This is a genomic window from Streptomyces sp. NPDC046915, from assembly GCF_040644935.1.
In the GTDB taxonomy this organism is placed as follows: domain Bacteria; phylum Actinomycetota; class Actinomycetes; order Streptomycetales; family Streptomycetaceae; genus Streptomyces.
Window position 1 is genome coordinate 441,859 of record NZ_JBEYXB010000007.1, and the last position, 47,332, is coordinate 489,190.

Consider the following 47,332-nt stretch of genomic DNA (forward strand, 5'->3'; position numbering starts at 1 on the left):
GCGGCCCGGCCAGCCGCTGGGCGCGCAGCACCCGCGCCTCCGAGAAGGAGCCGACGCAGACGCGGTCCCAGGCGTCTCTCCGCTCGATCAGCGCCAGCAGCGGCCGCAGGGCGGGCTCCGCCTTGCAGTCGACGTTCCAGCGGACGCCCGGGAAGGTCTCCAGCAGCTCCTCGAAGAGCGGCACCGGCTCGCGGCCCGCCACGCGCGCGTGCCGGACGTCCTCCCAGGGCAGGTCGGCTATCCGCCCCGCACCGTCCGTGACCCGGTCCAGGGTCGCGTCGTGGAAGGCCACCAGCTCCCCGTCCGCCGTGGCGTGCACGTCGGTCTCCATGTACCGGTAGCCGAGATCCACCGCGCGGCGGAACTGCGCCACGGTGTTCTCCAGGCCGTCGGCGGCCCCGCCCCGGTGCGCGAAGGCGATGGGGCCGGGGTGGTCCAGGTACGGGTGGCGGATGAGCGTCGTCACCTGCGCAGTATCACCCTCTCGGGTGACCCGGTGGCAACCACCGTGCTGCCACCGGATGCCGACGGGACGGCGAACAGCCGCAGGAACAACTGGGCCAGCGGACCGATCGACAGCGCGTACAGCACGGTGCCCAGCCCGACGGTGCCGCCCAGGACGAACCCGGTGGCCACGACCGTGAGCTCCACGGCGGTGCGGATCAGCCGGATCGAGCGGCCCGTGCGCCGGTGCAGCCCGGTCATCAGACCGTCACGCGGACCGGGGCCGAAGTCCGCGGCGATGTAGAGGCCGGTCGCCGCGCCGTTGAGCACGATGCCGGCCACCAGGAGCGGGATCCGTACGGCCACGGCGTGCACCTCGGGCAGCGCGGAGAGCGTGGCGTCCATCGCGGCGCCGATCACCAGGACGTTGGAGACGGTGCCGAGACCGGGGCGCTGGCGCAGCGGCACCCACAGCAGCAGCACCGCCGCGCCCACGATCGTGAGCACGACGCCCATGCTCAGTCCCGTGAGCTTCGCGAGGCCCTGGTGCAGGACGTTCCACGGCTCGAGACCGAGACCGGCCTTCACCAGGAGCGCGCTGCTCGCGCCGTACAGCGCGAGTCCCCCGTACAGCTGGATCAACCGCCTCGCCATGTGGTGCTTCGCGGACAAAGGATCCCCCCGGGTGGTGGTAGTGGCCTGACGCGTGCCACTCTGTGGCTTGGAAAGACAAGCCATCCATGGCCAATCCGGAGAAGGTGGACTGATCGTCATGGCTCAGTGGACCTCGGCAGTGGGTGCCGCGCAGCTCGCCCGGCTGCTCAACTCCCAGCAGGACCGCCCGGCCGGCCCCGGTACCCGCCGTCCGCCCGCCTACCGGGCACTCGCCGACGGCATCCGGCTGCTGGTCCTGGAGGGCAGGGTGCCGGTGGCCGCCCGCCTGCCCGCCGAGCGCGAACTGGCGCTCGCCCTCTCCGTCAGCCGCACCACGGTCGCGGCCGCCTACGAGGCACTGCGCACCGAGGGCTTCCTGGAGTCCCGGCGCGGCGCGGGCAGCTGGACGGCGGTCCCGGCGGGCAACCCGCTGCCCGCCCGCGGTCTGGAACCCCTGCCGCCCGAGGCGCTCGGCTCGATCATCGACCTGGGCTGCGCGGCCCTGCCCGCCCCCGAGCCATGGCTCACCCGTGCCGTACAGGGCGCCCTGGAGGAACTGCCGCCGTACGCCCACACGCACGGCGACTATCCGGCCGGCCTGCCCGCGCTGCGCTCGGTGATCGCCGAGCGGTACACCGCGCGCGGGATCCCGACCATGCCCGAGCAGATCATGGTGACGACCGGCGCGATGGGCGCCATCGACGCGATCTGCCACCTCTTCGCGGGCCGCGGCGAGCGCATCGCCGTGGAGTCGCCGTCGTACGCCAACATCCTCCAGCTGATGCGCGAGGCGGGCGCCCGGCTCGTACCGGTCGCGATGGGCGAGGGGCTCAGCGGATGGGACATGGACCGCTGGCGCCAGGTCCTGCGGGACGCCGCGCCCCGGCTCGCGTACGTCGTCGCCGACTTCCACAACCCCACCGGCGCCCTCGCCGGCGAGGACCAGCGGCGCCGGCTGGTGGACGCGGCCCGCTCGGCGGGCACGGTGCTCGTCGCCGACGAGACGATGACCGACCTGTGGCTCGACGAGGACCTCGACAGCTCGGTGATGCCACGCCCGGTGTGCGGCTTCGACCCGGCCGGCTCCACGGTGATCACGGTCGGTTCGGCGAGCAAGGCCTTCTGGGCCGGGATGCGCATCGGCTGGGTGCGGGCGGCCCCGGACGTGATCCGCAGCCTGGTCGCCGCGCGCGCCTACGCCGACCTGGGAACGCCCGTCCTGGAACAGCTCGCCGTCAACTGGCTGTTCACCACCGGCGGCTGGGAGCAGGCGGTGGACCTCCGCCGCGCCCAGGCCCGGGAGAACCGCGACGCCCTCGTCACCGCGATCCGCCGCGAACTGCCCACCTGGGAGTTCCAGGTCCCCAGCGGCGGCCTGACCCTGTGGGTGCGCGCGGGAGGCCTGTCGGGCTCGCGGCTCGCGGAGGCGGGGGAGCGGGTGGGTGTACGGGTCCCGTCGGGCCCGCGCTTCGGGGTCGACGGCGCCTTCGAGGGCTATGTACGGCTCCCCTTCACGGTCGGCGGAGCCGTCGCGGAGGAGGCGGCGGCCCGGCTGGCCGCGGCCGCGCGCCTGGTGGAGACGGGCGTGAGCAACGGAACGGAATCACCGCGCACGTTCGTGGCCTAGGGGGTTTCGTTCTCACGAGCTCTCGGCCGGCACGGCCTCCGCGGGCACCGGCCGGGCCTCCACCGGCTCCGGCGCCCGCTCCACCGCCTCCGCCGGGGTGGTCCGCGGGGGCAGCAGCGCCACCACCCTCCGCCGGTCTGCCTCATCGGTGTCGTCGTCGTACGGGTCGGGCGTCGAGGGCACCTGCAACCGGTGCACCGGTCCGTGGCCCAACCGCGCGTATCCCCGCCCCGGCGGCACCTCGGCCGGCGGTGTGGTGTGCGGCGGCACGCCCAGCACGTCGGCCAGTTGCTCCGCCGTCGCGGGCCCGAGCACGACACGCGCGCGCGTGTGCTGCCGTACCGCCGCGCTCAGCACGTCGGCGCTGTCGAACTGCTCGGCCACGGCCACGGTCACATTGGCCGCCCGGCCGTGCCGCAGCGGCACCTGGAGCAGCCCCTGCGGATCCTTGCGTCCGTCCGCCGCGGCCACATGGGAGAGGGTGCTCGGCCGGTCCAGCAGGATCCACAGCGGCCGCCTGGTGTCGTCCGGCGGCGGATGACCCGCCTGGCGCGTCCGGTTGACGGCGATGAGCCGGCGCTCCGTCTCGTGCGCGGCCCACTCCAGACTGGCCAGCGCCCCGGCCAGTCCGCACTCCACCGCGAGCACCCCGTCGCGCCCGGTCAGGCAGGCGTACTCGCCGGTGCCGCCCCCGTCGACGATCAGCACGTCACCGTGCTGGAGGGCCTGGAGCGCGACGGACCGCAGCAGGGTCGAGGTGCCGCTGCCCGGCCGGCCCATGGCCAGCAGGTGCGGCTCGGTCGAGCGCAGGCCGGTGCGCCACACGACGGGAGGAACGTCCCGCTGTTCCTCGCCGAAGGAGAGGGGCAGGGTGCGCTGGACCTCGGTGGGGTCGGTGAAACCGAGGACCGTCTCGCCGGGCGCGGTGACGAACCGCTGGGCGGCGATGCCGGCGGGCAGCGGGGCGAGGACGGTGACGGTGAGTTCGTTGCCCTCCTGGTCCCACATGAAGTGGTACTCCCGGCCCCGCCCGGTCTTCGCGGCGAGCAGCGCCTCGACCCGCGCGCGGGCCGCGCTCTCGCCGTCCGGGAAGTACGCCGGGTACCGGATCAGCAGGTGCCCGACGCGTCCCACGCCGTCGAACTCGTGCGCGGCGAAGGCCTGCTCCCAGTCCCCGCCGTGCGCGTACAGGGGAGCCGGGTCGTCGGCGGCGGAGAAGTGGGGGACGAGAGCCTCGTACAGCGACTGGAGGCGCTGGGTCTGGGACTCGTCGGGTCCCGCCGGCCCGGTTGCTGTGCGGTCCCGTCCGTGCCAGGCCGCCGCCGCCATCAGTGTGATGGCGGCGAGCAGCGGTCCGTACGGCACCAGGGCCACGACCATGACCGCCGAGGCCGCCAGGAACAGCAGTGGCCCGCGCCTGTCCTTGGGCGTCTCCGCCCATCTGTGCCGGCCGGCCGCGGCCAGCCGGCGCAACCCGCGTGTGACGGTGATCAGCGGGTGGAGGACGTCGGTGGCGCTGTCGGCCGCGGTCCGGGCCAGCTCCCGGCTCCTGGCGATGTGCGCGCCGCCGGTGCTCAGAATGCGGGGAAGAGGGCGCCGGGCCACTGCTGTCTCCTGGGGGTGCGTACGGGCGGGACGGTCGGCGTCGGGTCGCTCAGAACTTGATGCCGCCCAGTAGCCCCGCCAGGCTCTCGCCGCCGGCCTTGATGCTCGGGGCGATGCCGGTGCTCGCCAGGTAGAAGCCGAACAGTGCCGAGGTGCATGCGTGCGAGCCCTTGAGCCCGTCCTTCCTGAAGAAGAGGAAGACGATGACGCCGAGCAGCATGACGCCTGAGATGGAGAGGATCATTTGAGGTCTCCTGGTGTCGAGGGGGACAGTCACCCTGAGTTCTTCCAGGATCACAGCATGTATCCATACGATAAAAGGTGCAACTGGGTGAATTACGGCTTATTTCGCCCGGGTGGTCCAATGCTGCGAGTCCGGTTGGGCGGGTGTCCCGTGCCGGGCGGGGTGCCTGGTGCCGCAGGGGTGATCTTTACCTCGGGCAGATCGGGTCATGTGCCCCCGGAACCAGTACGCTGGCGATTCACTCGTACGGCGGCGGGTCGCGCCACTGCCGTACGCTCCCCCGGTCACCGGAAGTTCCCGGAGCTCCCGGAGTGCCCAAGTTCCAAGGAGAGGCGGTCAGGCCGATGAGTGAAGCCCCCGACCCCGAGGTCGTGGAGCTGGCGACCAAGATCTTCGATCTGGCCCGCAAGGGGCGGACCGAGGCGCTCGTGGCGTACGTCGACGCGGGTGTTCCGGCCGACCTCACCAACGACCGCGGTGACTCGCTGGTCATGCTCGCGGCCTATCACGGGCATGCCGAGGCGGTGCGGGCACTGCTCGCCCGGGGCGCCACGCCCGACCAGGTGAACGACCGGGGCCAGACCCCGCTCGCGGGAGCCGTCTTCAAGGGTGAGACGGACGTGATCAAAGCACTCCTGGAAGGCGGCGCCGACCCCGGGGCGGGAACCCCGTCGGCCGTCGACACCGCCCGGATGTTCGGCAAGGCAGAACTCCTGGAATTGTTCGGCGCACACTGATCCGAACGTCCTGACCAGGTACGACACGGAAAACGGGGGAGGCGGTAAAGGGCCGCCGGAAATACGGTCGCGGCAGGAGAAACCCGCGGGTCATCATGACGTCGTGATTCACGGACGCGATGGCTGGGCAGGTGTTGCCGCACCGCGCGGACCGTGATGCGGTCCGCATGGGCCACAGACGAGAGGCAGAGAGAGATGGTCTACAGCAAGCAAGAGACGGCGGGCGCCCCGACGTTGTGTCACGCGGCCAGGTAGTGCGTGTTCCCCGGTTGCGTCGACGCTTGATGTGAGGCTGTTTCCCATGTTCGATCCGGTCATAGCGCCCAGCGGTACGCTGCTCGGCCTGCTCCAGCGGGGCCGTGGCGACGGCACGCTGCACGCGCTCACCGCCCCGCGCGCCGAGGCGCTCGCGGCCCTGAACCACTGCGTGCTGCGCGATCCCCGCCACGACTGGCAGGTGGAGAACCGCTCCCTCTACTACGCCCGCCTGTACCTCGACCTGAACGGTGAACTCGACGCCATCGAGGCGCACCTGTTCGACACCGAGGACGTCCTCGACACCGAGGAGTCCCGTACCGGACTGGCGCTCGCGGTCCTCGGGCACCTCGCCTCGTACGGCAGGCGAGACGCGCTCGAACTGCTGCGCAGGTACGCCGCTCACGGCACCAACTGGGCCTGGGCCCTCGACGAGCTCGCGCTCCGCGACGACGACGCGGGCCTGCGCGCCCTCGCCGCACCCGTCCTGGCGCGTTTCCCCACCGACCCCGAGGGCGAGGCCGAGCTGGCCGTCGCCGTGCGCGACGCCTTCGAGCCCCGGCCGTGGCGGTTGTGGGCCGAGGATCCGCGCGAATCGGTCGCCACGCGTGTGCGTGCCGCCCAGGAGGCGGGCTGCTTCGACCGCTGGCAGCGGCAGATGCGGCCCAGCGGGCCCCGCCCGGACTGGAGCGTGCGGGCCGTCCTCGAATGGGCCCAGCAGGGCGTCGAGCGCGGCGCCACCCTGCACGTCCCGGCCGCCCGCTGCCTGGTCGCCGTCGCCGGCCCCGAGGACCGGCCGGAGATCCTGCGGGCCGCCAAGGACGGCACCGAGGGAGCCCGGTGTACCGCCCTGCGCTACCTCGCCGACAGCAACGACCCCGTCGCCCTCGACCTCGTCGAGGCCGCGGTCGCCGACGGCACCACGCCCGTCGTCGAGGCCGCCGTGGACGCCTTCGAACGGATGCGCAGCATCGCCGCCGTCGACCGCGCGCGCGGGTGGGCCCACCGGCCCGACGCCCTCGGCGCCGCCGCCGGACGCATGCTCGCCTGCCGCGGCGGCGCCCAGGACAGCGACCTCGTGCTGGGTGCCCTGCGCGAGGCCGTACGGGGCGAGGGCCCCGACGCGCCGACGCTGTGGACCCTCGTCGACGGCACCGGACGCCTCGGCATCGCCTGCGCCGCACCCGTCCTGCGCCACATCTACCGCGAGACCGCCTCCTCGCATCTCCGCGGCCGTGCCGCCCGCGCGCTGGCCGCCACCGATCCCTCCTTCCCCACCGGATTCGCCGTCGAATGCCTCTGGGACTGCGAGGAGACCACCCGCGAACTCGCCGCCCGGCACGCCGAGACGGGCGACGCCCGCGTGGTCGAGCAACTGCGCCGGCTCGCCGCCGATCCGGCCGAGGAGGCCGAGGTCCAGACCGCCGTGCGCAGCAGGATCGGACCGGAGGGACTCACCGCGTGAACACCGGATGACCCGCGGGTCAGGAGGGCATGGACACGGCCTGACCTGCTCGGGTGTGCACTGCAACGCTCACACGACGTTCCTCGTCCGGAAAGATCCACGTTGACGCGGCCACGTCCGGCGCGGCGACAACACCGTTATGCGTGTCGTCATCGTGACCGAATCCTTTCCCCCCGATGTGAACGGCGTGGCCCACTGCGCGCTCCAGACCGCCAGGCACCTCGTAGATCGCGGTCACCTTCCGCTCGTCGTCGCGCCGGCGCCCGCGCCCGGTGTCAAGGCAGACGCCCTCGCGGCGCCGTGCCCCGTCGTCCATGTCCCTTCTCTCCCGCTCCCCGGCTACCCCCAGGTCCGCGTCGCCCTCCCCAGCCGGCGCCTCGCCGCGGCCGTCACCGAGCACCGCGCCGACCTGGTCCACCTCGCCAGCCCCTTCGTCCTCGGCGTCCGCGGCATGGCCGCCGCCGCCCGGCTGGGCGTCCCGGCCGTCGCCGTCTACCAGACCGACCTGGCCGGATACGCCCGCACCTACATGGGCGCCGGCGAGGCGGCAGCCTGGCGCCGCATCCGCTCCGTGCACTCCGCCGCCGACCGCACCCTCGCCCCCTCCAGCGCCGCCCTGCACGACCTGGAGGAGCACGGGGTGCCCCGGGTACGGCTCTGGCCGCGCGGCGTGGACACCGTCCGTTTCCGCCCCGACCGGCGCGACGAGGTGCTGCGCCGTGAACTCGCCCCGAACGGCGAGGTGATCGTCGGCTACGTCGGGCGGCTCGCCCCCGAGAAGCAGGTCGAGCTGCTGGCTGGCGTCTGCGGTCTGGAGGGCGTACGGGTCGTCGTCGTGGGCGACGGGCCCAGCCGGCCGGCCCTGAGCGAGGCGCTGCCGGGCGCGGTCTTCCTGGGCCGCCGCACCGGCGACGAACTCGCCCGGATCTTCGCCTCGCTGGACGTGTTCGCGCACACGGGCCCCTTCGAGACCTTCTGCCAGACCGTCCAGGAGGCCATGGCCAGCGGCGTGCCGGTCGTGGCGCCCGCCGCGGGCGGACCGCTCGACCTGGTGGCCCACGGCCGCACCGGGCTGCTGGTGCCGCCGCGCGACGCCGACGCCGTACGGGACGCCGTGGCGGCCCTGGTCACCGACCCGGCGCTGCGGACCGCCTACGGCGTCGCGGGGCGGGCCATGGTCGAGGGACGGACCTGGGCGGCCGTCGGCGACCAGCTGATCGAGCACTACGAGGACGTGCTCGGCGCGCGGAAGACGGTGGTGGCGGCATGACCGAGGAAACCGGCACCCGGCCCCTGCGGATCGTGCGGCTCGCCAACTTCGTCGCCCCCGCCTCGGGCGGTCTGCGCACCGCCCTGCGCGAGCTCGGCAGGGGTTTCCGCGCGGCGGGCCACGAACCCGTCCTCGTCGTCCCCGGTGAGCGCCACACCGACCGCGAGACCGAGCAGGGCCGCGTGATCACGCTGCCCGGCCCGATGCTGCCCGGCACCGGTGGCTACCGCGTGCTCACCGACAAACGGCGCGTCGCGGCCCTCCTGGAGGAGCTCGCCCCGGACCGCCTGGAGGTGTCCGACCGTACGACCCTCCGGTGGACCGGCAGGTGGGCACGGCGGGCCCGGGTCCCCGCCGTGATGGTCTCCCACGAGACCGCCGACGGTGTGCTGCGCACCTGGGGCCTGCCGGAGAACCTCTCCCGGCGCGCCGCCGACGCACTCAACCTCCGCACGGCGCACGTGTACTCGCGGGTCGTGTGCACCACCGAGTTCGCCGAGCGGGAGTTCGTCCGGATCGGCGCGCGCAACGTCGTACGCGCTCCGCTGGGCGTGGACCTGATGGAACGGCATCCCTCCCTGCGTGACACCGGGCTGCGTGGGCGGCACGCGCGCGTGGACGAGGCGCTGCTGGTGATGTGTTCCCGGCTGTCCGTCGAGAAGCGGCCCGGCACGGCCCTCGACGCCCTGGACGCGCTGCTGCGACGCGGACGGCGGGCGGTGCTCGTGGTGGCCGGGGACGGGCCGCTGCGGGGACGGCTGGAGCAGCGGGCGCGGGAGCGCGGGCTGCCGGTCACCTTCCTCGGGCACGTCTCGGACCGCTGTCTGCTGGGGGCGCTCCAGGCCTCCGCGGACGTGTGCCTGGCGCCCGGACCCGCCGAGACCTTCGGGCTCGCCGCCCTGGAGGCCATGGCGTGCGGTACGCCCGTGGTGGCCAGCGCCTCGTCCGCGCTGCCCGAGGTGATCGGCTCCGCGGGGGCCACGGCGGCCGACCGCGGGGAGGCCTTCGCCGACGCGGTGGAGATGCTTCTGGCGCGCTCCGAGCCGGAGCGCCGGGAGGCCGCACGCGCGCGTGCGGAGTGCTTCGGATGGGGCGCGGCGGTGGAGGCGTTCCTGACGGCGCACGACGCCACGGTGCTGTGCCGTCCCACCGGGGTCGACGGGACGGCACAGCACCGTCCCCAGGCCGGCGATGCGCCGGCACCCTCCCGTCGCGGTGTCGCGGAGGGCGTCGCATGAGACCGGTCCGCTTCGTGGCCCTGGGGGACTCCCTCACCGAGGGCGTGGGCGACCCCGTCGGCGACGGCCGGCGCGGCTGGGCCGCACTGCTGGCCGACGGGCTGGCCGAGGAGCAGGCGGAGTTCACCAACCTCGCCCTCAGCGGGGCGCAGACGCGTGACGTGCTGGAGCGGCAGACCCCGGCCGGACTGGAGCTGCGCCCGGACCTGGTGTCGGTCGTCATCGGCGTCAACGACACGCTGCGCTGCACCTTCGACATCCACGCGGTGGCCGCCCGGCTGGACGAGGTCTACGCGGCCTTCACCGGCCGGGGCGCCGTCCTGCTCACGGCCTGCCTGCCCGACCCCGGCGCGATGCTGGGACTGCCGAGTGTGCTGGCCCGCCCGCTCGCCCGGCGGCAACGCGCGGTCAACGCCGTGGTGCACGCGCTCTCCGAGCGGTACGGCGCCGTCCACCTGCACGCCTCGGAAGGAGCCTGGCTCACCGACCGCGCGCTGTGGAGCGCGGACCGGCTGCACCCCGGCGAGCGCGGCCACCGGCAGCTCGCCGTGCGCTTCCACGCCCTCCTCACCGAGGCGGGCAGGGCGAGCGGGCCCGCGCCCTCGGCGGAACCGGAGTTCCCCGCGCCCACCCGGTCGGCGAGCCTGTGGTGGCTGGCCACGGCCGGGACGGGCTGGGTGGCCCGCCGGTGCACCGACCTGCTGCCGCAGCTGCTGGGGCTGGCCGCCGACGAGATGCGCCACCGCGCCCGCGGCACCAGCGCCCGCCTCGACCTGCGCACCGCACACGCCGTGTCGGCCGCGCTCGCCGCGCTGTCGGCAGTGGAGCGCCCGGACGCCGCCTGAGGGCTCAACGGCGGCGGACGGCCACGAAGCGGACCGGCGTGCCCGGCAGTGCCTGCCCGGCCGCCGGCAGGTCGGCGGCGCGGACCACCGCGATCACCGGGTAGCCCCCGGTGGTCGGGTGGTCGGCCAGGAACACCACGGGCCGGCCGTTCGGAGGGACCTGCACCGCGCCCAGGACCATGCCCTCGCTGGGCAGTTCGCCGGGGCGGGCCCGCTCCAGGGCGGGTCCCTCCGTGCGCAGCCCGATGCGGTTGCTCGCCGACGACACGCGGAACGTCCGCGCGGTGAGCTCGCGGACGGCCCCGGGCGTGAACCAGTCGTCGCGCGGGCCGAGCGTCACCCGCAGCACGAGCTCGGCGGGCGGGCCGGGCTGCGGGGCGACGTCCACGCGCGCGTGCGGGACCGACGGGCGACCCAGGGGCAGCACCGCCCCGTCCGCGAGCGGCGCCGGTCCGAGACCGGACAGCAGGTCCGCCGAGCGGCTGCCGAGGACCGGCTCGACGGCGATGCCGCCACACACGCCCACGTAGGCGCGTACTCCCCGCTCGGCCGCCCCGACCTCCAGCACCTCGCCGGCCGGCACCACGACCGGCGCGCCCCAGACCACCGGCCGCCCGCCCACCCGCACGGGGCACGGCGCGCCCGCGACCGCCACCGTGACCGTCGAACGCGGGCGCAGGGCGCAGCCGGTGAGCGTCGTCTCCAGGACGGCCGCGTCGGGCGCGTTGCCGACCAGCCGGTTGACGAGTGCCGCCGAGGGCGGGTCGAGCGCCCCGGAGCGTGGGACGCCGAGGTGGGCGTATCCGGGCCGCCCCCGGTCCTGCACGGTGGTCAGCGCTCCGGCGCGTACCACCACGAGCGCCCGGTCGGTCATGCGTCCCCCACCGGTACGAAGCGGACGCGCGCGCCCGGTGACAGCAGCGCGGCCGGCACGCGCGCGTGGTCCCACAGGACCGCGTCGGTCGTGCCGATCAGCTGCCAGCCGCCCGGCGACGACCGCGGGTACACACCGGTGTACGGGCCGGCCAGCCCGACGGCGCCGGCCGGGACGGACGTGCGCGGGGTGGCCCGGCGCGGCACGTCGTAGCGCGGCGCGAGTCCGGTGAGGTAGCCGAAGCCCGGCGCGAACCCGCAGAAGGCGACGGTGAACTCGGTGGCCGCGTGGATGCGGGCCACCTCGTGAGCCGGAACGTTCCAGTGGGCGGCGACGTCGGCGAGGTCCGGGCCGTCGTAGCGGACCGGGAGCTCGACGGCCTCACGCGCGCGTGGGATCGAGGGCGGCACCTCGGCGGCGGTCAGCTCAGAGGCCAGCCGCTCCGGGTCGTCGAGGCCGTCGAGGAGGACCGTGCGGGCGGCGGGCACGATCTCGCGGACGGACAACAGCCCTTCCGCACGGCGCCGCAGCAGTTCCGCGTGCAGCGCCTGGGCCTCCTCGCCCGAGGCCAGCTCGACCAGCAGCCCGCGGTCGCCGACGGGCAGCGCCCTCATGCGAAGGCCTCCACGGTCAGACCCGACGCCACCAGCCGCTCACGCACCCGGAGGGCCAGCTCGACCGCGCCGGGCGTGTCCCCGTGCAGGCACAGAGAACGGGCCCGCACCTCGATGCGCGCGCCGGAGTGCGCGGTGACCGTGCCGGAGCGCGCGAGCTCCACCGAGCGCTCCACGACCGCCTCCGGATCGCTGACCACCGCCCCGTCCCGGCCGCGCGGCACGAGCGTGCCCGCCTCGGTGTACGCGCGGTCCGCGAAAGCCTCCGTGACGGCCGGCAGCCCCGCCTTGCGGGCCAGGTCCAGCAGGCGCGAGCCGGGCAGACCGAGGACCGGCAGCGAACCGTCCGCCAGGAGCACGCCCTCGATCACCGCCCCGGCCTGTTCCTCGTCGTGCACCACCCGGTTGTAGAGGGCACCGTGCGGCTTCACGTACGCCACGCGCGCGCCCGCCGCGCGAGCGAACACCTCCAGGGCGCCGATCTGGTAGGCCACCTCGGCCGCCAGTTCGGCGGGCGGCACGTCCATCGCGCGCCGCCCGAACCCCGCCAGGTCCCGGTAGGAGACCTGCGCGCCGACCGTCACGCCGCGCTCGGCCGCCAGCTCGCACACCCGGCGCATGGTGGCCGCGTCCCCGGCGTGGAAGCCGCAGGCCACGTTGGCGCTGGTGACGACGGACAGCAGCCGTTCGTCGTCGGTGAGCCGCCAGCGGCCGAAACCCTCGCCGAGGTCGGCGTTCAGATCGATCGAGGTCATGGATCTTCTTCCGTTCGTGTCCCGTGCGGTCACAGGACGCGGTACTGCTCGTCGCGGGCGTCGGTGAGGAACATCTGGCCCGGGGCGTGCGTGATGGCGAACGGCGGGCGTGAGGCCATCACCGCGGCCTGCGGGGTCACCCCGCAGGCCCAGAACACCGGGATGTCGTCCGGCTCGGCGGCCACCGGGTCGCCGAAGTCGGGCGCACCGAGGTCGTCGATGCCGAGCGCCACCGGGTCACCACAGTGCACGGGGCTGCCGTGCACCGCCGGGAGCAGACTGCTCTCCCGGATCGCGGCCGTCAGATGCTCCGGTGGCACCGGGCGCATGGACACCACCATCGGGCCGCGCAGCCGCCCCGCCGGACGGCACTCGCGGCTGGTGACGTACATCGGCACGTTGCGGCCCTGCTCGACGTGGCGGATCGGCACGCCGGCCGCGGTCAGCGCCCACTCGAAGGTGAAGCTGCACCCGATCACGAACGAGACCAGGTCGTCCCGCCAGTGGGCGCGCACGTCCGTCGGCTCGTCCGCCAGTTCGCCGTCCACCCACACCCGGTAGCGCGGCAGGTCGGTGCGCAGGTCCGCGCCCTCGGCGAGAACGGTGGTGCACGAACCGGCGTCCGTGACGTCGAGTACCGGGCAGGGCTTGGGGTTGCGCTGGCAGAACAGCAGCATCTCGTAGGCCCAGTCGGCGGGCACCGAGATCAGGTTGGCCTGCGTGTGACCGGCCGCGACCCCGGCCGTGGGGCCCGCCAGGCCTTCCCGGAAGCGTTCCCGCGCGGCTTTCGGGCTCCACGCGTGCGCGTGCTCGTCGACGAGGGGCAGGGGACGGTCCCCGGTGCGGTTCGCCGTGGTCACCGCAGCTCCGTTCCGCGCGTCTCCGGCAGCCCCAGCAGGGCCAGGGCCGCGATGCCGTACCCGATCGCCCCGAAGACGAGCGCGCCGCCCACGCCCCAGCTGTCGGCCAGGAAGCCCACCAGGGTCGGGAAGACGGCGCCCACCGCGCGACCGGTGTTGTAGGTGAAGCCCTGTCCGGTGCCGCGCACCGCCGTCGGGTACAGCTCGCTCAGGTAGGAACCGAACCCGCTGAAGATGGCCGACATGCAGAAGCCGAGCGGGAAACCGAGCACCAGCAGCAGGGTGTTGGCGCCGCTGGGGATGTTCGCGTACGCCAGGATGCAGACGGCCGACAGCAGGGCGAAGAGCCAGATGTTGCGGCGCCGGCCGAGTCGGTCGGTGAGGTAGCCGCCGGTCAGGTAGCCGAGGAAGGCGCCGGAGATCAGGAACGTCAGATAGCCGCCGGTGCCCACGACGGACAGGCCGCGCTCGCTCTTCAGGTACGTCGGCACCCAGGTCGCCAGCGTGTAGTAGCCGCCCTGCACGCCGGTGGACAGCAGACCCGCGAAGACCGTCGTGCGCAGCAGTCCCGGCGCCTCGGCCGAGCCCGGCCGGAAGATGGCCGTGAACGACCCGCGCTGCGGGCTCTGTTCGCGGGCGGCGCTCGCCTGCGGGGCGTCGTGCACGCGGCGGCGCAGCCACACCACGAGCAGTGCGGGCAGCGCGCCGGTCCAGAACATCACGCGCCAGGCCAGGTCGTCGTCCGCGAAGGAGAACACCAGCGTGTAGACGATCGCCGCCAGTGCCCAGCCGACGGCCCATGAGCTCTGGACCGCGCCCAGCGTGCGTCCCCGGTGCCGGGCGCTCGCGTACTCGGCGACCAGGATCGCGCCGACCGCCCACTCACCGCCGAAGCCGAGGCCCTGGAGGGCCCGGAAGACCAGCAGGGTCTCGTAGGTGGGCGCGAAGCCGCAGGCCACGGTGAACACCGCGTAGGTGATCACCGTGATCATCAGGGCCCGGACCCGGCCGACCCGGTCCGCCACCACGCCCGCCACGGCGCCGCCGATCGCGGAGACCACCAGCGTGACGGTGGTGAACAGGCCGGTCTGGCCGCTGTCGAGGCCGAAGTGCGCCGCCAGCGCCACCATGCTCAGCGGCAGCGTGAAGTAGTCGTAGGAGTCCAGGGCATATCCGCCGAAAGCACCGGCGAAGGCGCGGCGGCCGCGCGGTCCGAGAGCGTGCAGCCAGCCCAACGGGCCGTCCGCGGCACTGCTTTCACCTTGCGCCGACTGCGCGTCGGGGGTCACGGACTGTGGCGGAGGGGTCGTGCTCATGGGCACCTCACAGAGGGAGGACGGAGGGTGCGGAGAAGCGAGCCGTGCCGAGCACCGTAGAGGATCGTTCAACGATCCTTCAATACCCGTGTTGTTTCGTCCTTGTATCTGCGGTTGAATTCCGGGCATGGCAGAGCAGCTGACGGGACTGGCCGACGACCGCGCGCTCCTGGGGCGCACCAGCACCGCCGAGCGGGTCTCGGACATCCTCAGAGGCCGTATCGCCGAGGGCTACTTCCCGCCCGGTACCCGGCTGTCGGAGGACAGCATCGGCGGGGCGCTCGGCGTCTCCCGCAACACCCTGCGCGAGGCATTCCGCCTGCTCACCCATGAGCGTCTGCTCGTCCACGAACTCAACCGGGGTGTGTTCGTCCGGGTCCTGACCGTCGAGGACGTCGAGGACATCTACCGCATCCGTGCCCTCGTCGAATGCGCCGTCGTCCGGGGTCTGGGGGAGTCGCCGTACGCGCTGGACGGACTGGCCGCCGCGATCACGGAGGGGCAGCAGGCGGCCGTCGCGCATGACTGGAAAGGGCTGGGGACGGCCAACTTCCACTTCCACCGGGAACTGGTCGCCCTGGCGGGCAGTGAACGCACCGACGAGCTGATGCGCAGCGTCTTCGCCGAACTGCGCCTCGCCTTCCACGTCGTCGACGACCCGCAGGCGCTGCACGAGCCGTACCTCGCCCGCAACCGCCAGATCCTCCAGGCGTTGCAGGCCGGGGACCGCGGGGAGGCGGAGAAGCTGCTCCACACCTATTTCGCCGACTCGCTGGAGCGGATCGTGGAGGTCTACCGCCGCCGGGTCGGGCAGGACGGGCAGGAGGCACGGGGCGGGCAGGACGCACGGAGCGGGCAGGACGTACGGGAAGGACGGGACGCCGACTGAGGTCGCCTCGCGTCTGTGTGACGGCCGTCGCTTCTGCGTCGTTTGGGTCGTTGTCAGACCGAGGACCTAGTCTGTGCACCGTGACTTCGCCTGCATCGACGGACAGCGTTCCGCCCCAGTTCACCGCGGGGCCGCGCCCGGCGCCGGGGCCGGCCGCCGACGAGGGGCTGGCGCGGCGGCTGCGGGCGCTCGCCTGCACCGCGCCGCTGCACGACCTCGACGCGCGCAAGGCCAACCTGGCGGGCGAGTACTCGGTGTACGGCATGGCCGAGGTGGCCCTCGCGGCCATCGATCTCGTCACGCTGAACATGGACTTCGACACGGGCGCCGACCACGAGCAGATCGTGGCCCGGCTCATCCCGCGCATCGCCGCCCAGGCCCCGCAGCGGCCCGTCGCCGAGCACGAGCGCGTGGCCCGCTGGGTCCTGGAGAACCTGATCAACGTCGGCAGCGTCGACCGCGGCTTCCGCGCGGTGTACGGCACGTTCGCGCCGGACGGCACGTATGTGCGCCGTGACTACGACTTCAAGCTGATCGAGGAGGTCCCCGGTCCCGGCGGCACGGTCTACCTCCGGACGACCGACGAAGCCGTCAACGTCCTCGTCGGCGCCCTCGACACCGATGTCACCAGTGCCCAGATCGCCGCCGAGGTCAAGCTCGAGGTGCTCATCAACCGCGGCCGTCTCGCCGACGCCCAGCTCGCCGCGGAGCAGGCCCGGTACCGGACCGTCCAGTACTCGGAGACCCTGCGCCGTGCCCTGGACGCGACCCGGCGCAACGTCCGCGCGGTGGACTGGCTCAGCGCCGTGCCCGACATGATCACCGAGGCCCTGGACCACGTGGCCGACCGGTACCGCCACGAGAACGCGATCCTCACCAACATCCGCAAGGCACGCGACGAGACCGAGGACCCCGAGCACAAGCGGCGGGCCGCCGAACTGGTCGACATCGTCAAGGACTGCATCCGGCGGCACACACAGCTCCAGTCGCGCCTGCTGGAGGCCGGCCCCCTCTTCCGCGCCGAGCAGGACCGGCAGGCCTTCGCCACCCCCCTGGCCGCCTCGGGCATAGACCTGTACGGGCATCTCGTCGCGCCCGTGCTCCCGCTGGCCCTGGAGCAGGCGATCCGGGTCACGGACGCCTTCTTCGCGCGCGGGACGGGCCTCCGCACGCCGGTGTCGGTCCGGGTCGTCGATCTCGTCGACATACTGCTCACGCCGCCGATGGAGCGTGAACACCTGGGCGCCGAGATGCCCGAGCCCGACCTGATCGCCACGCCGGACGACAGCCGGTTCAGCGAGGAGCAGCTGGCCGCGGCGACGGAGTTGCTGGACCTTCCGGCGGACGCGCCCCGACGGCTGTCCGGGCTGCTGGCCGAAGCCCGACGGCAGGACCCCGACCTGCCCTATCTGGTGGCGCTGCTGGCGGTGCACGCGGCCAGTCCGCCGGTGGGGACCGCCTACCGGCAGGGCGAGGAGAAGCTCCTGTTCGCCGTGGACGACGGGACCGAGCTGGACGATCCCGAGTTCGGCGGGGCCGATCTCATCGTCGGCACCGCCCTGCTGGACGCGGCGGGGATGGCCGCGGACCGGACGGAAGCAGCATGAGTGACCGAGCGAGCGACAAGGAGCCGAAGCCGTGACCGAGCACGTCGACCGGAGTGAGCCCGAGCCTGCCGCCGCGCCGGTGAGCTCCGCCGTCACCCCCGCCGACGCCGCCGACGCGGCCCGGCTCGTCGCCTTCGGGCTCCAGCCCAAGCTCCAGCCCGCCCGCGACCAGGAGTACACCGAACTGCTGCGCCGCTACCGCGAGAACCCGCCCTTCGCGCGGCTCGCGGACGCCGTCGCCGCCGGACTCGGACTCGTGGTGCTCGAGGTGTCCCCGCGCGCGGGGATGGCCGTGACGGCCGCCGAGGACTCGGTGTTCGCCGTCCGCATGGGCGACTACGCGCGTCGCACGTCCGCCGACTCCGGGGACCGGTTCCTGCACGGGCTGGCCCATCTCGCCGTCGCCGCGCTGGCCTTCCCGAGGCCGGAGGACCTGGCCGACGACGGCTACATCGGGCGCGTCAGCGTCAACGGCGTCGACGCCTTCGTGCGGCAGGCCTGCCGGCGCCTGGAGGAGCGCGCCGAGGAGCAGGGCGAGAACACCGACCCGGCCACCGACGCGCCCGGACTGGAGGCCGCCTGGCGGATCTGGGCCAGACGCAGCGCGACCGGCGCCACCAAGGACGCACGCCGGCCGGCCGCCTCGACCACGGGCATCGTGGCGAAGGCCGTCGGATTCCTCACCGACTCCGGGTTCCTCCACCGCACGGGCGACGAAAGCGGCGGCACCTACCGCACGACCGCCCGCTACCAGCTCCAGGTACGCGATCTGGCGGGCGGCGCCGCAATGGCCGAGCTCCTCGAACTGGGCGTCGTCCCGGTCACCGACGGCACGGCCAGCCTGCTGCCCGCCGAGGACACCGACGACCTGGACCTGGTGGCCGACGCCGGGCTGCCGTTCCACTCCTGAACCCCTCAGCAACACGTCGACCCCTCATCCGCAAGAACCTCATCTGCAAGAAGACTGACGAGAGTCCGCCATGTACGAGCTGTCCCGGGTCCGCCTCTACTCCATCGGGCCCGCCGGTGCGCGCTACGCCGACACCGTGCTTGACCTGCGAGGCGTGGGTGCGCCGGTGCCCGAACCCGCGCCCACCCAGGCGGAGTTCTTCGAGGAGGAGCCGGTCGGTCCGCCCCGCCGGCCCGCGCCCGCCGGCGTGCTCTTCCTGGAGAACGGCGGCGGCAAGTCCGTCCTGCTCAAGCTGATCTTCTCCGTGATGCTGCCGGGACACCGCAACACCCTCGGCGGCGCCAGCTCCGGCGTGCTGCGCAAGTTCCTGCTCGCCGACGACTGCGGGCACGTGGCCCTGGAGTGGCAGCACGTGCTGACCGGCGAGTGCGTCGTGGTCGGCAAGGCCAGCGAGTGGCGCGGCCGTCAGGTGTCCAACGACCCGCGCAAGTTCGCCGAGGCCTGGTACTCCTTCCGGCCCGGCCCCGGGCTGAGCCTCGACAACCTGCCCGTCGCCGAGTCCACCGCCGTACGCCCGCCCGTGGAGGGCCAGTCGGGCGCGCAGGGCCGCCGCCGCACCATGAAGGGCTTCCGGGACGCCCTCACGGAGGTGGGCAAGGCGTACCCGCACCTGGAGGTGCACTGGGAGGAGATCCACGACCGCTGGATCGAGCACCTCGGCGAGCTCGGACTCGACCCCGAACTCTTCCGCTACCAGCGGGAGATGAACGCCGACGAGGGCGAGGCGGCCGGCCTCTTCGCGGTGAAGAAGGACTCCGACTTCACCGACCTGCTGCTGCGCGCCGTCACCGACACCCGCGACACCGACGGACTCGCCGACCTGGTCAGCGGCTTCGGCAACAAACTGGGCCGGCGCGCCGAGCTGATCGCCGAACGGGACTTCACCGCCGGGTCCGTCGACCTGCTCGGCAGGATCGTCGAGGCCGCCGAGGCGCGCTCACGCGCGCGTGACATCCACGCCGGCGCCGAGCGCCGCACCCGCACCCTGGTCCGGCGACTGTCCGCGCGGGGCGTGCACGAGCGGGTGCGGGCCTCCGATCTCGCCCAGCGGGTCACGGCCGCCGCCTACGCCGTCACACACTCCGAGGGCGCCCGGGAGCGCAGCGCCCTGATCGCCGCGGAACTCGCCTACCGGCACGCCTCGTTGGCGCTCGCCGCCGCCGAGAAGTCCGCCGCCGCGCAGAAACGCGAACTCGCAGACGCGCGCACCCTGCACTCCGCCTGGCAGGCCGCCGAGGCCGTGCTGCGCCACCGCGCCGCGGCCGACCGCGTCGCGCGCGTGGCCGCCGCCATCCAGGAGGCCGAACGGGACGCGGCCCCCGCGCTCGCCGCCCGCGCCAAGGCCGCCGTCGACCTCGTACGGGCCCTGCACGCCGCCACCGGCAGCGCGGAGAACCTCGCCAACGAGGAAGAGGAGCGTTCGGCCGCGCTCCAGCAGGTCAACGACTCCGCGTACCGCGACTCGACCGCCGCCGCCACCGAGGCGCAGCGCGCCCGCAGCGAGGCCGGACACCTGCGCCAGCGGCTCAGCGAAGTCGAGCAGGAGACCGCCGAGGCGGTCCGCGCGGGCTGGCTCGACGACAGCGCGCCCGACGCCGACCCCGCGCGCGCGGCGCTCGCCGCCAGCGACGCCGAGAAGACCGCCGTCGCCGCCTGGGACGTGGCCCGCGAGGCCTCCCGCAAGGCCACCGAACACGCGCGTGAGGCGGCCTCCGCCGAGTCCCGCGCGGAGCTGACGGCGGCCCGCGCGGCGGACGCGGCGACCGCGGCCGAGCGGTCGTACGAGGCCGAGCGCCGGCTCGCCGAGTCGCTGGCGGCGGAGCAGCGGCTCGCGGAGCTGCTGAGCCTCACCGGCGAGGACGTACGACCCGGCATTCCCCAGCCCCGGCACGACAGCGACACCCGCCCGGCACCCGCGGCCGGGCCAGGGGACGGTTCCGTCAGCTCCCTCAGCTCCTTCGGCCCTCTCGCGCCCGAGGAACTCGACCGCTTCGCCGACGAGTTGCGCGAGCTCCTCGACGACGCCGTCGCCACCGCCGAACGCCACCTCTTCGAGCTCCGCACCGCCGCCGCCGACGACGCCCGGATCCTCGGCGCGCTGGGCGACGGCGGGCTGCTGCCGCCCGGCCCCGATGTCCTGGCCACCGTCGAGTACCTGGGCGAGCACGGCATCCCCGCGCTGCCCGGCTGGCGCTACCTCGCCCAGGCCGTCGACCCCGCCGACCACGCGCGCGTGCTCTCCGCCCGCCCGGAGCTGGTCGACGGCGTCATCATCACCGATCCGGACACGCACGCCCGGGCTCGCGAAGTGCTCGGCGACGCGGCCCTGCTGCCCCGGTCCGCCGTGGCCGTCGGCACCGCCGCCGCACTGCTCGCCCCCACCCCGGCAGAGGACGCCGGCCCAGGGGGCGCTGCCCAGGTCTTCCTCGTCCCACCGAACCCGGCCATGCACGACGAGCACGCCGCCGACGAGGAGCGGCAGGCCCTGCGCGCGCGGGCCACCGCGCGGGACGAGGAGATCCGGACGCTCGCCGCCCGGCTCGGCAAGGACCGGGAGCTGGCGGCGCGGCTCGCCTCCTGGCGCACCGGCTGCCCGGCCGGGCGCCTCACCGAGCTGGCGCGGAACGCACAGGAGACGGGCGCGTTCGCCGAGGAGTCCGAGGCCGAGCTCGCCGAGGCCCGGACCGTGCGCGCGGAGGCCGACGAGGCCGCCGGCGAGGCCGCGCAGGTGCGCGACGAGCGGCAGGAGGCCGCGCAGAAGGCCCGGCGCGCCGCCGACGCCCTCGCAGGGCTCGCCTTCCGGCTGCGTGAGCGCGCGGGCTGGCAGGTCAAGCTGCGGGAACTCGCCGACGAGGCCCTCGAGTCGGAGGCCCGTGCCCAGGCCTGCCTGGAGCGTGCCCGCGCCGCCGACGAGGACCGCCGCGCCGCCCAGCGGGCCGCCGACGACGCCCGCCGCACCGCCCGCGCGCTGCGCGCCGAGCGCTCCGAGATCGCGGGCGCGCCCGACGACGTACCGGACACCGAAGCCGACACGCCCAAGACGTCGCTGCCCGCGCTGCGCGAGGCCTACCGGACCGCCTCCCAGGTGTACGAGAAGGTCGGCGTCGGCGCCGACCTGCGCGCCGAGCAGGCCCGCGCGGAGAGCGACGAGAGCGCGGCCCGCGCCGAACTGGACCGCCTCAGCAACAAGGTCCGCACGCGCGCGGAACAGCTGCTCCAGTCGCCCGACGGCGCCGACGGCCCCTCCCGGCAGGCCGCCGCCGCGCGTGCCGAGGAGCTGGTGCAGCTCCTGGAGACCCGTATGTCCAGCGCCAGTGAGCAGCTCGGCCGGCTGCGCGGCGAGGCCGAGCGGCACGCCCCCGAGGACGGCGAGGCGCACACCGAACTGCCCGACGAACTCGTCCCGCGCGACGCCGAGCACGCCCAGGCCCTGCTGCGCACGGCGACCACCGAACTCGCCTCCCGCACCGAGGCGTTGACCCAGGCCCGCGAGGCGCACGCCGAGCTGCTCGACGCCCACCGGGCCGCCGAGGACGCGGCGAGCGGCTTCGACGAGATCGCCGCCATGCTCCGCGACCTGCTCCGCGAGCACGTGACCGACGAGGAGCAGGAGGAGCCGGAGCCGTACCCCGGCAACCTGGAGGACGCCCGGCAGACAGCCGCCGAGGCCCGCCGCTCGCTGCGCGGCTGCGCCGCCGACCTGTCAGCCGCCGAGGCCGCGGTGCGCGAGGCCAGTGACGTCCTGGTCCGGCACGCCAACTCCACCCGATACGAGCAGGTCCGCACCCCCGCCCGACAGCAGATCCGCGAGCTGCCCGCCTCCGCGCTGCCCGAGCACGCCCAGAAGTGGGCGGACGCCTTCGCACCCAGGCTGCGTGTCCTCACCGACGAGCTGGCGCAGCTGGAGCGCAACCGCGACTCGATCGTGGACCGGCTGCGCGGGCTCGTGGAGTCGACCCTCGCCACCCTCCGGTCCGCCCAGCGCCTGTCCCGCCTGCCCGAGGGACTCGGCGAGTGGTCCGGGCAGGAGTTCCTGCGCATCCGCTTCGAGGAACCCGACCAGGCCACGCTCACCGAACGGCTCGGCGAGGTCATCGACGAGGCGACCCGGGCCGCCGTGAAGAAGAACTCCGACCTGCGCCGCGACGGCATGTCCCTGCTGCTGCGCGGAGTCGCCGCCGCGCTTCAGCCCAAGGGCGTGGCCGTGGAGATCCTCAAGCCGGACGCCGTGCTGCGTGCCGAACGCGTCCCCGTCGGGCAGATGGGAGACGTGTTCTCCGGCGGCCAGCTGCTCACCGCGGCCATCGCTCTGTACTGCACGATGGCGGCACTGCGGTCGAACGACCGGGGGCGGGACAAGCACCGCCACGCGGGCACACTGTTCCTGGACAACCCGATCGGCCGCGCCAACGCCACGTACCTGCTGGAACTCCAGCGCGCCGTGTCCGACGCGCTCGGTGTCCAGCTCCTGTACACCACCGGCCTGTTCGACACGACCGCGCTCGCCGAGTTCCCGCTGGTCATCCGGCTCCGCAACGACGCCGACCTCAGGGCCGGTCTGAAGTACATCAGCGTGGAGGAGCACCTCCGCCCGGGCCTGCCCCAGCAGCCCCAGGCGGGGGAGGCGGTGCACAGCGAGATCACGGCGACCCGGATGTTCAAGCGGCCGGCGTAGCCGCGTGAATCCACCTTGGGCCGGACCGGGCAGTGCCTCGCGCCTCAGGCGCCTCAGGGGTGCGACAGCTGCCCGGTGCCGCCCCGCCGGCGTATCCGCTCCCGCTCACGCTCGGCGGCCCGCTCCTCCCGCCGGGCGGTGCGCCGCTCGCGCCGCAGCGAACGGGCCGTGCTGCTCGGGACCGACACCACGCCGTTGCGCTGGTACCACACCTGGCGGGTCACCCATACGTCGACCGCGCCCCAGGTGGCCACGACCGTGCTCACCACACTGCTGATCACCATCGGGAACGCCAGCCATGACCCCGCCAGGGTGCAGAGGAAGGCCACCATGGCCTGAATGAGCGTCACAGCGATGAGGATCACCGCCCGTACGGCAGCCGTCCGCACCGGGTCGGGCAGCCGTCGCCGCCGCGCCGGCTCCTCGACCCACAACGGCTGGTAGAAGGGCTGCTCCTGCGCCCACGCCGACTCCGCGTCACCCGCAGCCGACTTCCCGTCACGCCCGCGCGAACGAATGTCGCGATCCGGCGCCTGAAGGCTGTTCAACTCCTCCGAGCGTACCGTCCCGCCGTCCTCGGGCGCCTTGCTCCGCTCCGCCGTGCCCATCACCGTGTCACTCCCCACCGCCGGCACAACCGCTCTCGCTGCGGTGTCCGAAGACACCAACTCCCCAGTGGCTGCCCGGCTTGCGCTGTTTTACGCCGCCCAGATGCGGGATGCGACTCCTGTGGCCGATTCCGCACTCATCTCCCGTATGAAGGACGAACGAAGCGTCACGAAGATTCCCAACCGCCGAAAAATTCCGGCCAACCGGTCCGCCGAACTGATCCGGCCCATCTTCCTTCCACCACGTCGATCACGGTGGCAATCTCCCGCAATGCCCGGACAACTCGCCATGTCTCGACGCGGGTGCGGAAGTTCACCTTCCGGACGCGTCTTCGAGTTAACGGTGTGGCGGTAGTAGGCTCGCGCCGTTTGTTGACGCACATGTGTACCCCCGACCGGCGGGGGTCGAGCTGGGGGAGGCCATGCGCTTTCGCGGGAAGTCCATCCGCCGGAAGATCGTGGCGCTGCTTCTCGTGCCGCTGCTGTCCCTGACCGCGATCTGGGGCTTCGCCACCGTGCTCACGGGGCGCGAAGTGACGCAACTGTTCCACGTCACGGACGTGGTGGAGCACATCGGCTACCCCACCGAGGACACCGTCCGCGTCCTGCAGCAGGAACGCCGCCAGACCCTCGTCTACCTCGCCGACCCCCGTGCCTCCGACGCGCTCACCGCCCTGCACCGCACCCGGGCCGCAACCGACGAGACCGTCCGCAAGCTGCGCAAGGACGCCAAGAACTCCGACACCGTCGACGGATTGGACGCGGACGACAGCGAGCGCCTCACCGCGGTCCTGGACGGTCTGGGAGGCATAGACTCCCTGCGCCGCAGCGTCGAGGAGGGCACGGTCGACCGCGCCCATGCCCTGGACCTCTACAACCGCCTCGTCGATCCCTGCTTCACCCTGCTGGCCTCTCTCGACGGCATCGACGACGTGGAATCGGACAAGCAGGCCCGCGCCCTCGTCAACATCACCCGCGCCCGCGAGCTGCTGTCCCGCGAGGATGCCCTGATCGGCTCTGCCCTGGTGGTCGGCAAGCTCTCCACCGACGAGACCCGGGACGTCTCCGACCTGGTCGCCCAGCGTGACCTCCTGTACGACATCAGCCTGCCGCTGCTGCCGTCGTCGGAACGCGAACGTTACGACCGCTTCTGGAAGAACGCCTCCTCGGCCCCGCTGCGCACGGCGGAGCAGGACGCCATCGCCGTCCGCGCGGGAACGCCCGAGGGCGTCACGGCCAAGACCTGGGACACCGCCGCGGGCAATGTGCTCGACGAGCTCCGCACCATCGACGACCAGGTCGGCGACCGCTACCAGGACCGCGTCCGCCCGGTGGCCGTGGGAGTGATCGTCCAGGCGGCCGTCGCCGGCGTCCTCGGACTGGTCGCCCTGCTGCTCTCCGTGGTCCTGTCCGTACGCGTCGGCCGCAGCCTCATCCGCGATCTGCGGCAACTGCGCCTCGAGGCGCACGAGGCGTCCGGCGTCCGGCTGCCCAGTGTGATGCGCCGGCTGTCCGCGGGCGAGCACGTCGACGTGGAGACCGAGGCCCCGCGTCTGGAGTACGACAAGAACGAGATCGGCGAGGTCGGCCAGGCACTCAACACCCTGCAGCGCGCCGCCGTGGAGGCCGCCGTCAAGCAGGCCGAACTGCGCGCAGGCGTCTCCGAGGTCTTCGTGAACCTCGCCCGCCGCAGCCAGGTGCTGCTGCACAAGCAGCTCACGCTCCTCGACACCATGGAGCGCAGGACCGAGGACACCGACGAACTCGCCGACCTCTTCCGTCTCGACCACCTCACCACCCGTATGCGTCGGCACGCCGAGGGCCTGGTGATCCTCTCCGGTGCCGCTCCCTCGCGGCAGTGGCGCAAGCCCGTGCAGCTCATGGACGTCGTCCGTGCCGCCGTGGCCGAGGTCGAGGACTACGAACGCATCGAGGTCCGCCGACTGCCGCGCGTCGCGGTCACCGGCCCGGCCGTCGCCGACCTCACCCACCTCGTGGCCGAGCTGCTGGAGAACGCCACGGTCTTCTCGCCGCCGCACACCGCCGTGCAGGTTCTCGGCGAGCGGGTCGCCAACGGCTTCACGCTGGAGATCCACGACCGGGGCCTCGGCATGGCGGCCGAAGCCCTGTTGGAAGCCAACCTGAGGCTCGCCGAGACACCCGAGTTCGAGCTCTCCGACACCGACCGGCTCGGCCTGTTCGTGGTCAGCCGGCTCGCGCAGCGCCAGAACGTCCGTGTCTCGTTGCAGCCGTCGCCCTACGGCGGGACCACCGCCGTCGTCTTCATCCCCGACATCCTGCTCACGGACGACGTCCCGGACACCAACGGCATCGGCTTCCGCCTCGACCGGGAGCGGCCCGCGAAGGCTGTCACCCGCGAGGAGAGCCGCACGTCGGCCCTCACCCACGCGCCCGCGCAGCTGCCCGGCCTGCCGGCGGGCCTCCTGGACGGTCCGGTCGAGCTCGAAGCACCGGTCGACCTGGACGCCCTCGACGGTTTCCCGGGAGCCCTCACCGACGGGGAGAGCGAACGGGGCGGCCTGTTCCGCTCCCGCCGCTCTCTCGGCGACCTGGACGACGACGCCCCGACCCGGCTGGGTGAACTCCATCAGCAGCCCTCCGGCGCCGGGACCCCGCAGAATGCCGACGACCGCCCGAACGCTCCCGTGCCGCTGCCCCGGCGCCATGCGCCCAAGCTGGTCACCTCGCACGGGCGGCCCGTCACCGAACAGCGGACCCCACGCGATGAAGCGGACGACAGGCCTCGCTCGGACTCCGGCCGCCTCCGGCCGGAACCGGACACAGGCCCGGCCCCGCTACCGACCCGCCGACGCGGCGAGGCGGCGGCGCGCCGCGCCACGGGACCGGCCGACCGCGTCGACGCGCGAGCCCAGTCCCAGTCCCCGGCCGCCGGCCCGGCGGAGGCCCCGGCGCTGCCCCGGAGGATCCGTCGCCCCGAGATCGGCTCCGGCGGCAGCCCCGGCGAGGCCGGCCCGCCCGCCGAAGGCACGCCCCAGGACACCGGGGCCGGCACCGGACCGCTGCCGAGGCGCGTCCGGCAGGCCAGCCTCGCCCCACAATTGAGGCAGGACCCCGAACGGCGGGCCCAGCACAAGGCGGAGCCCGTCGAGCGCGACGCCGACGAGGTACGCAGCCGTATGGCCTCGCTCCAGCGCGGCTGGCAGCGCGGCCGGGAGGAGAACGCCACGGGCGACGGGGCCCGCAACGGCACAGCACAAGGAACGACAAAGGGGGACGGTCGATGACCGCACCGAAGGCGACCGGCCACAGCGCGACGAACAACGGAGAGCTGAACTGGCTCCTCGACGAACTCGTCGACCGGGTTGCCAGCATCCGTAAAGCCGTCGTGCTCTCCGGCGACGGCCTTGCCACGGGGGTGTCCAAGGACCTCACCAGGGAGGACAGCGAGCACCTGGCCGCCGTCGCCTCCGGCTTCCACAGCCTCGCCAAGGGCGTCGGCCGCCACTTCGAGGCGGGCAACGTCCGGCAGACGGTCGTGGAGCTCGACGACGCCTTCCTGTTCGTGACGGCCGCGGGCGACGGCAGCTGCCTCGCCGTCCTCTCGGACGCCGACTCCGACGTCGGGCAGGTCGCGTACGAGATGACGCTCCTCGTCAAGCGGGTCGGTGTACATCTGGGCACCGCCCCGCGCACCGATCTGCCCGCGGGCGGGTAGTGGGATGACATGAGCGGAGACGGTCAGGGAAGAAGCCACTGGTTCGACGACGAAGCCGGACCGGTCGTCCGCCCCTACGCCATGACGCGCGGCCGCACCACGAGTGCGGCCCAGCACCGCCTCGACCTGATCGCGGTCGTCGTCACGGAACCGCACGCGGACGACCCGGAAGCGGACCAGACGCTGTCCCCGGAGCACGTGGACATCGTCGAGCTCTGTCGCGAGGTCCCGCAGTCGGTCGCCGAGCTCGCCGCAGAGCTCGACCTGCCCATCGGGGTGGTGCGGGTCCTCATCGGTGACCTCATGCACGAGGAACTCGTCCACGTCAACCGTCCGGTACCCCCGGCGGAGCTGCCGGACGAGAGTATTCTGCGCGACGTGATCAACGGCCTCCGGGCGCTGTGAGCGGCGCGGAAGCGGAGTAGTGACGTGACTGGCTGGCAGTTCTGGGTCGACCGAGGCGGCACCTTCACCGACATCGTCGCGAGGCGCCCGGACGGCCGGCTGCTCACGCACAAGCTGCTCTCCGACAATCCCGCCCGGTACGCCGACGCGGCCGTCGCCGGCGTGCGCGCACTCCTCGACGGCTCCGAGGAGCCCGTCGAGGCGGTCCGTATGGGCACGACGGTCGCCACCAACGCACTCCTGGAACGCAAGGGCGCGCGCACCCTCCTGCTCGTCACCCGGGGCTTCCGCGACGCCCTGCGCATCGCCTACCAGAACCGCCCCCACATCTTCGCCCGCCGCATCGAACTGCCGGAGCTGCTGTACGAACGGGTCGTCGAGGTCGACGAGCGCATCACGGCCGACGGCACCGTCCTGAGCACACCTGACCCGGACGCGCTCGCGGGCCCGCTCCAGGAGGCGTACGACGACGGGATCCGTGCCGTCGCCGTCGTCTTCATGCACAGCCACCTCCACCCCGCCCACGAACGAGCCGTCGGCGAGCTGGCCGCCCGCACCGGCTTCCCGCAGATCTCGCTGTCCAGCGAGGTCAGCCCGCTGATGAAACTCGTCCCGCGCGGGGACACCGCTGTCGTCGACGCCTACCTCTCGCCCGTGCTGCGCCGCTACGTCCAGCACGTCGCCGGCGAACTCGAGGGCGTGCCGCTGATGTTCATGCAGTCCAACGGCGGACTCGCAGAGGCCGGGCAGTTCCGTGGCAAGGACGCCATCCTGTCCGGACCCGCCGGCGGCATCGTCGGCATGGCCCGCATGTCCCAGCTGGCCGGTTTCGACCGCGTCATCGGATTCGACATGGGCGGCACCTCCACCGACGTCTCCCACTTCGCCGGCGCGTACGAGCGCGTGTTCACCACACAGCTCGCGGGCGTCCGGCTGCGGGCCCCCATGCTGGACATCCACACCGTCGCCGCCGGTGGCGGCTCGGTCCTGCACTTCGACGGCTCCCGCTACCGCGTGGGACCCGACTCGGCGGGCGCGGATCCGGGACCCGCCTGCTACCGCGGCGGCGGCCCGCTCGCCGTCACCGACGCCAACATCATGCTCGGCCGCATCCAGCCCGCGCACTTCCCCCAGGTCTTCGGTCCCGACGGGGACCAGCCCCTCGACGCGGAACTCGTCCGTGACCGGTTCACAGCCCTCGCGCACGAGATCCGCGAGCGGACCGGCGACGACCGCACCCCGGAGCAGGTCGCCGAGGGCTACCTGCAGATCGCCGTCGCCAACATCGCCAACGCCGTGAAACGCATCTCGGTGCAAAAGGGCCACGACGTCACCCGCTATGCCCTCACCACCTTCGGCGGAGCGGGCGGCCAGCACGCGTGCATGGTCGCCGACTCGCTCGGCATCCGCACCGTGCTCGTGCCGCCCATGGCGGGCGTCCTCTCGGCGCTGGGCATCGGCCTGGCCGACACCACCGCGATGCGCGAGCAGTCCGTCGAGGCACCCCTGGAGGCCGCCTCTGTTCCGGGAGTGCGGAAGACGGCCGACGAGCTGGAGGCCGCGGCCCGCGCCGAACTTCTCGCCGAGGACATCCCCGCGGACCGCATCCGGGTCACCCGCCGCGCCCAGCTCCGCTACGACGGCACCGACACCACCCTCACCGTCGAGCTGACCGAGCCCGACACGATGAGGCACGCCTTCGAAGAACGTCATCGCGCCACGTACTCCTTCATCCTCGACCGCCCGGTCGTCGTCGAAGCCCTCTCCGTGGAAGCCACCGGCATCACCGAACCCCCCGATCTCTCCGCCCTCGCCCCCTACGAGGGCCACGCCACCGCCCCCGAGACCGTCCGGCTGCACACCGGCGGCGCCTGGCGCGACGTACCCCTCCACCGCCGCGAGGGTCTGCCCCCCGGCGACACTGTCACCGGCCCCGCGATCATCACCGAGGCCGGTGCGACGACCGTCGTCGACGACGGCTGGCGGGCCGCGGCGACCGATGACGGGCATCTGGTCATGGAACGGGCGGCGGTCACGCAGAGTTCCGATCTCGACACGAAAGCCGACCCGGTTCTCCTCGAGGTCTTCAACAACCTCTTCATGTCGATCGCCGAGCAAATGGGCGCCCGGCTGGAATCGACGGCCCAGTCCGTCAACATCAAGGAACGCCTGGACTTCTCCTGCGCGCTGTTCGACCCGGACGGCAACCTGGTGGCCAACGCCCCCCACATCCCCGTCCACCTGGGCTCCATGGGCACCAGCGTCAAGGAGGTCATCCGGCGCCGCGGCGAGGCGATGCGACCCGGCGACACGTACGCCGTCAACGACCCCTACCACGGCGGCACCCACCTGCCCGACGTCACCGTGATCACCCCCGTCTTCGACACGAACGGCGCGGCGGCCACGGACGGTGACCGCAAGATCCTCTTCTACGTCGCCTCACGCGGCCACCACGCAGAGATCGGCGGCATCGCACCGGGCTCCATGCCCGCCGACAGCCACACCATCGAGGAGGAAGGCGTCCTCTTCGACAACTGGCTGCTCGCCGAGAACGGCCGGCTCCGCGAGGAGGAGACCCTGCGCCTGCTCACCGAGGCGCCCCACCCCTCCCGCAACCCACGGACCAACCTCGCCGACCTGCGTGCCCAGATCGCCGCCAACCAGAAGGGCGTCGACGAGGTCGGCCGCATGATCGAGGACTTCGGCCTCGACGTCGTCCAGGCATACATGCGGCACGTCCAGGACAACGCCGAGGAAGCCGTCCGCCGCGTCATCGACGCCCTGGACGACGGCGAGTACTCCTACGAGACCGACTCGGGCGCCGTCATCCGTGTCCGGGTCCGCGTGGACCGCGCCGACCGCCGCGCCACCATCGACTTCACCGGTACGTCCGCCCAGCTCGCCACCAACTTCAACGCCCCGTTCTCAGTGGTCAACGCGGCCGTGCTCTACGTCTTCCGCACCCTGGTGGCCGACGACATCCCGCTCAACGACGGCTGTCTGCGTCCCCTGGACATCATCGTGCCGCCCGGCTCGATGCTCGCCCCCGAGCCGCCGGCCGCCGTCGTCGCGGGCAACGTCGAGACCTCTCAGGCCATCACCGGCGCCCTCTACGCGGCGCTGGGCGTGCAGGCCGAGGGATCCGGGACCATGAACAACGTCACCTTCGGCAACGACCGCCACCAGTACTACGAAACCGTCGCCTCCGGATCCGGCGCGGGCGACGGCTTCCCCGGCGCGAGTGTCGTGCAGACCCACATGACCAACTCGCGCCTGACCGACCCGGAAGTCCTCGAGTTCCGACTGCCCGTGCTGCTCGAGGAGTTCGCGGTCCGGCGGGGGAGCGGCGGCGACGGTCACCGGCGCGGCGGCGACGGCGCGGTGCGCCGCATCCGGTTCTGCGAGGCCATGACGGTCTCCACCCTGTCCCAGCACCGCCGGGTCCCGCCGTACGGCATGGCGGGCGGCTCCCCGGGCGCCCTGGGCGCCAACCGTGTGGAACGGGCCGACGGTACGGTGACCGCACTCGGCGGAAGCGACTCGGCGGACGTCGGTCCCGGCGACGTTCTAGTCATCGAAACCCCTGGTGGCGGAGGCTACGGCCCGCCGTCACCCGACCACCATCAAGCAGGAGAAGAGATCGATGATCTTCGGGCGTTCTGAGCGCGGCAAGCCCCCGGTCGAGCCCGTCACGCTCAAGATCCTTGTGGCCGGCGGCTTCGGCGTGGGCAAGACGACCCTCGTCGGCGCGGTCAGCGAGATCAGGCCGCTGCGCACCGAGGAACTGCTCACCGAGGCCGGGCGCCCGGTCGACGACACCAGCGGTGTGGAGGGCAAGCGCACCACCACCGTGGCCATGGACTTCGGCCGCATCACGCTGCGCGAGGACCTGGTGCTGTACCTGTTCGGGACACCTGGGCAGGAGCGGTTCTGGTTCATGTGGGACGAACTCTCCGAGGGCGCGCTCGGCGCCGTGGTCCTCGCGGACACCCGCCGCCTGGAGGACTGCTTCGCCGCGGTCGACTACTTCGAACGACGCTCCATTCCCTTCCTCGTCGGCGTCAACTGCTTCGAAGGATCCGCTCGTTATCCGGCCGAGGACGTACGCCGGGCCCTCGACCTCGACGACGACGTACCGCTCGTGCTGTGCGACGCCCGCGACCGGGAGTCGGTCAAGGAGCTGCTCATCGGGGTCGTCCAGCACGCGATGGCGTACGCGGCCGGCCGCCGTCAGGCGGTCAGTATGTGACGCCCGCTCCGCGTACAGGCACGGCTCGTACCCCCGCCGACCGGGGTACGAGCCGTGGTTCTGTGCGGGCGCCCGCGCGTACGCCACGCGCGCGTGGGTCCCTTCTCCGTCCGGCCGTCGGTTCCGGACGTCCGTCGCAGGCCTAGTCGGCGCCCTCTTCCAGCCAGCCGAAACTCTTCTCCACGGCCTTGCGCCAGCTGCGGTACTCGCGGTCCCGCACCGACGCCTCCATGGCCGGCGTCCACTCCGCGTCCTTCTGCCAGTGCGACTTGAGCTCGTCGAGGTCGTTCCACACGCCCGTGGCGAGGCCGGCGGCGTACGCGGCTCCCAGGCAGGTCGTCTCGGAGACCCTGGGCCGGATCACCGGCACCCCGAGGACATCGGCCTGGTGCTGCATGAGCAGGTTGTTCCGGGTCATGCCACCGTCCACCTTCAGGGTCGTGATCCGCACCCCGGAGTCCTGGAACATGGCGTCCACGACCTCCCGCGTCTGCCAGCTCGTCGCCTCCAGCACCGCGCGCGCGAGGTGCGCCTTCGTCACGTAACGGGTCAGGCCCGTGACGACGCCCCGTGCGTCGGCGCGCCAGTAGGGGGCGAACAGGCCCGAGAACGCGGGCACGATGTACGCGCCGCCGTTGTCCTCCACGCTCGCCGCCAGTGTCTCGATCTCGTCGGCGGTTCGAATGATGCCGAGTTGGTCGCGGAACCACTGCACCAGCGCGCCCGTGATCGCGATCGACCCCTCCAGGCAGTAGACCGGCGCCTCGTCACCGATCTTGTAGCCCATGGTGGTCAACAGCCCGTTCTTGGAGGGAACCGGCCGGTTGCCGGTGTTGAGCAGCAGGAAGCTGCCCGTGCCGTAGGTGTTCTTCGCCGTTCCGACGTCGTAGCACGCCTGTCCGAACACAGCGGCCTGCTGGTCGCCGAGCGCCGACGCGACGGGTACCCCGGCGAGTTGGCCGACTGCCGTGCCGTAGACCTCCGCGGAGGACCTGATCTCGGGGAGGACCGCTTCGGGGACGTTCATGGCGGACAGGATGGACGTGTCCCACTGGAGGGTCTCCAGGTTCATCAGCATGGTGCGCCCGGCGTTGGTCACGTCGGTGACGTGCCGCCCGCCGTCCGTGCCTCCGGTGAGGTTCCAGATCAGCCAGGAGTCGATGGTCCCGAAGGCGATCTCGCCGCGCTCGGCGCGGTCCCTGAGCCCCGGTACGGTGTCCAGCAGCCAGGCCGCCTTGGGGCCGGAGAAGTAGCTGGCCAGCGGCAGTCCGGTCTGCTCACGGAATCGGTCCTGTCCGTCCGCGCCACCCAGTTCGCCGCACAGGGCCGCGGTGCGGGTGTCCTGCCAGACGATCGCGTTGTGCACGGGCTTGCCGGTGGCGCGGTCCCACAGGACCGTGGTCTCGCGCTGGTTGGTGATGCCGAGCGCGCTGAGCTGGTCGGCGCGCAGCCCGGCCTTGGCGATGGCCCCGGCGACCACGGCCTGCACCTTGGACCAGATCTCGGTGGCGTCGTGTTCCACCCAGCCCGGCTTCGGGAAGATCTGCCGGTGTTCTCGCTGGTCGATCGCGACGATCGCACCGCCGTGGTCGAAGATGATGCAGCGGCTGGAGGTGGTGCCCTGGTCGATCGCGGCGACGTACTTCTCGGCGTTCTCTGTCATGGCTGCCCCTTGGTCGCTGGTCAGAAGGCTGCTTTGTAGATGAGGCCCGCGAGCACCCCTCCGATCAGCGGGCCGACGACCGGGATCCAGGCGTATCCCCAGTCGGAGGTGCCCTTGTTCGGGATCGGCAGGAAGGTGTGCACGATGCGCGGGCCCAGGTCGCGTGCGGGGTTGATCGCATAGCCGGTCGGCCCGCCCAGAGAGAGGCCGATGCCGACCACGAGCAGCGAGACGATCAACACGGTGGTGCCGGACTCGCCGAGTCCCTTGGTCAGCCCGAAGGCGAGGATCGGCAGGACGAGAGAGATCGTCGCGATGATCTCCGTGATCAGGTTGGCGACCGGATTACGGATCTCCGGGATGGTCGAGAAGATGCCGAGGGTGGGCACCGGTTCGTCGGCGGTCCCCTCGGTGGTGCCCACCGTGCGGGTGTTGGCCTGGAACTGGGCGAGGTAGACCAGGTAGGCGAGGAGTGCGCCGAGCATCGCGCCCACCAACTGGCCGAGCAGGTAGAGCCAGACCTTGCCCCATTTGCCGGTGTCGATGGCGATACCGATGGTGACCGCCGGGTTGAGCTGACCGCCGGAGAGCGGGGCGGCGGTGTACGCGCCCGCCAGCACGCCGAAGCCCCAGCCGAACGCGATCACCACCCACCCCGAAGCCCGTGCCTTGGAGTATCTGAGGGTGACGGCGGCGCAGACGCCGGCACCGAAGAGGATCAGGATCGCGGTGCCGATGACCTCGCCGACGAATATGTCTCCGTTGCTCATGGCGGCTCCTAGGCGCTGGTCCGGGGAGGGCAGGCCTTGTGGCCGCCCCGAGTGCAGGGACGTTTCCCTTGGCGACTTCAGCCGAAGGCAGGGATGGTCCCGCGCCCCGCTCGGCGTCCGTGACGAGCGTGCCGTGACAGCCGAATCGCTTGTGGGGGAACGAGCCGTGCCCCAGGGAGAACCCGCACGGCGCAGTACCTGAGTACGCCGGGAATGTGCGGCGATGCCGACCGACACGGGAAGTGTTCACCGGCGCTCTGGGAGCGTCAAGGTTGCCGACACCAACGGTGACAGCCCCTTGTGCGGATGGGGGAGGGGCCTTCAGCCCAGTGGCTCCGCGGCCGCGTACCCGGCCTGCGCGGGTGTTGCTCCGGAGCCGCGCCGGATCTCATGACCCGGCAGACCCGCACGCCCCAGCACCCAACTCGCCCCGCTCAGCGACTTCGCCGCCTTCTTCAGCGGCGCCAGACAAGCGGCTGCCTGCCGGTGGTCGATCACGCTGCCCGGTGGGCACACGACCGTGGCCAGGGACAGGGTGACCGGACGGCCGCCCGCGGACCAGGCCGTGTCGAGCACTGCGGCGACTAGCGACTCCAGCCCTTTCTCCTCGGCGAGCACCAGGAAGTCGTCCCCGCCGATGTGTCCCACGCGCGCGTGCCCGGTCACCGCCTGCTGCAGCGCCCGCCCCACCGACCGGATCAGCTCGTCGCCCGCCGCGAATCCGGCACCGTCGTTGACCTGTTTGAAGTGGTCGATGTCCAGCCAGCTCAGCGCGAACGCCCGCCCCTCCGTGATCCGCCGGTCCACCTCCCCGGTGATCGCGTCCGAACCGGGCAGCCGGGTCAGCGGATTGAGCCCGGCCGCCTCTTCGACCCGGGTTTCGGCCAGCGCCCGTACGAGGTCCGCGAGCCGTACGACGCCCACGCACCGCCCGTAGCGGTCCACGACCGCCACGTCGTCCGAGGTACGGTCCCGCCCGCCGACCGCCACCACGTCCAGGACCTCCCATGCCGTGGCGTCCACACCCACCATGCGTGGTGGATCGCCGAGTTTGACGGCGGGCCGGTCGGCATACAGCGCGTGCCCGTAGCGGCCCGACAACGTGAGCAGGAAGCGGGAGCGGTGCACCGACCGGACCGGTATCCCGCCCTGGTCGACGAGCAGCACCCCGGACACGTCCGGCGAGCAGGTCAGCAGTGCGCGCACCTGGCCCGCGGACGCCGTGACCGGCAGCAGTGCGGCGGGCCGCACGAACTCCCGCACCGACGGGCCCGACCGGGGCACGGTCCGGCGAGCCGGGAAGCGGGGCGGAACGTATACGTCCGCCAGGGGAATCCGGGCCGGGGGCGCGAACAGCGCACCCTGCGCCAGCTGCGCCCCGGCCGACAGAGCCGCCGCGTACTGCAGTTCGGTCTCCACACCCTCGACCGACAGCAGGGCACCGAGCTGCTCGCACAGGGTCCGCATCGCCCGCACCGCGGCCGGTCGCGCCAGCAGAGAGGCGTCGAGCTTCACCAGGTCGGGAGCGAGGTCGGTGAGCAACCGCAGCGGCACATCGCCGTCTCCGATGCCGTCGGCGCTGATCCGGAAACCCTGACCGCGCAGGGCCGCCACCGCCTCCAGCAGCGCTCGCTGCGGGACGTGCGTGAAGGGCGGGACGACATCGAGCGTCACCTCCCACGGCATCCGGCCCGCCTGCCGCACCGCGTCGCGCAGAGGGGTGAGGCCACCCAGGTCGGCGAGCGTGCCCGCGAACACGTTCACGTGCAGCGGCAGCATCGTCTCCGTGCGAACCGCCGCCCTGAGGGCCAAGACGGCCAGCCGACTGTCGAGTTCGGGGTCACGGCGGGCCTCGGCCAGGACATCGCCGGTCTCCGGGCGGGCCAGTATCTCCAGCGCGGCGACACCACCGGTCCTCAGGTTGACCACCGGCTGGAAGGCGAAGCGGAGAGTATCCGTCCAGGAGTGCACGGGAGCATGATGTCGCCGCCCGCGCACACCCGAGCGCAGTTCATAAGACGTTCACGCAGCATTCCGGGATGATCACGGAGCGTGGAAAACCCCTTGTGACACCCCTGCCACACCGATCCCACCGCGTCGTCGATCACTCCATGGCGTCGGCTCTCACCGCAGCGCGACGACCGCCGAACCATGACCGAACAGCCCCTGGTTGGCCGTGATCCCCACGCGCGCCCCGGCGACCTGCCGGTCGCCGGCCGTGCCCCGCAACTGCCAGGCCAGTTCGCAGACCTGGGCGATCGCCTGGGCCGGCACGGCCTCCCCGAAGGAGGCGAGCCCACCACTGGCGTTCACCGGTATGCGGCCGCCCAAGGCCGTCGCACCCTCCCGCAACAGCTTCGCGCCCTCCCCCTCACCGCACAGCCCCAGATCCTCGTACCACTGCAACTCCAGGGCGGTGGACAGGTCGTACACCTCGGCCAGGGACAGGTCCTCCGGGCCGACGCCCGCCTCCTCGTACGCCGCGCGGGCGATCGACGCCCGGAACGTCTCGTCCGGGGGCTCGACCGCGGCGGCGGAGTCCGTCGCGATGTCCGGCAGGTCCAGCACGGTGTTCGGGTAGCGCGGCGTCACCGTGGACACCGCCCGGATCCGCACCGGCGCGGTCACGCCGTGCCGGCGCGCGAAGTCCGTGCTGGACAGCACCAGCGCCGCGCCGCCGTCGGAGGTCGCGCAGATGTCGAGCAGCCGGAGCGGATCGGCGACCACCGCGGAGGCGGCCACCTCCTCGGCGGTGACCCGCTTGCGGTAACGCGCGTACGGGTTCAACGCCCCCAGCGCCGCGTTCTTCACCTTGACCAGCGCGAAATCCTCCAGGGCGTCCCCGTGCACCGCCATCCGCCGTCGCGCGTACAGCCCGAAGTACGCCGGGTTCGTCGCCCCGAGCAGGCGGAACCGCAGCCAGTCCGGATCGTCGGTCCGATCTCCGCCTCCGGGCCGGAAGAAGCCCTTGGGGGCCGCGTCCGCACCCACCACGAGCACCGGATCCGCGAGCCCCGCGAGAATCTGGGCCCGCGCCGTGGCGACCGCCTGAGCCCCGGAGGCGCACGCCGCGTACACGCTGGTGACCCGGGCGCCCTGCCAGCCCAGCGCCTTGGCGAACGAAGCGCCCGCGACGTACCCGGGGTACCCCCCGCGCACCGTGTCGGCGCCCACGACGGAGCGGATGCCGCGCCAGTCCAGGCCCGCGTCCGCGAGGGCCGCACGGGCCGCGGCCGCTCCGTACTCGACGAAGCCGCGGCCCCACTTGCCCCAGGGGTGCATGCCCACACCGAGCACCGCCACGTCCGCCGTCACGCCGTTACCTCCGCCGGCCTCCAGTGCCACGTCGTCCAGGTCGTCTCCGTGTCCTCGAACAGCACTCCGGGGACGACCTCCACCTCCATGCCCACCGTCAGATCGGAGACGGTGATCCCGGGAACGGCCTGTCCCAGTACCACGATCCGCTCGGACTCCAGCTCCACCGCGATCAACGTGTACGGATCCCACGGAAGTTCCGGATCGCTCACGTAGGGTGACGGCGGCCGGTACCGGCCATCGGTGTACGACCAGATCCGTCCCCGCCGCGACAGCGTGACCTCCTCGAGGTCGCCACCGGGACATCCGGGATTGCGGCAGTGGGTGTCCTCACGGGGGAAGAAGACCGACGCGCAGCCGGAGCACCGCGTGCCGAGGAGCCGGAAGCCGTCTCCCTCACCGGTGAACCAGCCGTCGACCGCAGGCATGCGTGTCCGCGACAAAGCCCCTCCCCGCATTCGATCTGACGGAACGTCAGGAGTGTGCCACGGGCAAGCGGAAATGGGCAGGCCGTACGCAGAACCGCACAGCACCTTTCGGCGTCGTGGTATCGGGAAGGGCGGCCGGGGCCGACGGGGGTGGTTCCGGCCATCCTTCCGCTTTCCTGCGAAGCGGAGCCCGTCTGCTTCCGGAAGCCGCCCCTCCCGTGATCGGATACAGTCCGCGCGTGTCCGAAATTCAGCATCCAACTGTCAACTCCGTACCGGCCTCGCACTGTTCGAGCTGCGGAGCGCCCTACGGAGAGGGAGTCTCCGGCTGGCCCCGCACCTGCCCGTCCTGCGGGAGCGTCGCCTACCGCAATCCGCTGCCGGTCGCGGTCGCCCTCCAGCCCGTGTACGACACGCAGGGCACAGCCCTGGTCGTCATCACCCGAACCGTCGCACCCGCGCGCGGAGGCACGGCACTGCCGGGCGGCTACATCGACGACCGCGAGGACTGGCGGCACGCCGTCGTCCGCGAACTCAAGGAGGAGACGGGCATCGAAGCGGCCGCACGCGAGGTGCGCCTGATCGACGCCATGAGCTCGCCCGACGGACACCTGCTGCTCTTCGGGCTCCTGCCGGAACGCCCCGCCGACGGGCTGCCGCAGTCCGCCGCGACGGACGAGACGGAGGGCTGGCACCTGCTGCGCAGGCCGGAGGAGCTTGCCTTCCCGCTGCACACCGTGGCCGTGCGGGCGTGGTTCGAAGGCCGCTACATCTGAGCTCGCCTCACCCGAGCCCTCGTATGCGCACCGGGTAGGGCGGCTCGCCGGCGCCGTCCTGCCCCTCCCGCACGACCACCAGCCGCCGGCCCTCCCAGCGGGCGGCGTAGTGCTCGATCTCCGGTTCGTCCCACCCGTCGCCCGCGTCCGGCACGACCACTCCGGACCCGGTGCGTCCCCGGCCGGGCGCCCACACCTCGAGCTCCAGCCCGCCGTCGTCACCCCGCACGGGAAGGATCGCCCCCGCGCGCGCGAGCACCGGGATCCGCGACAGGGGCGCGTCGACCAGCACCTGCGCCGGCCCCTCGTACGCCCGCTCCGTCACGGTGTCGTACCAGCGTCCCCTCGGCAGCTGCACCACACGCCGGTCCACGCCCGGCTTGAGCACCGGCGCCACCAGAAGACAGTCGCCCAGCAGGAAGACGTCCTCACAGTCGCGCAGCGCACGGTCCTCCGGCGCACCCCACCACGGAGGCCGCACATAGGGCGCCCCGGTCCGCCGGGCCAGGTGAGCCAGCGTCACGAAGTACGGCAGCAGACGCCGGCGTTCCAGGAGCGCCCCGCGCGCGTGCTCCAGCACTTCGGCACCGTACTCCCACGGTTCCCTGCGCCCCGCGCGCAGACTGGCGTGCGTGCGGAACAGAGGAAGATACGCACCGAGCTGGAACCACCTCAGATACAGCTCGGGCGAGGGACTCCCGTCGAACCCGCCCACATCCGGCCCCGAGTACGGCACCCCGCACAAGCCGAGCCCCAGGACCAGAGACAGGGAGGCACTCAACCCCGGCCAGCCCGTGGCGACGTCACCGGACCACGTACCGCCGTAGCGCTGCATTCCGGCCCAGCCGGAGCGAGAGAAGAGGAACGGCCGCTGCCGTGGAGCCAGTTCACGCAGACCCTCGTAGCCCGCTCTGGCCATGCACAGGGCGTACACGTTGTGCGCCTCCTGATGGTCCCCGCCACGCCCCTCCAGGGAGTGCCGGGCCGAACGCGGCAGGGTGGACTCGCCGAAGGCGTTGAAGGACGTCGGTTCGTTCATGTCGTGCCAGAACCCGGCGAAGCCCTGCGCGAGCCGCTCCTCGTAGAGCCCGCCCCACCACTTCCGCACGCGCGCGTGCGTGAAGTCCGGATAGAGCGACTCCCCGGCCCACACCACACCCCGCACCGTCCGCCCGGAGGCGTCCCGCACGAAGGCGTCCACGGCCGCGCCGCCGTCGTACACGGCATTGCCCGCCGCCGCCTTCACCGCCGGATCGACGATCGACACCAGCCGGATCCCGTCCCGGCGCAGCTCCTCCGCGAGCACCGGCAGCTTCGGGAAACGCTCCTGGTCGACGGTGAACACCTGATGCGCGTCGTAATGATCGATGTCCAGGTGGACGGCGTCCAGCGGCAGACCACGTTCCTGATAACCCGCGACGATCCGGCGCACCTCCTGCTCACTGCCGAACCCCCAGCGGGCGTGGTGGTGCCCGAGCGCCCACGCCGGCGGCAACGCGGGTGCGCCGGTGAGCGAAGCCCAGGTGTGCAGCACGCGAGCGGGGGTGCCCACCATCACCCAGCAACGCAACGGGCCACCGTCCACCCGCAGCTCGCACCTGCCCGCGCGATCGTGACCGGAACCGGCCCCCTCCTCGCCCCCGCGAAGCGTCACCGTCCCGTCCCAGGACGTGTCATGGAAGACCAGATGCGTCGCCGCGTCCGACACCACGAGCTGCACCGGCATGGTGATGTACAGCGGATCGTCACCGGGAGCGAAGGCACGGCCGGGATCGGTGTTCCAGAGCCGGTACGTCCCGTCACGCAGCCTCGGCCCGGACGCCCGGCCCCCGAGCCCGAAGAAGCGCGCGTCGGCCGCCACCTCCGACCGCTGCATCCAGCGTGCCGTGCCCCCGCCGACCGGCTCCCACCACCGCGGCGGCAGATCCCGACGCAGCATCACACCGCCGGGCGTGCACACCTCGACCGCGCCGTGCCGGGAGACGGAGACCGTCACGCGCTCCGCCACGACCCGCCAGCCTCCGTCCTTGTCGGGCTCCAGGACGGCCCGGGGATCCGGCTCCGGGCAGCGCCCCGCGAGCGCGTACGACGGCTCCGGCCCGGCCCCGTCCCAGCCCCAGAAGACAGCACCGTTCACCGCCACCGTGATCCGCAGCTCGGACCGGCTGAAGCGGATGACACCACCCCCGGGCCCGGGCTCCGCACCCCGCACCGGACCGGGCACCCGCGCACGCTCGGCCCCGCGTGGCGGCAGCCCGACGGCGTCGGTACGCCTCCTGCGCCACGCCGCCCATACGGCGCGCAGCCCCTGCGCTGCCCCCGTCGAGCTCACCACCTTCACCGAACGCACCAGGTCACGACCGTCCATGCTGCTCAGCCTGCCATTGACCGCCCCACGAGAGCGTGTCGTTCAACTTCCGTTCACCCGTGCTGGGAGCACATCTTCACGACACGGACTATGTGGGGCGCACCCTGGTGCAGAAGTCGATCACATGGCATCGTCCGTGTCAGCCGCGTACGCGCACACCCAGCCCGTGCGCGACCGACGCCCACGAAGCGCACAGTCCGGGAGCCGCCCCATGTCGACCGCGAACCCCCAGCCGCTCTGGCAGCCGGATCCGGAACGGATCGCCCGAGCCCGGATCACCCAGTTCCAGGCCTGGGCGGCCGAGCACCACGGCGCCCCGGCCGACGGCGGCTACCCCGCGCTGCACCGCTGGTCCGTCGACCACCTGGACACCTTCTGGAAGGCCGTCACGGAGTGGTTCGACGTACGTTTCTCCACGCCCTACGCGCGCGTGCTGGGAGACCGCTCGATGCCCGGCGCGCAGTGGTTCCCCGGAGCCACCCTGAACTACGCCGAACACGCCCTGCGCGCCGCCGCGGACCGCCCGGACCAACCCGCGCTCCTGTATGTCGACGAAACCCACGAACCCCGCCCGGTGACCTGGTCCGAGCTGCGCCGTCAGGTCGGCTCCCTGACCACTGAGCTGCGCGCCCTCGGCGTACGCCCCGGAGACCGCGTCAGCGGCTACCTCCCCAACATCACGCAGGCCGTCGTCGCCCTGCTCGCCACGGCCGCCGTCGGCGCGGTGTGGACCTCCTGCGCACCCGACTTCGGCGCCCGCAGTGTCCTCGACCGCTTCCAGCAGGTCGAACCGGTCGTCCTGTTCACCGTCGACGGCTACCGCTACGGCGGGAAGGAACACGACCGGCGCGAGATCGTCGCCGAGCTGCGCCGTGAACTGCCCACCCTGCGCGCCGTCGTCCACATCCCCCTGCTCGGCACCGAAGCCCCCGAGGGAGCCCTGGAGTGGTCGGCCCTGACATCGGCCGACGCGGATCCCGTCTTCGAGCAGGTCCCGTTCGACCACCCCCTGTGGGTGCTCTACTCCTCCGGGACGACCGGCCTGCCCAAGGCCATCGTCCAATCCCAGGGCGGCATCCTGGTCGAGCACCTCAAGCAGCTCGGCCTGCACTGTGACCTGGGCCCCGAGGACCGCTTCTTCTGGTACACCTCGACCGGCTGGATGATGTGGAACTTCCTCGTCTCCGGCCTCCTCACCGGCACGACCGTGGTCCTGTACGACGGCAGCCCCGGCTACCCGGACACGGGCGCCCAGTGGCGGGTCGCCGAGCGCACCGGCGCAACCCTGTACGGCACGTCGGCCGCATACGTCATGGCCTGCCGCAAGGCGGGCGTCCATCCGTCCCGCGACTTCGACCTCTCACGGGTGCGGTGCGTGGCCACCACCGGCTCGCCCTTGCCCCCCGACGGTTTCCGCTGGCTGCACGACGAGGTCCGCGAGGACCTGTGGATCGCCTCGGTCAGCGGCGGCACGGACGTGTGCTCATGCTTCGCGGGTGCCGTACCGACGCTCCCCGTGTACACCGGCGAACTCCAGGCGCCCAGCCTCGGCACCGATCTGCAGTCCTGGGACCCGGCCGGAAAGCCCCTCGTCGACGAGGTGGGCGAACTCGTCGTCACCAACCCCATGCCATCGATGCCGATCCACTTCTGGAACGACCCCGACGGCAGCCGCTACCACGACAGCTACTTCGACACCTACCCCGGCGTCTGGCGCCACGGTGACTGGATCACCGTCACCTCGCGGGGCTCCGTCGTCATCCACGGCCGCTCCGACTCCACCCTGAACCGGCAGGGCGTCCGCATGGGCTCGGCCGACATCTACGAGGTCGTCGAACGACTCCCGGAGATCAAGGAATCCCTGGTCATCGGCATCGAGCAGCCCGACGGCGGCTACTGGATGCCCCTGTTCGTGCACCTGGCGCCCGGAGCCGTCCTCGACGAGACCCTCCTCAACCGCATCAAGCAGGCCATCCGCGAACAGCTCTCACCGCGCCACGTCCCCGACGAGATCGTCGAGGTGCCCGGCGTACCGCACACCCTCACCGGAAAGCGCATCGAGGTCCCGATCAAGCGACTCCTACAGGGCACCCCCCTGGACAAGGCCGTCAACCCGGGCTCGATCGACAACCTCGCCCTCCTCGGCTTCTACGAGGAACTGGCCCGCAAACGAGCCTGATCCACAGCGCGGGCCCCATCCGCCGGACCCCGTGCGCAGCCCGATTGTCAGTGCCGCCGGTTACGGTGAGTGAGCATTGATCGACTGCGCACAGGGGGAAACATGGCGCACACCACCGACCACCAGACCATGCGACGCGTCCTGCGCCGCGAAATCGCCGGCATCATCGGCCTGCTCACCGACGAGCACGACTTCCGAGCCATGCGGCGCTACCGCAGCTTCACCTTCGACGACCACACCACCTACCTCCAACAGGTGGAAGCCCTCCTCCGGACCCGCGCCTCCCAGGGCAGCCACACCACGGTCGCCCTCTTCGACCCCGAGGAGTACGCGGAGTTCTGCGCGGCGAACGGCCTCGACCCGGACCACCCGTCGAGCCGCACCCGCTTCACCGCCGAACTCGCGGCCACGGGCCCCACCGTCTCCTACGAAGGCCAGGCACTCACCGACCTCGTGCCCGCCCTCGTCGACGAGGCCGTCCGACAAGCCACCTGGGAATACGCCGCCACCCTGCTGGCCCGCCTGGGCCCCTGCCCCACCTGCGGCGAGGACATCGGCCGCGCCGCCTTCACGCGTGCCTCCGACCTGATCGTCCGCATCCTCGACACCGCCCCGCCCGGCGACCGGCACCTCGTCTGCAGCGTCTCGGGAACACCCGAAGCACTCGTCTCCGTCCTGCACGCCGACGACGACACCGACGGCAGCCTCCACCTCGACGAAGCCGAGGTCCTCGAATTCACCACCGTCCTCGCCGTCGGCCTCGGCACACGCAGCCCCGGCGGACTCGTCATGCGCACCAGTGCCCAGGGCAAGGCCGACCGGGTCTACGGCTGGCGCCTGCGCGGAGACGGCCTGCAACCCCTGACCGCGGGCGAGGTCTTCGACGCCTACTGCACCGACATCGAAACCGGCGACCTCATCTCCCCGGAATCAGGCGTCGACTACTGCGTGGCCCCCGACCTCGGAGGGGAGGACACGGCAACGGAGCACCACCACTGAACGCACCAGGGGCGCTCCATCCGCAGATGGAGCGCCCCTGAGAACAGCCGATGTGCCGGGCCCGGCCTACTCGCCGGACAGCACCGCCTGGGCAGCGCTGCGCGCCTCCGCGGCGCTCTCCGTCGCCCGCGCGGCCGCCGCGGCACGCTCGCACTGCGCCAGCGTGTACTTCGCGAGCGTCGCCCGGACATAAGGAATCGACGCCGCGCCCATGGACAGGGAGGTGACACCCAGACCCGTCAGTACACACGCCAGCAGCGGGTCCGACGCGGCCTCGCCGCACACGCCACAGCTCTTGCCCTCGGCCTTGGCCGCCTCCGCGGACAGCGCGACCAGGTCGAGCAGAGCGGGCTGCCAAGGATCCTGTAGTCGGGACACCGCACCCACCTGACGGTCCGCGGCGAAGGTGTACTGCGCGAGGTCATTGGTTCCCAAGGACAGGAACTCCACCTCCTGCAGCACCGAGCGCGCCCGCAGCGCGGCCGACGGGATCTCCACCATCGCGCCGAACTTCGCCTGGAGCCCGGCGTCCCGGCACGCATCCGCGAACGCTCTGGCGTCGGCACGGTCGGCCACCATCGGGGCCATGACCTCGAGGTAGACCGGCAGCCCCTCCGCGGCCTTCGCCAGCGCCGTCAGCTGCGTGCGCAGGATGTCCGGATGGTCCAGCAGCGTCCGCAGGCCCCGCACGCCCAGCGCAGGGTTGGGCTCGTCCGCCGGCGTCAGGAAGTCCAGCGGCTTGTCGGCACCCGCGTCCAGGACACGGACCACGACGCGGCCCTCGGGGAACGCCTCGAGGACCTGCCGATAGGCCTCGATCTGCTTCTGCTCGGAGGGAGCGTTCTTGCTGTCGTCGAGGAAGAGGAATTCGGTACGGAACAGACCGACGCCCTCTGCCCCTGCCACGACAGCGGCCGGAACGTCCGCCGGACCGCCGACATTGGCCAGCAGCGGAACCATGTGCCCGTCGGCGGTGGCGCCCGGCCCGGTGGAGGCGGCCAGCGCGGCCTTGCGCTCCGCGGCCGCGGCCTCGAGCTGCGCCTTCTTCTCCTCGCTCGGGTTCACGAAGATGTCGCCGGTGCTGCCGTCGACCGCGATCAGCGTGCCCTCGGTGAGCTCGCCGGCACCCGGCAGCGCCACCACGGCGGGCACACCGAGCGCCCGCGCCAGGATCGCGCTGTGACTGGTCGGACCGCCCTCCTCGGTGACGAAGCCGAGCACCAGCGTCGGGTCCAGCAGCGCGGTGTCGGCCGGCGCCAGGTCACGGGCGACCAGCACATAGGGCTCGTCGCTGTCCGGTACACCCGGCATGGGCACGCCCAGCAGCCGGGCGACGATACGATTCCGCACGTCGTCGAGGTCGGCCACGCGCCCGGCGAGGTACTCACCGGCGCCGGCCAGCAGCTCGCGGTAGGCGGCGAACGCGTCGTAGACGGCACGCTCGGCCGTGCTCCCGACGGCGATGCGCCGCTCCACATCCGCCATGAGCTCGGGGTCCTGGGCCATCATGGCCTGTGCCTCGAGCACCGCCTGGGCCTCGCCCCCCGCCAGATTGCCGCGCGCCATCAAATCGGCAGCCACAGCATCCACGGCCTGCCGGGCACGCCCCTGTTCGCGCTCCGCTTCCTCCGCCGGGATCTGCTTGGCGGGCGGCTCCAGCACCGCCGTTCCCATGTGCCGAACCTCGCCGATCGCCACACCGTGGCTCACGCCGACGCCTCGCAGCGTTGTCTCCATCTCACCCGTCTCCGTTAGTGCGGCGGGTCCCGCCGCCGCAATGGTTGTTCTGTTCACCGTCTCTACGACGGCGTGGACGTCACTTCCAGAGGAAGAGACTGTCGCCGGCCTTCACTTCGCCGTCGTCACGGAGGTCGGAGAGGGACTCGGCCGTGGCCTCCAGAGCCACGACGGGGCACACCGCGGACTTGCCGGCGGCCTCGACGGCGGCCGGGTTCCAGCGCACGACGGCCTGCCCACGCGTCACCTTGTCGCCCTTGTTGACGAGCAGCTCGAAGCCTTCGCCATTGAGCTGCACCGTGTCGATGCCAAGGTGGGTGAGCACGCCGTGCCCCTGCTCGTCGACGACGACGAACGCGTGCGGGTGCAGAGAAACGATGACGCCGTCGACGGGCGAGACGGCCTCGGAAGGCTCCCGCACGGGGTCGATGGCGGTGCCCGGGCCGACCATGGCCCCGGAGAAGACCGGATCGGGCACAGCCGCCAGTCCGATGGCACGTCCGGCGAGCGGGGACGTCACGGTGGTCATGGGAAGCCTCCCAGGGGTGGAGATCAAATGGGCCGTCACTGCCTGTCCCGGACGACGCACTGGCAGCAGCGTATGTCATGGGAAGTGACGGTTCCGTATGGAAGTTACTGGCAAGAGGTCTAGACCACAAGCCCCGGCGATTTGCACCGTCTTCGAGGCCCCGTGTACAGTCGTAACCCTGCTCGACGCCGGATGACGCAACCAAGCGTCCTTGCTCGGCAGCATCCAACTTGTCAGATCCTATCTCGGGGTCGTCTTCTGCATGCCCGCAGGAGAGTGGTCAGAGAGACGGAAAAACACTGATAGTGTTGGAAACACCGAAGGGAAGCGCCCGGAGGAAAGCCACGAGAGAGTCTCTCGGGTGAGTACAAAGGAAGCGACCGTTCCTTGAGAACTCAACAGCGTGCCAAAAATCAACGCCAGATATGTTGATACCCCGTCTTCGGTCATCACGACCGGGACGAGGTTCCTTTGAAAAACACAGCGAGGACGCTGTGTGCGAGGGGATTATTCCTCCCCTCGCACCGCTCTCGTGGTGTTGCACCGGCTGTATTAATTTACTGACCGAGTAAACATTCACGGAGAGTTTGATCCTGGCTCAGGACGAACGCTGGCGGCGTGCTTAACACATGCAAGTCGAACGATGAACCACTTCGGTGGGGATT

The 47,332-nt window shown here is 72.4% G+C and carries 36 protein-coding genes and 1 rRNA gene (1 of these 37 cut by a window edge); 19 read left to right on the plus strand and 18 right to left on the minus strand.

The window, feature by feature from the left end:
- A protein-coding gene (locus tag ABZ915_RS21075) for a glycerophosphodiester phosphodiesterase (RefSeq protein WP_361804991.1) crosses the window boundary here: on the minus strand, window positions 1–466 show its 5' portion. The gene continues 302 nt to the left of window position 1, outside the view; the window shows 466 of its 768 coding nt (coding positions 1–466); its start codon is at window positions 464–466; the stop codon falls past the left edge of the window.
- Window positions 463–1,098 carry a hypothetical protein gene (locus ABZ915_RS21080; RefSeq protein WP_361804994.1) on the minus strand — a complete coding sequence of 212 codons (636 nt, stop codon included), beginning with the start codon at window positions 1,096–1,098 and terminating at the stop codon, window positions 463–465. Before ABZ915_RS21080 ends, ABZ915_RS21075 begins: the two co-directional genes overlap by 4 nt.
- Window positions 1,099–1,216: 118 nt before the next feature.
- On the opposite strand from ABZ915_RS21080, the gene ABZ915_RS21085 reads away from it, so the two are divergent.
- A complete protein-coding gene (locus tag ABZ915_RS21085; protein ID WP_361804997.1) occupies window positions 1,217–2,725 on the plus strand; it encodes a PLP-dependent aminotransferase family protein in 1,509 nt (502 codons plus the stop codon).
- A gap of 12 nt (window positions 2,726–2,737) precedes the next feature.
- On the opposite strand, the gene ABZ915_RS21090 is transcribed toward ABZ915_RS21085, so the two are convergent.
- The gene (locus ABZ915_RS21090) at window positions 2,738–4,330 is read right to left on the minus strand and encodes a hypothetical protein (protein ID WP_361805000.1); all 1,593 of its coding nucleotides are present in this window, start codon (window positions 4,328–4,330) and stop codon (window positions 2,738–2,740) included.
- Between the two features lie 49 nt (window positions 4,331–4,379).
- On the minus strand, window positions 4,380–4,574 hold the full coding sequence (locus ABZ915_RS21095) for a hypothetical protein (protein ID WP_361441348.1): 195 nt from the start codon (window positions 4,572–4,574) through the stop codon (window positions 4,380–4,382).
- A 344-nt stretch (window positions 4,575–4,918) separates the two neighbouring features.
- Between ABZ915_RS21095 and ABZ915_RS21100 the strand changes: the two genes are divergently transcribed.
- The 5 genes from ABZ915_RS21100 (at window position 4,919) to ABZ915_RS21120 (ending at window position 10,384) form a co-directional block, all read left to right on the plus strand.
- Entirely contained in the window at window positions 4,919–5,311 is a 393-nt protein-coding gene (locus ABZ915_RS21100; RefSeq protein ID WP_361441351.1) for an ankyrin repeat domain-containing protein, read from the plus strand.
- Window positions 5,312–5,612: 301 nt separating this feature from the next.
- The gene (locus ABZ915_RS21105; RefSeq protein ID WP_361805004.1) at window positions 5,613–7,031 is read left to right on the plus strand and encodes a HEAT repeat domain-containing protein; all 1,419 of its coding nucleotides are present in this window, start codon (window positions 5,613–5,615) and stop codon (window positions 7,029–7,031) included.
- Between the two features lie 139 nt (window positions 7,032–7,170).
- Entirely contained in the window at window positions 7,171–8,301 is a 1,131-nt protein-coding gene (locus tag ABZ915_RS21110) for a glycosyltransferase family 1 protein (protein ID WP_361805007.1), read from the plus strand.
- Complete coding sequence (locus ABZ915_RS21115; RefSeq protein ID WP_361805010.1) at window positions 8,298–9,539, plus strand: glycosyltransferase; 1,242 nt, start codon at window positions 8,298–8,300, stop codon at window positions 9,537–9,539. The genes ABZ915_RS21110 and ABZ915_RS21115 overlap by 4 nt, the downstream gene beginning before the upstream one ends.
- Complete coding sequence (locus tag ABZ915_RS21120) at window positions 9,536–10,384, plus strand: SGNH/GDSL hydrolase family protein (RefSeq protein WP_361805013.1); 849 nt, start codon at window positions 9,536–9,538, stop codon at window positions 10,382–10,384. Before ABZ915_RS21115 ends, ABZ915_RS21120 begins: the two co-directional genes overlap by 4 nt.
- 4 nt (window positions 10,385–10,388) lie before the next feature.
- On the opposite strand, the gene ABZ915_RS21125 is transcribed toward ABZ915_RS21120, so the two are convergent.
- From ABZ915_RS21125 to ABZ915_RS21145, 5 genes are read right to left on the minus strand one after another with little or no spacing between them, the layout of a single operon-like run.
- Entirely contained in the window at window positions 10,389–11,258 is an 870-nt protein-coding gene (locus ABZ915_RS21125) for a biotin-dependent carboxyltransferase family protein (RefSeq protein WP_361805016.1), read from the minus strand.
- On the minus strand, window positions 11,255–11,872 hold the full coding sequence (locus ABZ915_RS21130) for an allophanate hydrolase subunit 1 (RefSeq protein WP_361805019.1): 618 nt from the start codon (window positions 11,870–11,872) through the stop codon (window positions 11,255–11,257). The genes ABZ915_RS21125 and ABZ915_RS21130 overlap by 4 nt, the downstream gene beginning before the upstream one ends.
- Window positions 11,869–12,627: a 5-oxoprolinase subunit PxpA gene (locus tag ABZ915_RS21135; RefSeq protein ID WP_361805022.1), complete on the minus strand. Its 759-nt coding sequence runs from the start codon at window positions 12,625–12,627 to the stop codon at window positions 11,869–11,871. The genes ABZ915_RS21130 and ABZ915_RS21135 overlap by 4 nt, the downstream gene beginning before the upstream one ends.
- A gap of 29 nt (window positions 12,628–12,656) precedes the next feature.
- The gene (locus ABZ915_RS21140) at window positions 12,657–13,487 is read right to left on the minus strand and encodes a putative hydro-lyase (protein WP_361805025.1); all 831 of its coding nucleotides are present in this window, start codon (window positions 13,485–13,487) and stop codon (window positions 12,657–12,659) included.
- On the minus strand, window positions 13,484–14,803 hold the full coding sequence (locus ABZ915_RS21145) for an MFS transporter (protein WP_361805028.1): 1,320 nt from the start codon (window positions 14,801–14,803) through the stop codon (window positions 13,484–13,486). Before ABZ915_RS21145 ends, ABZ915_RS21140 begins: the two co-directional genes overlap by 4 nt.
- A gap of 127 nt (window positions 14,804–14,930) precedes the next feature.
- On the opposite strand from ABZ915_RS21145, the gene ABZ915_RS21150 reads away from it, so the two are divergent.
- The 4 genes from ABZ915_RS21150 to ABZ915_RS21165 all read left to right on the plus strand — a co-directional run bounded on the left by ABZ915_RS21150 (window position 14,931) and on the right by ABZ915_RS21165 (window position 22,944).
- Window positions 14,931–15,692 carry a GntR family transcriptional regulator gene (locus tag ABZ915_RS21150; protein WP_361805031.1) on the plus strand — a complete coding sequence of 254 codons (762 nt, stop codon included), beginning with the start codon at window positions 14,931–14,933 and terminating at the stop codon, window positions 15,690–15,692.
- A gap of 80 nt (window positions 15,693–15,772) precedes the next feature.
- Complete coding sequence (locus tag ABZ915_RS21155) at window positions 15,773–17,299, plus strand: hypothetical protein (RefSeq protein ID WP_361805034.1); 1,527 nt, start codon at window positions 15,773–15,775, stop codon at window positions 17,297–17,299.
- 31 nt (window positions 17,300–17,330) lie between these two features.
- A complete protein-coding gene (locus ABZ915_RS21160; RefSeq protein WP_361805037.1) occupies window positions 17,331–18,209 on the plus strand; it encodes a hypothetical protein in 879 nt (292 codons plus the stop codon).
- Window positions 18,210–18,279: 70 nt separating this feature from the next.
- Window positions 18,280–22,944, plus strand: coding sequence for a hypothetical protein (locus ABZ915_RS21165; protein WP_361805040.1), 4,665 nt, complete (start codon window positions 18,280–18,282; stop codon window positions 22,942–22,944).
- A gap of 53 nt (window positions 22,945–22,997) precedes the next feature.
- On the opposite strand, the gene ABZ915_RS21170 is transcribed toward ABZ915_RS21165, so the two are convergent.
- Window positions 22,998–23,552: a hypothetical protein gene (locus tag ABZ915_RS21170; RefSeq protein ID WP_361805043.1), complete on the minus strand. Its 555-nt coding sequence runs from the start codon at window positions 23,550–23,552 to the stop codon at window positions 22,998–23,000.
- Between the two features lie 422 nt (window positions 23,553–23,974).
- Here ABZ915_RS21170 and ABZ915_RS21175 point away from each other — a divergent pair, with 422 nt between their 5' ends.
- From ABZ915_RS21175 to ABZ915_RS21195, 5 genes are read left to right on the plus strand one after another with little or no spacing between them, the layout of a single operon-like run.
- Window positions 23,975–26,818 carry a nitrate- and nitrite sensing domain-containing protein gene (locus tag ABZ915_RS21175; protein WP_361805046.1) on the plus strand — a complete coding sequence of 948 codons (2,844 nt, stop codon included), beginning with the start codon at window positions 23,975–23,977 and terminating at the stop codon, window positions 26,816–26,818.
- Window positions 26,815–27,249, plus strand: coding sequence for a roadblock/LC7 domain-containing protein (locus ABZ915_RS21180; RefSeq protein WP_361805049.1), 435 nt, complete (start codon window positions 26,815–26,817; stop codon window positions 27,247–27,249). Before ABZ915_RS21175 ends, ABZ915_RS21180 begins: the two co-directional genes overlap by 4 nt.
- 9 nt (window positions 27,250–27,258) lie before the next feature.
- Window positions 27,259–27,654 carry a DUF742 domain-containing protein gene (locus ABZ915_RS21185; RefSeq protein WP_361805052.1) on the plus strand — a complete coding sequence of 132 codons (396 nt, stop codon included), beginning with the start codon at window positions 27,259–27,261 and terminating at the stop codon, window positions 27,652–27,654.
- A 24-nt stretch (window positions 27,655–27,678) separates the two neighbouring features.
- Window positions 27,679–31,317, plus strand: a complete 3,639-nt coding sequence (locus ABZ915_RS21190) for a hydantoinase B/oxoprolinase family protein (RefSeq protein ID WP_361805055.1) — start codon at window positions 27,679–27,681, stop codon at window positions 31,315–31,317.
- The gene (locus ABZ915_RS21195; protein WP_361805058.1) at window positions 31,298–31,903 is read left to right on the plus strand and encodes an ATP/GTP-binding protein; all 606 of its coding nucleotides are present in this window, start codon (window positions 31,298–31,300) and stop codon (window positions 31,901–31,903) included. The genes ABZ915_RS21190 and ABZ915_RS21195 overlap by 20 nt, the downstream gene beginning before the upstream one ends.
- A 142-nt stretch (window positions 31,904–32,045) precedes the next feature.
- Here ABZ915_RS21195 and glpK read toward each other — a convergent pair whose 3' ends face one another.
- The 5 genes from glpK to ABZ915_RS21220 all read right to left on the minus strand — a co-directional run bounded on the left by glpK (window position 32,046) and on the right by ABZ915_RS21220 (window position 38,079).
- Window positions 32,046–33,566, minus strand: a complete 1,521-nt coding sequence (gene glpK, locus ABZ915_RS21200; RefSeq protein ID WP_361805061.1) for a glycerol kinase GlpK — start codon at window positions 33,564–33,566, stop codon at window positions 32,046–32,048.
- Window positions 33,567–33,586: 20 nt separating this feature from the next.
- Window positions 33,587–34,336 carry an MIP/aquaporin family protein gene (locus ABZ915_RS21205; protein WP_361805064.1) on the minus strand — a complete coding sequence of 250 codons (750 nt, stop codon included), beginning with the start codon at window positions 34,334–34,336 and terminating at the stop codon, window positions 33,587–33,589.
- Window positions 34,337–34,657: 321 nt separating this feature from the next.
- Window positions 34,658–36,307: a GGDEF domain-containing protein gene (locus tag ABZ915_RS21210; protein ID WP_361805067.1), complete on the minus strand. Its 1,650-nt coding sequence runs from the start codon at window positions 36,305–36,307 to the stop codon at window positions 34,658–34,660.
- 153 nt (window positions 36,308–36,460) lie between these two features.
- Window positions 36,461–37,651, minus strand: a complete 1,191-nt coding sequence (locus ABZ915_RS21215; protein WP_361805070.1) for a lipid-transfer protein — start codon at window positions 37,649–37,651, stop codon at window positions 36,461–36,463.
- Window positions 37,648–38,079: a zinc ribbon domain-containing protein gene (locus ABZ915_RS21220; protein WP_361805073.1), complete on the minus strand. Its 432-nt coding sequence runs from the start codon at window positions 38,077–38,079 to the stop codon at window positions 37,648–37,650. Before ABZ915_RS21220 ends, ABZ915_RS21215 begins: the two co-directional genes overlap by 4 nt.
- Before the next feature lie 239 nt (window positions 38,080–38,318).
- On the opposite strand from ABZ915_RS21220, the gene ABZ915_RS21225 reads away from it, so the two are divergent.
- Window positions 38,319–38,855, plus strand: a complete 537-nt coding sequence (locus ABZ915_RS21225) for an NUDIX domain-containing protein (protein WP_361805076.1) — start codon at window positions 38,319–38,321, stop codon at window positions 38,853–38,855.
- Between the two features lie 7 nt (window positions 38,856–38,862).
- Here the strand turns inward: ABZ915_RS21225 and ABZ915_RS21230 are convergent, their stop codons facing one another.
- Window positions 38,863–41,223: a glycoside hydrolase family 31 protein gene (locus ABZ915_RS21230; protein WP_361805079.1), complete on the minus strand. Its 2,361-nt coding sequence runs from the start codon at window positions 41,221–41,223 to the stop codon at window positions 38,863–38,865.
- 211 nt (window positions 41,224–41,434) lie between these two features.
- On the opposite strand from ABZ915_RS21230, the gene ABZ915_RS21235 reads away from it, so the two are divergent.
- The gene (locus ABZ915_RS21235; RefSeq protein WP_361805082.1) at window positions 41,435–43,402 is read left to right on the plus strand and encodes an acetoacetate--CoA ligase; all 1,968 of its coding nucleotides are present in this window, start codon (window positions 41,435–41,437) and stop codon (window positions 43,400–43,402) included.
- Window positions 43,403–43,504: 102 nt separating this feature from the next.
- Window positions 43,505–44,401 (plus strand): hypothetical protein, encoded by an 897-nt coding sequence (locus tag ABZ915_RS21240; RefSeq protein WP_361805085.1) that lies wholly within the window; start codon window positions 43,505–43,507, stop codon window positions 44,399–44,401.
- A 66-nt stretch (window positions 44,402–44,467) separates the two neighbouring features.
- Here ABZ915_RS21240 and ptsP read toward each other — a convergent pair whose 3' ends face one another.
- Both ptsP and ABZ915_RS21250 read right to left on the minus strand, forming a co-directional pair.
- Entirely contained in the window at window positions 44,468–46,138 is a 1,671-nt protein-coding gene (gene ptsP, locus ABZ915_RS21245; RefSeq protein ID WP_361805087.1) for a phosphoenolpyruvate--protein phosphotransferase, read from the minus strand.
- A gap of 79 nt (window positions 46,139–46,217) precedes the next feature.
- Window positions 46,218–46,667, minus strand: coding sequence for a PTS glucose transporter subunit IIA (locus ABZ915_RS21250; protein WP_361805090.1), 450 nt, complete (start codon window positions 46,665–46,667; stop codon window positions 46,218–46,220).
- Window positions 46,668–47,242: 575 nt separating this feature from the next.
- On the opposite strand from ABZ915_RS21250, the gene ABZ915_RS21255 reads away from it, so the two are divergent.
- A 16S ribosomal RNA gene (locus tag ABZ915_RS21255) occupies window positions 47,243–47,332 on the plus strand; the annotation flags it as partial.

Coding starts and splice junctions, on each gene's coding strand:
- ABZ915_RS21080 (WP_361804994.1), bottom strand. CDS start 1,098: ATGGCGAGGCGGTTGATCCAGCTGTACGGGGGACTCGCGCTGTACGGC.
- ABZ915_RS21085 (WP_361804997.1), top strand. CDS start 1,217: ATGGCTCAGTGGACCTCGGCAGTGGGTGCCGCGCAGCTCGCCCGGCTG.
- ABZ915_RS21095 (WP_361441348.1), bottom strand. CDS start 4,574: ATGATCCTCTCCATCTCAGGCGTCATGCTGCTCGGCGTCATCGTCTTC.
- ABZ915_RS21100 (WP_361441351.1), top strand. CDS start 4,919: ATGAGTGAAGCCCCCGACCCCGAGGTCGTGGAGCTGGCGACCAAGATC.
- ABZ915_RS21105 (WP_361805004.1), top strand. CDS start 5,613: ATGTTCGATCCGGTCATAGCGCCCAGCGGTACGCTGCTCGGCCTGCTC.
- ABZ915_RS21110 (WP_361805007.1), top strand. CDS start 7,171: ATGCGTGTCGTCATCGTGACCGAATCCTTTCCCCCCGATGTGAACGGC.
- ABZ915_RS21115 (WP_361805010.1), top strand. CDS start 8,298: ATGACCGAGGAAACCGGCACCCGGCCCCTGCGGATCGTGCGGCTCGCC.
- ABZ915_RS21120 (WP_361805013.1), top strand. CDS start 9,536: ATGAGACCGGTCCGCTTCGTGGCCCTGGGGGACTCCCTCACCGAGGGC.
- ABZ915_RS21125 (WP_361805016.1), bottom strand. CDS start 11,258: ATGACCGACCGGGCGCTCGTGGTGGTACGCGCCGGAGCGCTGACCACC.
- ABZ915_RS21130 (WP_361805019.1), bottom strand. CDS start 11,872: ATGAGGGCGCTGCCCGTCGGCGACCGCGGGCTGCTGGTCGAGCTGGCC.
- ABZ915_RS21135 (WP_361805022.1), bottom strand. CDS start 12,627: ATGACCTCGATCGATCTGAACGCCGACCTCGGCGAGGGTTTCGGCCGC.
- ABZ915_RS21145 (WP_361805028.1), bottom strand. CDS start 14,803: ATGAGCACGACCCCTCCGCCACAGTCCGTGACCCCCGACGCGCAGTCG.
- ABZ915_RS21150 (WP_361805031.1), top strand. CDS start 14,931: ATGGCAGAGCAGCTGACGGGACTGGCCGACGACCGCGCGCTCCTGGGG.
- ABZ915_RS21165 (WP_361805040.1), top strand. CDS start 18,280: ATGTACGAGCTGTCCCGGGTCCGCCTCTACTCCATCGGGCCCGCCGGT.
- ABZ915_RS21170 (WP_361805043.1), bottom strand. CDS start 23,552: ATGGGCACGGCGGAGCGGAGCAAGGCGCCCGAGGACGGCGGGACGGTA.
- ABZ915_RS21175 (WP_361805046.1), top strand. CDS start 23,975: ATGCGCTTTCGCGGGAAGTCCATCCGCCGGAAGATCGTGGCGCTGCTT.
- ABZ915_RS21180 (WP_361805049.1), top strand. CDS start 26,815: ATGACCGCACCGAAGGCGACCGGCCACAGCGCGACGAACAACGGAGAG.
- ABZ915_RS21185 (WP_361805052.1), top strand. CDS start 27,259: ATGAGCGGAGACGGTCAGGGAAGAAGCCACTGGTTCGACGACGAAGCC.
- ABZ915_RS21195 (WP_361805058.1), top strand. CDS start 31,298: ATGATCTTCGGGCGTTCTGAGCGCGGCAAGCCCCCGGTCGAGCCCGTC.
- glpK (WP_361805061.1), bottom strand. CDS start 33,566: ATGACAGAGAACGCCGAGAAGTACGTCGCCGCGATCGACCAGGGCACC.
- ABZ915_RS21205 (WP_361805064.1), bottom strand. CDS start 34,336: ATGAGCAACGGAGACATATTCGTCGGCGAGGTCATCGGCACCGCGATC.
- ABZ915_RS21220 (WP_361805073.1), bottom strand. CDS start 38,079: ATGCCTGCGGTCGACGGCTGGTTCACCGGTGAGGGAGACGGCTTCCGG.
- ABZ915_RS21230 (WP_361805079.1), bottom strand. CDS start 41,223: ATGGACGGTCGTGACCTGGTGCGTTCGGTGAAGGTGGTGAGCTCGACG.
- ABZ915_RS21235 (WP_361805082.1), top strand. CDS start 41,435: ATGTCGACCGCGAACCCCCAGCCGCTCTGGCAGCCGGATCCGGAACGG.
- ABZ915_RS21240 (WP_361805085.1), top strand. CDS start 43,505: ATGGCGCACACCACCGACCACCAGACCATGCGACGCGTCCTGCGCCGC.
- ptsP (WP_361805087.1), bottom strand. CDS start 46,138: ATGGAGACAACGCTGCGAGGCGTCGGCGTGAGCCACGGTGTGGCGATC.
- ABZ915_RS21250 (WP_361805090.1), bottom strand. CDS start 46,667: ATGACCACCGTGACGTCCCCGCTCGCCGGACGTGCCATCGGACTGGCG.